Source organism: Pseudoalteromonas sp. T1lg76, assembly GCF_002964725.1.
Taxonomy (GTDB): domain Bacteria; phylum Pseudomonadota; class Gammaproteobacteria; order Enterobacterales; family Alteromonadaceae; genus Pseudoalteromonas.
The window spans coordinates 57,672-115,342 of the sequence record NZ_PQCE01000031.1; the positions used below are offsets into that span (position 1 = coordinate 57,672).

The following is a 57,671-nucleotide window of genomic DNA, read 5'->3' on the forward strand; positions in this document are numbered from 1 at the left end:
AGTATCAGCAGCAGTTGAACGAGCGTCAAACCCAGCTGCCACTCTTGCAGCAAGAGGTAGCCAATGCTGAGCAGGCCTATAATCAGGTGCAGTTGCGTGCCAGTGAAAAGATCAGTGTTTTACGTACTCAGTTAAATGCCGGCGAACCCTGCATGGTGTGTGGCTCCTGTGACCATCCTTTTGCAGTGGAAGCGGGCGAAAGCAGCCCCTTCGATGCCCTACTGACGGACTTTGCCGCCCAGCTTAAGCTGGCTAAAGATAATGTGGATCAGTATTTAACCCACTGCCATGAGCTACAAACCTCGGCCCGATTAGCCGAGCAAGAGCTTAGCACTCTAGCCGCAAGCCTTATTCAAGCCCAGCAAGAGCAAGACCAGTTAGGTGCGCAGTTGGCACACTTTTGCCCTGAGCAGGGGCTGGATAAGTTGGCCGAGCGATACTTTAGCGACCAATTGCAAAGCTTGAATGATCAGTACCAGGGCGCCACCGCACTTGAACAGGAGTTAGTAAAATTGCGATCTGCGTTGCAGCAAGGGCGAACGCTTGCCGAGCAACAACAGCAGCAACAGCGCCTGTGTGAGCAGCAAAGCCAGCACTTACAGCTACAGTATCAACGCCTTAGTGATGAACTTGAAGCTGAGCAGGAGCGCAGCCAGGACAGTATTGCGCAATTAAAAGCGGTATTTTGCGAGGCGCCTTGGTGGCGTGATGAGCCAGCGTACCTCGCCTCCTGCTGGCCACAGTTGCAATTGCAGCTGCAAGAGTATGATCAGGAACAGCTTAAAATATCGCAACTAGAACAACAGGTTAGTGATACTAAACTGGAGCTGGATCAGATTTTTACCAAGTTGTCTGCCTGCACCGCTCAACTGCAGCAATTAACGCGGCAAGAGCAACACAGTGGCGAGGAGATCAGGAATTTACTAACTCGTCGTCATGCCCTGCTCGCTCCCCAATTGCAGCCCCAGCAATTACTGCTTCAGCTTGAACAGGCCCTCGAACAAGGCGCTACTGGTCTGCAAGGGGCGCAGCAAGAATTGCAGCAGGCGCAAAGCAGGCTTGAGCGCGAACGCAATGAATATGAGCACTTGGTAAAAAATTGTTCTCAGTTACAGCAGGACTTAAGCGAACTGGAAATGGCCTTTAGTCATTGGTGCCGCGCCAATTTTGCTCCCGAAGACGAAATTGGCCGCGAGCAGATCCGAGTTTTACTAAGTCGCGATAGTGCTGAGGTTGATGCCCTGCTCGCTCAGCAGCAGACGTTGCAACAACAGCAGGTGCGCCTTGAAGCGCAATTGACACAAACGCAGCAGCGCCATAGTGCGCATCAGCAAGTGCGTCCAGAGCAAGCACAGAGTGATATAGAGGCACGCAAAGCGGCGCTTGATAATGACTATGAGCAGACTCAGCAAACACTGACTCTGATCGCCGCCAAGCTTGAGAATCACCGCCAGAATCTTGCCCAGCTGGCCGATCAGGCCGAGCAACTGCAGCAGTTACAAGCCCAGCTGAAGACCTGGGCCACCCTTAACAGCGCCCTGGGTGATGCGCAGGGTAAGCGTTTGCGTAATCTGGTACAAAGCCAGACTCTGACTATTTTGCTCGCCTATGCAAACCAACATCTGCACTCCTTGTCGAAACGCTATCGTCTTACCCGTATCCCTAATACCCTGGATATTGCCATAATTGATCAGGATATGGCGGATGAGCAGCGCAGCGTTAATACTCTCTCCGGCGGCGAATCCTTTTTGGTATCGCTGGCGCTGGCTCTGGGGCTCGCGTCCTTATCTTCGAACAAGGTGAAAATAGAGTCCTTGTTTATTGATGAAGGCTTTGGCACATTGGATGCTCAGACCCTGAGCGTTGCCATGGATGCGCTCGACAACCTGCAGGCGCAGGGGCGCAAGGTGGGGGTGATCTCCCACGTTGCTGAGCTCACGGAGCGGGTGGCCACGCAAATCAAGGTGGTAAAACGCCCAGGCGGATATTCGCAGATACGCTGTGAATGAGCTATAAGCTAAAAAGAGCCAAATTAAGGAACCATTATGCCCAGTTTTTTAGGTGACGAAGCCACTCACTACGACCAACGAATTCATCGCTTGGTGCCTGGCTACGATCTATTACAGCAGTTGACTCAGGCTCAGTGCCAGGCGGCGCTTAGCGAGGACGCTGAAGTGCTTGTGGTCGGCGTCGGTACCGGCTCTGAGATTCTGGCTCTAGCCAAGGCTAAACCTAAGATGCGTTTTGTCGTCCAGGATATTTCTGCCGATATGCTCAGCCTGGCGCAAAAGAGCTTCGAGCGGGCGGGGATCAGCGACAGGGTGCAGTGCCATTGTGGTAGTGTGGCGGAAATCGAAGGTAACTTCGATGCGGCCTTGTGTTTGCTGGTGCTGCACTTTGTCGCCGACAATGGCGATAAGGCCGACTTATTAAGTGCCGTACGCCAAAGGTTAAAGCCAAGTGCCTGGCTGTGGTTGGCGGATTTAATGAAGCCGCAAACGCCCTTCGAGCTAGACGCTCAGTTTGTCGTTTGCCAACAATTGGGACTGACTGATATAGGTGTAAAGCGCACCCGGCATAGCTTTGAACATGAGTTTTATCCGCTTGATCGTATTCGCCTTGCTGAGTTGTTGGATCAGACCGGCTTTGGTACTGCTCAGTGTTACTTTAAGGCCCTGGGCTTTACCGGCTATGCGATACGTTGCCAATAGCCTGATTTAGATGTAACCCGGAACCAGCTCCCGGATCAACTGGCAGAGCTTATCGATTTTTACATTGCTAAGCTGGCGATAGTCGAAATAAGGGCAGACCAAAACCCGGTTTGCCTGATCCACTGCAAACTCTTTGTCCAGCCAGATCAGATTTATACCAAGTGAGGGCTGTGTAGCCAGCTCCTGAGCATAGGTGCGACCGGCGATCACATGCAGGGCAGGGCTATTAAACTCGGGCGTACTGAACAACAAAGCCGTATTGCTGTGCTGGCGCAGCAGCAATTGATCCCGCAGTTGTTGCCAGCTTTGAAATTCCCCCAATCTCCCTTGCGCACCGTGCAAGGCAAACAGCCACTTGGCGTAGACATTAAACACCTTACGCCAGCCGTTGCCTGCTTCGGCATTGATCTTCTCTATGGCCTCTTTGTCTAAAGGCAACACGGTGTGCAGTTGTTGAAACTCAACAAGAGGAGGGCGATTTTTCACATAAACGCGGATGGCAGCATCGGCGGCACCAAATCCTATAGCCTGCGGCATTATTTTCGCCTTGTTGTTAGTAAAATAGCGATCCAATTATACCCATGACTGCGTACTCATCTAAAGTGATTACTAAGACTTATAAGCAAAGGAAAAACAATGAAAATCACCATAACTAATAAGATCATTATTTTACTAACCCTGTTACTGAGCGCCTGTACTTCCATGCCTGAGCAGGTAACGCCAGTGACTCCATTTGAGCTTTCCCGCTATAGCGGAACCTGGTATGAAATTGCCAGAATGCCGCATTCCTTTGAAGAAGGACTGTCAAAGGTCACCGCAACCTATAGCATAAATGACGATGGCTCGGTAAAGGTCTTAAACAAGGGTTTTAATGCCGAAACGGGGCAGTGGGCCAGTGCCCAAGGTAAGGCTAAATTTGTCGATGCGAGCGATGTTGGGCACTTAAAGGTATCGTTTTTTGGTCCCTTCTATTCCTCGTATGTGGTATTTAAGCTCGACCAGGAAGCATATCAATACGCTTATATCAGCGGCTATAACACAGACTATGCCTGGCTTTTGGCGAGAACACCAAACGTTGATCCGGCCCGTGTTGAAGACTTCAAAAGAGAATTAGCTGCGCGAGGCTTTGCTGTTGAAAAACTGATTTTGGTGTCGCAGTAAGTAGTAGAGGGGATCGGTATAAAGTTGTAAAGGGGGTTTACAGATCATTATTTTACCAAGTGAGGCTTGTTGAGTTAGTAAAATATTGATCTTCACCCTGGGCATAAGCAGGATAAGGGCAGTTGCTTAGATAAATTCGGTTAAAGAGATCCAAGAGGTGCTGTCGCTTTCTATAAGCGAAGGGGGTTATACGCAGGCAACTACCCGTAAAACAGGTTTTATAGCCATTTTTGCTATCTATTTAGCTGCCGATCAGCGGCTTTGCCCCTGATCAGTTGGTAAAAATCTGATCTGTGTTGAGATCAATATTTTACTAACTAGGTCATCAAGTTAGTAAAACTATGATCCCAATAATAACAATACCTTGTATTGCCAGCCTATTTTGCTTGTCGCTGTCCCGCGCTATCAGCTAGGCTGTAATAAAGCCTTTGATCAGCCTACGCATGGATTTACTCGATAAAATACGCGCCTGCACCTTGTGCAAGGCGTATCTGCCCTTGCCGCCCAAACCCGTGTTGCAACTTCACTGTGATGCAAAAATACTGATCGCCGGACAGGCGCCGGGGATCCATGCCCACAATGCCGGACGGCCTTTTGACGATGCCAGTGGTGTGCGGCTGAGACAATGGTTGGGGGTAACGGAGGAGGACTTCTACGATGCGCACAAGTTTGCCATTGTGCCCATGGGATTTTGCTATCCTGGCACAGGTAAACAAGGCGATCTGCCGCCGCGTCCTGAATGTGCTGCAACCTGGCGTGAGCAGGTGCTTGAGGCCTTACCACAACGGCAACTGACCCTGGTGTTAGGCCAGTATGCCATGCGTTATCATTTGCAAAAACGCTATAAAACCGTCACAGCTGCGGTACAGGACTGGCGTAGCCAATGGCCGGATACGCTGGCGCTTCCCCATCCTAGCCCGCGTAATAATATCTGGCTTAAGCGCAACCCCTGGTTTGAACAAGAGCTCTTACCGGAGCTGAAAACCCGCGTTGCTACAGTCCTGGCGCAATAGTTTCCTTAAATCACTAGATCTTTAGCATTCGCTCCAGGGCTAGGCTTGTTGCAACAAACCTAGTGCGGCTTGCTTGCCATTGGCAGCGATGCGTTCGCCTTCGCCATAGGTCGCTTTTACTATGGCTCCTTCAACGAGCAGGGCGATTAATGGGGCTTTGATTACTAACTCTGGGGTAAGCAACGTCGCGATAAAGGCTTCCACTTCGGCTTTATGCGCTGCGCAATGGCGCAAAATCTCGGTATGGCTGGCATCAAACTCGCCTTGGCTATTAATAAAAAAACAGCCTCGGTAGGCGCCTAACGCCTGCACTTCACCGCTAAACCATAGCGCTAAGGCGTCGAATAGGGCGGCGATTTTCTGCTCTGGCTCCTGGCCTTGAACGGCGCCGCTAAGCCAGTGCATAAAATTGTGATGGCGCACGTCTAGGGTGGCAAGGATCAGCTCATCCTTACTATTAAAGTGATGATAGAGGGTCTTTTTTGCTACACCGGATTCGGCTAATACCTGATTAATGCCGACGGCGCGTATGCCGTGGCGATAAAAAAGCGTCAACGCCGTGTCTATCAGCACCTGCCTTTTGTCTTGCATGATTCAGTTCCTACAGCTTGCGGCGCTGATATCTGGCGCCGAATGAAAATAGCTTGACACAGGTAGACCGTATTGTCTACCTTAAAAAGTAGAACGAGCTGTCTACTTAAAGGGAAAAGGAAGTGACTACAATGATAAAGCACGTTATCGCTGGCTTTGGTGCGGCCATAGCAATCGGGCTATTGGCCTATTTGGATAGTTTAAACACGCAAATGCTGTGGTTGATGGCGCCCTTTGGCGCCACGACAGTGCTGGTATTTGGTGTGCCTAATAGCCCATTAGCCCGGGCAAAAAATGTTATTTTGGGGCATCTTGTCACCGCATTTATTGGCGTGGTATTTAGTTTGTATGCGCCTATCACGCCCCTAAGCATGGCCATAGCGACGGGACTGGCGGTGAGCTTGATGTTGGTGAGCGATACTACCCATCCTCCTGCCGGTGCTAATCCCGTGCTGATCATGCTGGCGCAACAAGGCTGGATGTATTTGTTGTCGCCGGTTTTGATCGGCGCCGTGTTAATCGTGCTCCTGGCCTCAATTCAGCGCCGGGTAGTGGCGCGTTTTGAGGCCTTACCCCAGCATTAGGGTGTGAGCGGCCAATAAAAAGGGGGGGTAAACCCCCTTGCCAAATTCAGCTTTGCTTGTTGAAGTACTTTTCGTTAAGTACCAGCGCCGCCATAATGATGCCGCCGCCTAAGGTGAGGCGCCAGATATCGGCGTCGCGGTTCCATATCAATACATTTACCAGGATCCCCGCTGGGATAAGCAGGTTGTTCATCACCGCTAGGGTACCGACATTGACCAGGGTCGCGCCCTTATTCCAGGCAAAATACCCGAGCCCGGAGGCGACCAAACCGAGATAAACCAAAACCGTCCATTGCGTCGTCGTTTGCGGCAGCGCTGTGGTATCGCCAAACAGGGCATAACAGCTTAAGGCCACCACCAAAGCGCCAATATAAAAACAGGCAAATATTTGATGCTGAGCCAGGCCTGGGTTTTGAGCCATAAGGCGTTTATACAGCACCTGACCGCTGGCAAAACACAGGTTTGCCGCCTGGACTATGGCAAAACCAAGGACAAAGCCCTGATTAATGCCATCGAAGCGAATAGCCACGGCGCCGACTATGGCCAGCAGCGCTGCCATAAAAAAGCCTGGGTTAAAACGTCCGTCCAAGGCATCGTTGAGCAAGGTGACATACAGGGGCGTCATTACAGTAAATAGCAGCACTTCCGGCACGGTTAAGTACAAAAAGGAGTGATAGTAAAACGCGTACATCAGGCCTAATTGCACCGCACCTATGGCCATCAGCTTGCACGTCATAGCAAGTGTCAGTTGAGGCAGGCGTAAAAAGGGTAGAAATACCAAGGTCGCCAGGGCGATACGTGTCAGCACGGAAAACCAGGGATCAACCTGACCGGCCAGATACACGCCAATCAGGCTAAATGAAAATGCCCACAGCAAGGTGGTGGCGAGAAGATAGGTCATAAGGAGTTATTATTACCATTGTCATGGCGCTATTATGACGCGGAAGACGGAGACTGCGAAGAGGGGAGGGAGTTTTGTTTAAAAGGGTGCTGAAAATAGGGCGTAGACAGGCGCCTACGCCTTTTTTTGCGGGTACTATTGTACGTAGGCGCTAAACAGCTGCTGCAGCTGTGGCATATATTCGCTGACAATAGCGAGGTTGTTGTCGCTAATCTCTTCCTTGCTCGCCTCATTGGCCTTGCCCAGGGCGCCTAGGAGCGAATTGCTGTCGCTGCTCTTGCTGCCGGAGAGGCTTTGCAGACCACCCATTACCTGGTCTACACGCTGCTGGTTTTCGGCAGAAAGGCTGCCTTTCATATTGGCCAGGTAGGCGCTGCTGATCTCACTGCCCACGCTGATAAGCTGCTCTGGAGTAAAGCCATAAGCGCTTAGCATGGTGGCAAACTCCTGATACATGCCGTTGTCTTTTAACATGGTGATAGCGCTGTTCATCATGGCATTATTCGTTGTGCTCGCATCGCCTTCTTGTTCCTGTTGGGCGCCAAGCAGGGCACCAGCGTCAATACCGCCCTGGTAATCCGCCCAATCGGTCACCGTGGGAGCGGCTTTAAGAAATTTTTCTACGTCCGCAGTGGTAAGCTCCAGTGCCCATGCCTGAGCCGAGCTAAGCGCCGCAGATGCGGCCAGGGTAAGTGCGATAAATATCTTTTTCATTGTTATCTCCATTAATAAATCTTGATTTGCGTCGCGCTCGTCACCATTTTAGAGTGGAAGCCTATTTGGATTACACTGATTGGGTCACATTGACTGGGTCACATTGACTCTATGATAGACTCTAAAGGCGATGATAATAGGCTAGAGCCTTTAAGCTAAGATGAACAGCTAATTGAACAAGTAATGCTACAAATTTCCAACTCCGTAACCATAGATGAATGGGAAGTCGAACTCAGTGCGATCCGCTCACAAGGAGCCGGAGGCCAGAACGTCAATAAGGTGGCGACAGCCATTCATTTGCGTTTCGATATCAAGCGCTCAAAACTACCTGACTTCTATAAAGAGCGGCTCTTGGCGTATCGCGACAGCCGTATCACCAAGGACGGCGTCATAGTGATCAAGTCGCAAAGTCACCGCACCCAGGAGCAAAACCGCGAAGAAGCCTTGCAGCGCTTAAAGGAGCTTATTTTGGCCGCTACCAAGGTGGAAAAAAAGCGCCATGCTACCAAGCCTACCCGCAGCTCTCAGCGCAAGCGGGTCGACCAAAAAGTGCAGCGTGGGCGCACCAAGGAATTAAGGAAACTGCCAAAGATCTAAGGCCCTCACCGGCCTTAAGTCACAATCTCAACGTGCGGCATGTTTTGTTGAATATAGGCTTTTAAGTCGTCCAAATAACTGCCGTCGAACACCAGCTGCACCTGGCCGCCACTATTGTAGGCAAGCTTGAACAGTCCCTTATCATCGCAGCGCTCAATCACCACCTTATGCACTTCATAAATTGGCAAAGCGACCTTACCCACTTTGAGAAGCTGCCCTTCAACTTTTATTTTTGCCAAAGGGTTAGTGGCATTTATCTGAGGTGAAGAAAAATTGAGGCGCAAAATTAGCGCCAAGTTGGCGAGCATGGCTAGAGCGAACAGCAGATTACTCCCACTGATAAAGCTTCCAATCAAAGCGCATACGGCCACTGCAGCAATAGCGTATACCCACCAAGATTTCTGTTCCTGTTTTAAAGAGACCCTGTGCATCATCATCCTTGTTGTCCCTGTTTTAGCGTAATTGTAACCTCGAATTCCTAAAATAACCTTAAAAATAAGTATGATGGCGCGTCGCACTAAAGCGGTTGAGAAAATGATGTATTAAATAGACCAGGCATAGGCTGACGGCTATGGCCACGCAGACCGAGCTAAAGCGATACAGGGCGCTGTAGATTAAATCCTGATCCGGTGCCAAAGATTGGCCGAACAAAATACCGAAGGTGGTGATCACACCAAAGCCAATACCCGGCAGTCCACCGCCAAGCACATGGTAGCGACTGAACACAAAGGTTAAGATCCATAGCACCAAGATCGGAAACAATAGAATCTGGCTGTAGTTAAACAGCAGAATTTGCGCCCCTAATGCCAGGTTACAGCCTATCAAGGTGCCAATGATACGCTGCCAGCCCGCCATGCCCGCCGCCTTCCAACACAGCGGCAGGAGGATCAGGATAGAGGCGGCCTGAGCCGATACCGAGTCTTGTAAGTCCAAAACCTGAAAAGTAATAAAAGACATTGTGGTGACGCTGGCACACAAAAGCACTTCATGGCGTACGCTGGCATTGTCTTTCGCTGGACGCTGAGGCAGGGTGCGTGGCGCTACGTCCGGGAACAACCAGTGCATCAAATAGGCGCTGCCCAAACTGACACTTACGGCCAAGACATTGCTAAAAATAAGCTCATACAGGTCCATGCCCGCAGGGCTATAACTGGCGAAATGCCACTGAATCGACAACCCCACCACGCTGAGCGCGCCGAATAAGAAATTCACGCCACGACTCATCTGGTAAAACAAAAAGGCAAAGACCAAAAATGCCGCCAGCGACATGAGCACAGGGTGAAACCCCAGCAGACCTTGCACCATAAGAACTGCAAAGGCACAAAAGAGCGCGCTGGCGACAAACTGGCGGGCAATATGGGCGTTGATTACAGGTACCATTCCCAGCAGCAGCATGGGGTAAACGGTAAAAAAGATGCCCATAGGCCAGTTGAACAGCTTACTCAGTGTAAAACCCAGGGTCGCACCACTGGCGATACGCAGCATTTGTCGAACATCGTTGGCAGTAAGCGTCATAATTCCACCTCATCCATCAATAGATGTAGTGCATCAGGCTGACGAATTTAATTTGCACCTTGGCGAGGGCGGCACGAATACCGCCGTCGGGAATAATCTGCACCGTAGCGCGGGAGCCGCTTGGTAAGTAGGTTAATTTAGCGCTCGATTGCGGCTCAAGTTGCAAATGGATGCGCTGGCGCTGTGCGTCGCGTACCCAGCGATTTGACGTTTCTACCTGAGCTAAGGCGCCGTTAGCATTAAGCTGACCATCGCTGGAGCCGGCGGCAAATTCGCTGACATGGGCGCTAAAAACCTGACCGGGCAGGGCGTCGAAGCTCACCAGGGCGGTCTTGCCAACACGCACATGGTAGAGCGACTTTTCGCGAAAATCGGCGGCCAGATCCAGGCTGTTGGCAACCAGGCCTGTCATGGCCATGCCAGCCTTGGCATAGGTGCCTGTGGTCACCTGCAGGTTGCTGATCACGCCATCATGGGGCGCTAGTACCTGGGTATAGCTTAGGTTCAATTGGGCCTGGGCCAGAGCATTTTTGGCCTGTTGCAAGGCAACATTGTTGTCGCCGTGGTCGCCACGCTTGATTTTGGCAGCCTGGATTTTCGCTTTAATGGCACTGACCTGGGCCTTGGCGGTGGCCAGGCCGGCGGTAATTTCATCGCTTTGCTGCTCGGAAATCGCCTTGCTTGCGAGCAGAGCGGCGCTGCGCTTGTGTAAGCGTTGCTGTTCATTGAGCCTGGCCTTAGCGGCGCTTAAATCTGCGTTTAGGGCGCTGATGTCGGCATCGAGCTGCTGGTTTTGCAATTGTACCTGTGCCAGAGCTAACTCGGCCTGCTGCACTGCTAACTCGTAAGGGCGGGGATTAATGCGCATCAACAACTGGCCGGCTTTTACCGGCTCGTTATTACTTACTTCCACCGCCACAATATCGCCGTTTACTTGGGGTGTGATCTGGGTTACCTGATGGTACACCCGCGCTTGGGGAGTCATCGGCATATAAAGGTCGGCGACGATAAAATAGCCAAAACACAGGATAAAAAAGCCGATGGCGATTTTTACGTATCGGGCAAATTGTTGATCTGGGGTGCGGGGCTGGCTCACAACTGCTCCTCCTGTATTAAATTAAGGGCATTTTCTTCAAGTTGGATCAGGCCTTGGGCAAGGCCGTTGAGTTGCTCGTCGCTGAGGTTCCTATAGAGCTGAGTTTTAATCTCGGCAATACGGGCGCGCAACAGCACCATTTGCTGGTGTCCTTGCTCGGTAAAATACAGGCGTCGACAACGTTTATCCTGACTATCGACTCGGCGTTCGATAATCTCACTTTGCTCCAACTGCTTAAGGGTGCGCGTCAGGCTTGGCATTTCGAGCCCCAAATTAGTCGCTAACTCATGCTGAGTACAGCCCTCACCTAGGTGCTGGATATACATCATGGCCGTCCACCTTGGCTGGGTAAAACCCAAGGGCTCCACCGCCACCGTGATCGCCTGCCGGCAGATACGGTGAACGCGACCCAGTTGCCCACACAGGCTTAAATCCAGGGTTTCATGAAAAGGGGTATCGGACATGAGCAACAATTCCAAATTAGTTAGCGTGCTAATTAGTTTAATTTAGTTAGCATGCTAAGTAAATATTGTTTACTGCTTAAATCTATGTGCTAAGGCTAGCTTCTTGAAAGGAAAATAAAAAAAGGGCTCTCAGGAACGCTGTAAAGCCCGTTTACATAGCCAGTTATTGCTGCTTAAAGGGGAAGCACCTCGAATACCACCACATAGCTGCCGCGGCGCATGGTCGCCGGTGCCTTGCCTTGATTGTCCTCATATTCGGCTTCGAGCCAATACATGCCCGGCTCGCTAAACTCCAGGGTGAATTTACCGTTTTGGTCGGTGCTGAGTTCGGTAGCCACCTGTTGATCGCGATAGCGCTCATCCTGACGTACCAGGGTTATGGTCGTGCCCGGTGCGGCTTCGCCATCCATTAGAAACTGCATGTCAGCCGCTTCTCCCACGTATAAATCGTTGGGGTGGGTGAGGGCGTTGAGTTCCAGACCTTGCCCCGTAGGCTCAAGGGCCAGTGTATTCGGTGCTCCTAAGGTGACAAAGGTTTCCATGCGGCGCGCTACCTCACTGACCTGAAGCTCCTTCGCATTTTTGGGTACCTGCTCGGCGAATTGCTCCACCGTGCCTGTTTTTCCGCGTCCAGGCCACCTTTGCTCTTGCCCTTGAGCGTCGACCCAGCGCGCCATGAGGGAGCGGCTGGCATTAAATACCCGATAGGTACCGGCGTTGGTCAGGTGCAGGTCAAACACGCTGCGATAGCGCAGTTTGGCGCTGTTTTGCAGGGCCACCGATTTGCCATCGGGTCCCACGGCCAAGAGGCGTTGCAGTGGATAGGCATGATGATCCGGATTGAAAATACCATTGGCTATGGCCGCATCGAAGGTGATCCAGGCCTCATCGCCGGATACTACTGTGGTGTTGGGTTTTAGCCAGGCGCGGTGGGCGTGGGCGTTGTTTCCGAATAAAACGCTGGCACTTAGGCTGGCGCAGATAATAAGGGATGATAATTTAACTAGCTTCACAGCTTGGGCTCCATGGTTAGGGTAATAGTGCCGAGCTCGTGCTTTCCTTGCTCGGTGAGAGTGATTGATTCGTCGCTGGGCAGGGCGATGGGTATTTGCACTAATTCACGACCACCCAGTTCACGGGCCGCTTCAATATTCAGGCTGTAATTGCCATTCGGCAGGGCTTTTATATCCGTCATAAAAGGGCTTAAATCCAGTGTTACCGTGCCCGGTCGGCGAGTGGCGCCGGTTACACCATCTACCGGTAGGCTTAGGCTGCGGCCGCTGCGACGCCACCATAGGCGTAAATCTTTAAGCCATTTCTCGCCTTCGCGGTCGGCCATTTTGGTGTCGTACCAATGCGCCAGGTTTATCACCGCCTTGCCTTGCTCGTCGGCCAGCCAAATGGCGACATAGGGCGGGTGATACTCGGCCACCGTCAGTCTGGGGATCTCCACCTCTAGCTGGCTTTTTTGCGCCGCGTGCGCGGGTATGGCCAGTACCAAAGCGGGAATGCCAAGCCCCGCCAGTACCAGGGGCCAGGTTGACTTGCGGCCCTTGGCATAGCGTTTAAGCAGCAGCAATCCGGTGAGTGAAAAGACGATACAGGCAATGGAGAAGAGATCGAGAAACAGACTCCACCAGATACCGGTGTTGCGGCCCTTATGCAGGTCGTTGAAATAAGCGACCAGGCCACGATGTGTCGCTTCCTGGTAAAACTCTCCGGTGTCCAAAGCTACGGTAAACCAGCGGTCACTGCCCGCATTCGGCATGGCGACGTAGAGCTCAAAGTCGCTCCACTGTATTTGCGCATTGGCGGCTAACCTTTGCTTGGTTTGCCGCGTATACCAGGTGGCAAAACTTTGTGGCAGTTGCTCGCGCTGATTGGTATTTACAAGCTGGGTTAGTATCGCATCGGGTACCTGGGCTTCGACTTGCGTTACCTGCGCCTGGCTTTCAATGCTGCCGGCGTGATTAAGGGTGATACCTGTGATGGCGAACAACAACATGCCGATAAGGCATACCGCCGAGCTTATCCAATGCCAGGCTTTGAGATCCCAAAGCTTACTGCGTTTAGTCACGTATTTACTCCAGTTCGACGTGGCAATTTTTACGTCCAAATAAAAGAAATGATATTCATTATCATTTAATGTTATGATGTCGCCATCTTAGGAGCAATTGGATTTTACTTAAAGCTGATATAAGTAACGCTTAACATTATGAATTCTAAAATAACTCGCGCCTTGCAAGTGTTTGTGAAAACGGTTGATGCGGGCAATATGAGTCACGCTGCGGCACAGCTGAATATGACGGCTTCGGCGGTGAGTCAGCAGATCACCAAGTTAGAGCAGGACATAGGTTTAAGCCTGTTTAATCGTAATACCCGTAAACTGACGCTGACCGAGGCGGGGGAAATTTATTACGCCTCGGCGGTGCAATTACTGGCCACCGCCGAATTGGCACAACAGCAGTTGGAGCAGTTACAGCACACGCCTTCGGGGCGGCTGAAAATTGTTGCGCCCATTGGCTTTGGCGGCGGCCTGTTGAGCCAGCCCATTAAGCAGCTCACGGATCGTTTTCCCAAAGTTGAGCTGCAATTAACTCTGACCGATGAACCCTTCGATATTATCGCTGCAGGGGTTGATCTTGCTATCTGTATAGGCCCTTTACACGACTCAACATTAATTGCCCGACACCTGGCCGACTGGCAGCTGATCCCCTGTGTAAGCAGTGCCCATCCGCTGGCGCAAACAGGCTCAGAGAACCCGCAAGCCCTGACTGCGCACACCCTCATTGGCCATGTCAACTCTAAGCGTTTGGCCCTGGCGTTAACCCATGAGCACAGCGGGGAAAGCTGCTCTTTGGATGAGCCCAGATTGATGGTCAATAACATGCAGACGGTGATCCAGCTAACCTTGGATGGCATAGGTTATGGCATGCTGCCAGAGCCGGAGGTGCGCCATCTAATCGCCGCAGGCAAGCTCAAGCGCCTATGCCCGCAGTGGCATTTACCCCATTACAGCGTGTACGCGGTCACCCCTCACCGCGATGCGGTGGCGGCCAAAACCCGCGCCGCCATCGACAGTCTGCGCACCTGGTTTGAACAGGTGTCTAATGATCCGGACTTGTTTGTGGGAGCAAGCTAGAAGGAGACCTTTACCCTTGCACCAAGGTAGTACGAATGCCCTGCTCATAGGGAGTCACTGCAAAATCGGGGAAGCGGGCTTTAAACTTGTCTGAGACAAAAATATTGTCTGTGGTGTAGCGCGGCAGCAGCTCTTTTGTTTCCCTCAGCTGTTTATTAAACAGGCTGACGAGGCTATGTTGCAAGCCTCTTAGCACCTTGTAGCAGCATGGCTTGCCAAGCACCCGCGCGGCGGTGGCGATAAATTCTTTGTAGGTCAGGCGAGTATCATCGCAGGGCAGGTGCCAGGTTTGGCCATACGCATCCTCGGTGTTGCCTAACAGCGCCATGGCACGGCTGGCGTCGGGCGTGTAAATTAGGGTACGCAAGGTATCATCACGTAAGAATACCAAGGCCTGCTGGTTGGCGCGTAACTTATCTAAGACGGTCGCATTGGTAATACTTTGCGTTTTCCCCGGCCCATAGAACTCAGGCGCTCGACAGATCATGGCCTTAACTTCACCTTTTTGCATCGCTTCTAACAGCATGGTGGTGATCTGCGCCCGCACGCGGCCTTTGGCTCCATAAGGTTTAAACGGCGCGTCTTCCGTTTGTGGCACATTGTTTTGCTCATACATATAGGTGTTGTCGAAATACACCAGCTTAGCGCTGTGAGTCGCACAGGCCTTGATGACATTGGCCATCATAATCGGCCATTGTTGCACCCAAATAGCAGAGTCGATGGGCAGCCCCGCAGTGAAATACACTATGCTGGAGCCCGCAATCGCGTCATGCGTTTGCTGGGCGTCTAATAAGTCGGCACTGAGCAGCTCATCCGTCGGGTTTATCTTGCTTGGACTGCGGCTAACAAGGCGTATTGCCTGGGTATGCTCTTGGTATAAGGCCTTCGCCAGTTCAGTACCAATTTGCCCACTCGCTCCAAGTATGGTTTGCATAAGATGCTCCGCGATTGTGTGAATATGGCTATCACTCTAACCTTAAAGTTAACTTTAATGTCAAACGTAAATATGAATAAGGTATGGAGGGGGAGCAAAGATTAACTGGGACGCCGGGAAAGGAGAGGTTAGTTATGGTGAATATGGTTTTGTCTCTGAGACTGTTTTGAGCGACATATCGTCTTTCATCCTTCCACCGAAATTACTGTTTATACATCCATAATCCTTGAGTTTCTCCCATAGTCAGGAAAACGACCCAATGGGTCGTTTTTGTCGTGTCCACGTTTATAGCAACTTAGCGTAACTTCAATGCTGGTAAGTACTTTCTAAATTTGCTATCAATGGTCATAGGACAAAAACGAGACAGATTGCGGCAGAAAAACGACCCAATCGCTCGATATTAAATTGTTAGCTTCTCGATTAAATTAATTTCTTCGTACATTTAGGGGATCATTATTTATATGAAATCCATAAACTTAAAATCTGAAATTTTTATAATGGTATTAGTTATGCCATTAGCATTTTTTATTTCAACTGGCTTGATCAGCGACACCAAAGAACTGGGTTTAAATTATTTTTTGACGTGCTTTGTCTCTGTAACGTTTGGAATTTTATTAGGTGCTGGTTTTTCCAACTATGTTCTAAGTAAAATTCGTAAAATTAAGTTCTTCCCTTTTTTCGCATGGTTAATAAGCCTTGCGGTTGGCATTATGTTAGGTTTTATAACACTTGCGTTTGTTGAGACTCGTGTAAGTATTATTGGCAGTACCGAGCTTATGATTGGCTTTTTTATAGCTGCTTGGATTCAATCACTAAAATCACAAGCAAATAGTAACCACAAGAGTGCTTAATTGAGCTTGAAGTTGGCAGCTAACAAACGCAATCACAGCGGGCTTTCAGCCCTCGACTCGCAACAAGTTGCTCGCGTGTGTTGCGGGCGTTATGTAACCAAATGAGTAAGTATGAAGTTCATCCTAGATGATATAGAAATCGAGCATATCGACAACTCTTCTCCTACTTCTGTAAAAATAGGTAAAGTAGGCTTTAGTTTTGGACACCTTACTCTTGAAGTAAATATGGACTCTATTTTACAAGCCAGTGAAGCTCTTAAAGAAGGTAAAAAACCTAAATGTTTAAAATTTGGTTCACTGTTTAAGGGATGCAGGTTCAATTTTAGAAAGCAAGAAACAATATTCTATACAGGTTCTATGAATTGGTGGTGGTTTCCATTCAACTTCCGTTGGGAGCCACTTTACTGTTTCAAAATCAGTGCGGTCAAAGAAATTGTAGAATATTTTTCGCGGTTACATAACAATCAAAAGCGACCGACGCCAAACAATGGCTCGGCTGATTAGGACGTTAAGTATAGACCAATAAGGAGAGGCAAAGTTTTGAAGTATATCTATGTAATTATTTTTACGACCTTACTAGTTAGTGGATGTGCTACAGGTCCCAAGTTTAGTCAAGCTTTAAAGCCTGAATCGAATGAAGCCTTGATATATATTTATCGAGAAGCAAGATTTCAAGGAAGCGGGAAGTCTCCTCGAATAGCATTCAACAACCAAATTACAGAACCACTGACAAATGGAGGTTACATGTATGTGTATCTTCCAGAAGGTGAATATCAAGTTAGCGTTGAAAGGAGCTTCAAGGACGAGAAGTTTACATTCAAGAACGGTCATACTTACTATCTCCAAGTTCATGCGAAATACGAAGAAGATTTTGTTTCGTACATACACTATTTTGAAATTGAGCAAATGGACGCTATTGTAGCTTCAGAAGAAATCAAGGAAGCAAGATTTGTTAGTAGGGATTTTGGCTCCGAAAACTAACAAGGCGCAGATTCGGACACAAAAATGTAGTCTCTTGCTTCACGCGAGTTTAGTCTACATTTTGTGCCGTTTTGCTGTTTGTCACCACCGTCCGCTTCTGGCACAAAACCGCCATTCAAACCTCTCCAGCATCCGTGAAAGGGCTTGGTTCACCAACTACAGCTCGAGCTAAAACTTTGATGAGTTTACAGACGTAAGCACAGCAAATAGCAGTGTACGATATACTGTGTATAGGACGAGTGTGAGGAGGGCGCAATGCGCTATAAGGTGCTAATGAATAGATTTGAATGTAAGTGCTTGCAAACTTTTTGGGCCAGTTATGAAAATAGGTGAGCTTGCAAAACGCACTGGCTTGGCCGCATCCAAAATTCGCTTTTAGGAGGACATCGGCCTGTTGCAGTTGGTTGAGCGTAAGGCCAATGGGTATCGCAGCTATCCTCCCGAAGCGGAAGTGGTGCTCAAGCTGATTGTTGATGGCCAAAAGGCCGGCTTTAGCCTGGACGAGCTGCGTCAGTTGCTGCCCGCTGATTTGGAAAACTGGCAACACGACTCCTTGCTTGGGGCAATTAGGCAAAAACTAGCGGACATAGAGGCCTTACAGGTAACTTTGGCCGAAAATAAAAAGCAGTTAATGCATATCCTTTCTGAAATCGAATCCAAACCCGAGGACATGGACTGTGCAGACAACGCCAAGCGGGTGCTGGCACAACTGGGGTTGGTGGCAAAAAAGTGAGAAAAAGCACTTTGGGTTACGGGAAATAGGGCTAAGTACTTGTTAAGTAGTTAAATTGACGGGAACGCTATTAACGGGTAGCTTAGGCAAAGTATAAAAATCAAACTAATCACAGGGAATAGTATGAAAAAGTTATCTAGCATCTTTTGCATGGCATGTGCGATGAACAGCAGTTGGTTGTTAGCGAACCAATGGGAACTTGAACAACGAGTAGAGCCAAGATACCCCATTGAAGCTGCAAAGAGTTCACAGGAAGGTTGTGTGAACGTGCAGTTTTTCGTCAACAGTGACGGTGTGCCCACTTATCTGGAAGTGCTAAAAAGCTTACCTAAAGGAACGTTCGACAAAGCGGCAATAAAAGCGCTGGAACAGTGGCGCTATAGTCCGACTGAAACAAACACAGATCGCGTTCCTGAACGTATGAAGGTTTCATTATCCTTTGCCTTGTCACCCAATCCGGATTTCGTTTATGAATGTGATGCGGTATTAACTTCCGAGTCAGAAAATATGGCCTCGTTCAGAAAAAGTCGACTTTCAACACCCATAGTTGCAAGTGACTCTGTAGTTAAAAAGCAATCACTTGAAAGGATTTTCACGGTATTAACTGACGCCGAGAAAGAACACTTTGTGAAAAGCTATTCTCGGTTGGAGTTAAAAAAGGGTGGCTCGAATAAAGGTGACTCACCCATCTCCGCGATTGATGGTCTCACTTATCATCAAATTATCCGACTTGCTGGTGAGCAGAGTTCAGAAATTGATTCGCTGAGCGCCAAAGGTAATGACAAGTCCATGCAGCCAAGCTCTGAGCAACTGCCAATCATGAGTTTTCCTGAGTTTTTGGCCACATGGAATATTGAAGATTTGTCGATGGGGATGGAATCTGAACTGTTCAAACAAATATCGTATCGTCAATTGAAGACCGAGGTATTGATAAATAGTGATGGCTCTGCCCAATTACTTAGTACATGTAGAGACGTGAGTAAGGAGATGCAAGCCGCGCTAGAATCACAGATAGCGGATTGGGAGATATCAAGCAAAGTACAATCACCCGAGGCAGGAAGGTTTATTTATTTGGTACCTTCGCCAAAAGAGCCCGGTGCTTATGTAGATTGTGATGATGCGTGGAATGATAAGCATCAGCAATCTATGTAGACTCTTCTTCTTGTTATAGAAAGGTCATTACCAAAAAAAGCAGCCTATTCCTATTAGTGAAAAGGCTGCGTTAAAACCTGATAAATACATTACTAACCCCAAGTCTGAGAGGGGCAGGCCCCCTAGTTTAGCACATAGATGGTCTCTTGTGCCGACATAACCCGTCATCCCATCTTGAGAATTTCACATGCGGTCAGAGCTAGGCTAATTACTTACCTTTAAAATCGGAAACTTACTAAAGCCGAAGTTGAGCGTCAGGGTGACAATTTCTTTGCCGTTAAACTTGCGTTCGAACTTCATCGGGTTGATATGCTCGCAGTTACCAAGAATGGCCACAAAATGCGTGTGATTAAGAGAGCGGCCGCCGCTTGAGCTGTTTTCTACGGTAACGATAACCTGGCGCTCGCCCTCGTCCGAGCTCATTGAGTAATAATCTAAGAGTTCAAACTCGTTTTGAAACGGGTGCAATTCCTTGTCGTTATCGCAATAGATTTCGCTGTTTTTAAATGGCGTATTATCCAACCTTAGGGTCTTATCGGCGTCCTCGGTTTGCCCATAAGTTGATGCCATAAGCAGCGACACAGCAAAAACTTTTGTCGTTATATTCGTCATAGATTCTTCCTTTTATTTAGCGTCTGTGAGTGACTGGGCTCGCGTTCGCTCTTTGCCGTTGCTGTGAATCACATATTGAAGTGACCTGCTCTTGTCTTGGGGCATCTTCACTCTTTTATTACCTATATTGATAACAAAGCATACGCACTTTTGCCAGCTTGGATTTTTATCGCAACACAGCTTCCTATTTGCACGCCCGATGTCGCTCTTTTCGTTTGCGCACAGTTACTTTCGATTTAAAATGCCTTTACAATTCAAATGGCTAGATTCAGGATGCATGGTATGAACATAAGGTTGAAACAAGATATCAGCCTGACTAGGTTACATCATTATCGCTAATTGGGTTAAGGACAAGGTATGGGTCTTCGTATTACCACCACACTTCTGAGCAGCACTTTGTTTTTGCTTAGCCCTAGCGGCTATAGCCTGGCCGACACAACACACAGTAAAGCCCCTTTACAGCCCGCCCAGGCGAGTGTGAAGTCTCAAATGAAGTCACAAGATCTAAGGGCCCTAAGTGCCGCCATCAAAGCGCTGATTGATGATGCATCACAGCCATTTAGCGGCAGCGTGATTTTGCTTGAAGATGGCAAGGCGCAATTAGCACTGCAAAAAGGCGAGGGGATTGACCAAAATTCCAGTTTCGTTGTGGCGTCCCTTTCTAAACAAATCACCGCCACCTTAGTATTGCGGGCGGTTGATGCCGGTAAGCTGGATTTAACGCGCTCACTCAATAGTTATCTTTTTGCGGCTGAAACCAACGACGGCGCTAAGCAAAATGCTGTTGAGCAGCACAGATACGATGAGCGAATTACCCTGCATCATCTGCTCAGCCACACATCAGGCGTTGATGCTTTGGGTAAAGCCAATCGCTTTGCGCCCGGGAGCCAGTTTCAATATTCCAACCATGGTTATGCCCTTTTAGGTCAACTACTTGAAAAGGTAAACAAGCAAGCATTCGCTGAGCAGGTGGCGCAATTCGCCAAGGACAATCAGCTTAATGCGCTGTACGCCCAAACAGGGAGTATTGAGCATATTCGTCGCAACCTGACGACACTTGCCGTTGGCTTCGATGAAGCCGATACCCTGATTGCCGCGAACATAGATATCGACGAGTCATTACTCCCGGGTGGAGGCTTGATAGCCTCGGCACCGACTTTTGCCTCGTTTGCGCATAAATTACATTCCGGCGAATTGCTCAGCCCTAAGAGCTATGAACTGATGACGCGCGCTCATACCAAGATGGATTTTTTCTGGCCGAACATGAGCTATGGCTATGGCCTTAGGCTCAACAGTGACGACGGCCTTAGAGAATACAGCCATACCGGGTATTTACCCGGGTATATGTCTATGTCACTTCACTATCCGGAATTTAGCCTGAGTCTTGTGATGCTGGAAAACATTTCCCTTAATCTCAATGATATGGAGCGAGTGTTCGAGCTGCATAATCAAATACGCCAAGCCGTTCGCGCTCATTTACTGTATAAAAAAAGCTAATTTTGGCCATCAGTTTAGAAGGGTGTGCACATTGAATTTGGCAGCAATAGTGCCTATTGGGTGTGAAATAAGTGAAAAAGTGCGGGTTATCTTTGTAATTGTGGCCAGAGTCCTTTAATCTTCGCATCTGAAACCTTTTCTGGTGAAATAACCGTCAGCCGTATTTTGCCACCCATACCGAGTTTATATGACCAACAAACAATCAGCGCCAGTGACCACTTCTATTCAATCCGACGATAATATCCAGTTCAGCGACCTAGGCCTGCAGCCGAAGCTATTACAAGCGGTCGAACAGCAGGGCTATAAGCACCCATCGCCTATCCAGGCCAAAGGCATACCCGCGGTATTATCCGGTAAAGATGTGATGGCGGCAGCGCAAACCGGCACGGGTAAAACGGCTGGATTCACCTTACCCATGCTGGAAATACTCAGTAAAGGTCAGCGTGCGCAAAATAATAATGTTCGCGCCCTGGTGCTAACACCCACCAGAGAGCTCGCGGCGCAAGTCGGCGAGAGTGTTGCAACCTATGGTCAGCAATTAGCACTGAGTTATTCCGTGGTCTTCGGTGGTGTGAAGATTAACCCACAGATGATGCAGTTGCGCCGCGGCGCAGATATCTTGGTTGCTACACCAGGACGATTACTCGATTTGTATCAGCAGAACGCCATCAAGTTTAATCAACTTGAGATGCTGGTGCTGGATGAAGCCGACCGCATGTTGGACATGGGCTTTATTCACGATATTCGTAAAATAATTAAATTATTACCGGCAAAGCGTCAGAACTTACTCTACTCGGCGACCTTTTCCGATGAAATTCGTGATTTGGCCAAGACCATAGTGACGGATCCGCTCGAGATTTCAGTCGTACCGCCTAACACGACGGCGAAAACCGTTGAGCAGTGGGTGTATCCGGTTGATAAATCCCGTAAAACGGCCTTGCTGAGCCATCTGATCAAAGAAAATGATTGGCAGCAGGTGCTGATATTTAGCCGCACCAAGCACGGTGCCAACCGTATCGCCCGTAATTTAGAAACCCGTGGCATCCCATCGACGGCAATTCACGGCAATAAGAGCCAGGGCACCCGAACCAAAGCCTTGGCTGGGTTTAAAGACGGCAGCATACAAGCACTCGTTGCCACGGATATCGCCGCGCGCGGCATAGATATAGATCAATTGCCCTGTGTGATTAACTACGATCTTCCCAATATTGCAGAAGACTATGTGCACCGTATCGGTCGAACAGGCCGAGCTGGGGCTTCCGGCTTAGCGATTTCTTTTGTGATTGCCGATGATGCGAAAGATCTAAACGACATCGAAAACCTAATTCAGCAATTGTTACCAAGAAAAGTGATTGCCGGATTTGAGCCAACGAATGAGTTGCCTGAAAGTACCCTCAAACCGCTTAAGCCAAAGAAACCGAAGAAGCCGAAAAAACCTAAAGTGAGTGTTGACGGTCAAGCTCAGGCTTCAGAAAGTAACGCACAAAATGCGCCGGCCAAAAGCAAAGAACAAACCGATAGACGTGGTCATTCCCACCACGCTAACAAAGCGCGTCGTCGTCCTGCCAACTCGAATAACCAGCGTAAGCAAAGTGGCGCAGGGAAGGGGCAAGGCCAAGGGAAGGGACAAGGTCAGGGTGAAGGTCAAGGCAGAAGAAGTAATCAGTCTCGAAATAGACGCCCTGCTGGCAGGTAATGACTTAATTGATTGAAGTGTTTATCGGAGGGCATTTCAGATCATATTTTTACTAACTCCACACAGCCGATAATGTTAAAAAAAGCGTGGTCACTTTGGTGAGCCACGCTTTTTTTATGCCGATGTCAGATTATTCGGCGTCTTTCTCGCCATGCTTTTCGAACCACCACAGGATATAGGCAACCTTGGCCATCAGGTTAGACGGCCGCGCGGTGATGCCGTGAGAGGCATCGGGAATACGCACCATGGCGGTGTCCACCCCTTGCAGCTTAAGGGCCTGATAAAACTGCTCGGTTTCCGATATCGGCGTGCGGTAGTCGGCTTCGCCGGTAAGCAGCATGGTCGGGGTTTTTACCTTACCCACATAGCTGATGGGTGAACGCTCCATATAATGCTGCATATGATCCCAAGGTTTTCCCGGGAACCAATAATCGGTAAAGAAGGGATAGAAGTCAGCGGTGAGTACAAAGCTAAACCAGTTGATCACCGGCTTGGCAACCACTGCCGCGGCGAAGCGATCGGTATGGCCCACGGTCCAGGCCGTTAACACCCCACCGCCGGAGCCGCCGGTGACGAAGAGTTTATCTGTGTCGATAAAGCCCTTGTCTATCAGGGCATCCACTCCTGTCATCAGGTCGTCGAAATCATTGCTGGGGTAGTTGTGGTGTATGGTTTGCGCAAATTGCTTACCGTAGGAGTCGCTGCCTCGTGGGTTCATATACAGCACCACATTGCCTTTGGCGGCAAAGAGCTGGGCTTCGGCGCTAAAATGCGGGCCATAGTTGGCCACCGGGCCGCCGTGGATTTCCAAAATAAGCGGGTAGCGCTTTTCGGCATCAAATTCCGGCGGGTAGACCACCCAGCCCTGAATGCCCAGACCATCGTGTTTGGATTTTACCCACAGCTCTTCTACCTTACCCAGGGTTTTAGCGCCCAAGGCATCCTCGTTTAAATGTGTCAGGCGGCGGGTATTGCCGCGCTTATTAACGGCCACATCCGCAGGGCGTTGGGTGTCGGCCAGGGTAAAGGCCACATCACCGCTGGCGCTGACGTCAAAGTCGCCGCCGGAGTAGGGGCGGCCAAAGGAGACACTGCCAATTTGCTCTGTGATCACCTTACGTTTGCCGCGCAATGGCTGATAGGCCAGGGTGGTTTGGCCCTGATCGTCATAGCTGAAGTACAGGCCGCGACCATTGTCCGCCCATTGGATCTGCTCTACCGAGCGGTCGAGATCGGCGGTGAGGCTTTGGGTATCGGCGTTGCTTAAATCGCGAATATAGAGCTGGGCGTTTTCGTAGTTGGTGCCCTTATCGTCGTAACCCACGTAGGCAAGATAGCGACCGCTGGGAGACACACTGGGGCTTCTATCCGGGCCATTACGGTCGGTTATTGCGTTGATCTCCTTGCTCTTTAAATCAAGGCTGTAGATTTCCGTGTTAATGGGCTTCAGGTCGTGTTCGTGGTGGCGGTTGGCGGAAAAATACAAGGTGTTGCCATCCTCGCTAAAGCTGAGGGCACCCCCGTGGTCAAAATCCCCCGAGCTTAACTGAGAGGCATTACCACCGTCGGCGGGAATGCTAAACAGGTGGTTGTAGCCCGCCTTGCTGTAACCGGCGCCGTCGGCGCGGTAGTACACATCATCTATAAACACAGCCGGGTCCGCCCACTTGGCGCCCTCGGGTTTACCCGGCAAGTTGACCGGATTTTTGGCTGTGGCGGGCACGAACATGCTGAACACCAGGGACTTACCATCCGGCGTCCAGGTCGGTTGCGATGGACTTTGGGTGAGATTACTGATTTTGCTTAGCGCACCCGTGCTTAACCATTTCACATAGAGCTGCGGGCTGCCGTCGCGGGTCGAGATAAAGGCCAAGCGATCCCCGCTCGGTGAAAGCACCGGAGCAAAGTCCTGATGCACGCCGCTGGTCACGGGCTGAAGCTGCTTAGTGCCGCTATCAACCTGCCAAATATTGCTGAACTTGCGGTCGGTTTTTATATCCATGCGGTTACGCACAAAGTAGACAGTCTCGCCGTCATCGCTGATGTCTATTTGATTGGCGTATTCGAGGTTAAATACGTCCTCAAGTTTGAGGGTGTGCGCGTCATTGGCAAACGCGCTCGGAGCCAGTGTCAGGGCAAGGCCTAGGGCAGAGGCCAGATGGGTGAGCTTCATAATCGAACCTTAATGAAAGACTAGTCTATTACTTGTAGAGCGGCAGAGGTGGATTTGCAACTTAATACGTTGAACTTTATAGGCTTTAATGAAAAGTATTGGCAATAACAGAGCCTGGCGGCGAGGTTCAATTCCGGGCTCAGCCGCCAGATTTACAGAGCTTGGTATATTTAAGAGCAAAGGACAGTGTGCGTTATCACCACTGGTAGCTCAGGGTAAACAGCGCCGTTCTGGGTCTGCCCGGAAAATACCGGTCGCCACTGAAAGTGGTGTAGTCGGCGCGCTGTGCATAGGCAACATCGGTCAGGTTCTCTATGCGGGCTATGGCTTGCCAGCCTTTAGCAAGCTGCCAGCTGGCCCGCAGGCTAAGCAGATCATGGCCGTCATAGCTGTGTTGATTTTCGGCATCGGTAAAGTAGTCGCTAAGATGGTGCCACTGCAGCGACACTAACAGGTCATCGCTTGGCCGCCAATTGAGGCGGCTGTCGGCGATAAGGCGTGGCGCCGTATCAATAATATTACCGCGAATATCCACCTCGCCCAGCGGTTGATTATGACGATAGGTGTGCAGGGCATTGGCCATGGCCAATTGCAGGCTCCAGGCATGGTTAAAGCGGTAATCGAGCTCAAGCTCAATGCCCCTATGCTTGGTTTTACCCTGACTGACGTTAAAGAAATCACTGTTGCGATAAATCACATTATCCTTGTACATCAGATAACCGGACAGGGTAAATTGCCAGTGCCCGTAATCCCCCTTTACACCCAGCTCCAGACTGTCCAAGCTTTCACTTTCGAGCTCGGCAAGGTCTTGCTGACGCTGGAGCTGATAGAGCTCGGCGGTATGAGGGGCACGATAGCCCTTGGCCAGGTTGGCATAGGTGAGTAGCTCGGCGTTAAAGCGATAGCTCAGTGCCAGCTTGGGCGAGAGATCATCAAAATAGCTGATGTCACTGCTGGGGCGAGAATATCGGCAACCACCCATGGCGCAGGGCGTGCCGTCGTCCTTGGTGCGGCCATCTAACATGCGGTTGCGGTAATCGTAGCGTAGCCATTCATAGCGAGCACCCAGGTTGGCCTGCCAGCCGTTGTGGCGATATTGTAAGGCCATAAAGGGGGCATAGCCGGTGGCATAGACGTCGTAATCGTACTGTTTCCCCTGGGGTATGGTGGCTTGTAAAAACGCCGAGCCATCAGTTGGACTTTCCTGGAACTGCCACATCTTGCCCTGAGTGTATTCGGCATCGAGCCCCCCCTGCAGCCGCCAGCGCTCATTGATCTGGTGCTGCATTAGGGTTTGCACGCCGACACCGTGCTGGGCATTGTGCTCAAGGGGCTTGCCGGGCAAGAAATGCTTGCGAAAGGTCATGCGCTGATCGCGGGCGTAGGGAGTGATAGCTATCTGTGTTTGCTCACTGTATTGCCACTTCAACTTAGACCATAAACGCATGGCGCGATTGTCGCGAAAGGCCTCGGGGTTAAGGTTTTGCTGCACCAACTCCTCGTCTTTATAGCTTTCAAAACCTTCGATATACCCCGCAGTTTGTTGTCTCAGGTTGGTGTAGCTAAAGCCGTTTTGCAGCGTCAGGCTATCGCCATCATAGCGGTGGCGCAGGTTAAACTTTTCCTGATCGACGCTTTCGTCATCGCGATAGCCCGAGTCGCGAGTGACGCTGGCGTTAAAGCCGACGCCTTGCGTTCCATAATCCTGGCCGGCACGCAGTTTTGCCCGCTTATAGCCGTAGGAGCCCAAATCAACGGCGCCGTAACCGCCACCTAGGGTTGGGTCCTGGGTGATTACATTAATCACCCCATGCACGGCATTGCTGCCATACAAAACTGAGCCTGGGCCTTTAAGTACTTCAATACGTTGCGCCATTTCGCTATGGGCTTCGAACAGTTCGTTGACGTTACAAAAGCCGGGTGCGCGCAGCGCTATGCCGTCCTCCAGAGTTAAAATGGCGGCACAAGCACCGGCGCCGGTATACACGGGTGAGCGCAGAGCCGGCAAGTATTCCTGGCCATTACCATGTTGCAAGTTGGCACCGGCCACTCCCTGTAAGGCTTTTTCTATATGACTGGCGGCAATGAGTGCCAGTTCTTGCTCACTTACCGCACTGATTGCCAAAGTGGTGGCATCGTCATTGATATCGAGGCGCGAGGCGGTGGTGATTATGCGTTCGATGGACGACAGCGAAGGTTCTTCGCTGGCATACAAACAGAGAGGACTGGCAAATAAGCAGGGAATAAGCGCGCGTTTTAACATAGTTTGGTAGACGGTTTTTCTTGCATGTTACTGAGTTACTTGAGGTAGTTTCAAGCGGATACGGTCAAGCGGGCATAAAAAAGCGCCTGCCGGTATGCCAACAAGCGCTTTCAATTTGGGGGAGTTTAGCTGGGGCCTACTCGCAGGCGGCTACCCACATCACACCCACTTCTTTTTTTACCACCTTAACCTGGGTGCCAGCGCTAAGCGGCTGCTCACTCTTCAGTTTCCAACTGATGCCGGAATAGGCGTAATGAGCCAGACCCTGATCGTTTACGTCTTCTGTCAGAGTAAAGGTCAGCTCGGCAAAGTCAGAGTGCACTTGGGCGTTGTCACGTTGCTCCTGCACGCGCTTGAGCGGTTTCCACAGCAAGGCAGCCAAGGCGAGAGTGATCAGGGTGTTGCTCCACAATGCCATGGTTAATGAGCTCTCCAATAAGGAAAAGTTCATCATTATCCCTGTAGCCAACAGCGACAGACCCAATAACAACAGGATTATGGTCGACATACCCAGCACCGCGACCTCTACGATAAGGGCGAGTACGCCCAAAATCATCAGGGCTTCGGCAAGGTTGTTGGTGATCAGATCCATGGCTTACTCCTCAAAGTTAACTGATTTTTTGTTTGTTATTCAGGGAGTTGATAATAGACATCCCTTGCGCCACCAATGAGCTAGCATCTGTGCCGCTCTCCGGGAGTAATACCACGGAAGACTCGCGGGCGATGGCTTCTTTGGCGGCAATGGCCTTGGTGGCAAGATCAAGCTGAATGGCTTTTTGACCTTGCTCGGTATCGGCAGCAGCACCAACTTTAAGCAGAGCATCCGCCTGGGCTTCGGCCACGGCGATAATGGCCTGGGCTTCACCCTCGGCTCTTAGAATTTGCTCGGCCTTTTCCGCTTCAGCGGCCAGTACCTGTGATTGTTTCTTACCTTCGGCCACGTTGATAGCGGCTTGACGATCACCTTCAGACTCAAGGATTTGCGCACGTTTTACACGTTCGGCCTTCATCTGGGCTTCCATCGCTTCCATTACCGAGTTAGGCGGCACTATGTCTTTAATTTCATAGCGTAGTACCTGAATACCCCAAGGCTCGGAAGCCTGGTTAATTGCCGCGACGATATTGGTATTAAGCAAATCACGCTCTTCAAAGGTTTTATCCAGCTCCATTTTACCCAGCTCAGAACGCATGGTGGTTTGCGCCAATTGGGTTACGGCAAATACATAGTCATCAACACCATAGGTTGCCTTGTATGGATCTAGCACGCGGAAGTACAACACGCCGTCAACAATCAACGAGATATTGTCTTTGGTGATTGCCGACTGCGACGGTACGTCCTGAGCCTGTTCTTTTAGGCTGCGATCAGCGGCGATACGGTCGATAAAAGGCACGATAAAGTTAAGACCGGCTTCTTTGGTTGATTGATATTTACCAAAACGTTCAATCAGCCAGGCGCGGTTTTGTGGAACGAACTTCACGCTGCTTTTTAGTAGCACAATCACGAAGATCAGTAGAAATGCCTCAACCGTGAATAGCATGTTGAGGATCTGCGAAACGGGGTCCATATTACTCTCCTTAGAAAAGACCGAAATTAGGGCGCTTGCTTGTTATTGCTTAATAATACGCCGTATCTAGCCTACCACCGCGTCCCTATTTGCGCCATAAAAATATGAACTTTACGTGAATAATGAAAGGCTTAAGTCAGTTCTATAGCTGGCGCTGAAGTTGCGTTGTACGGTCTTTGGAAGAGGTGTGTTGGTGTGTACTTACTTTTGTTTTAATTCTTTCTTATCCGGCGCCAGTAAACAATTAGCGTAATAGGTGGTGGTCGCCGGCCAGTCACTAAAGACGGCTATCACGCCTACCTCTTGTGCCAGCACATCCAATACCTGCATCAGCACGCCGTCATGCTTGACCGCCTCAGTAATTGACTGATAGTACCAACCGCCGCCATTTTCCAATGGGCCGGAGCGCTCCAGCGACCAGGCAATGATCTTTAACCCTGCAGTCTTGGCGGCCTTGGCATAGGCCGAGGGCACTATCTTCTTGTCTTGGTCTAAATCAAGCAGCATCCAGATTGGTGGGGCAATCACTTCTATGCCCTGATCCGCTAAGGCTTTCATGCTGGGTGACCAGGTGCGTGGGCTGCGGTGATCGAATAATAGGTCACTATCACGGTCATCCAAGTACACAGTTTGTGCGGCAAACTCAGGGTGGCTGTCAATCCAATACTGTACATCATCGCGGTTAAAAGACTGCGGCCACACTAGGCTTGGGGGCACCTGAGCCTGACGATATTCTTCGATCATCTTGGCGGCGTAATCCGTTTGCGACATGCCTTTAAATGGCATTTTAACCTCGGGAGCCTTGAGTTCAGGCGTCATTTGCACACCGAGCTCTTTAAACAGCGCAATACTCTGTGCATGGGTCATCAGCGTACCTTGGTGTGCATAGAGGTCGGTGCGCCAGTCGGCGGTGCCACGCAGATAGTCTGCCACTGTTTTAGCATTCTCGTTGGCGCCATCCATTTTCCCCTTTAAGGTTTTAAATTCCGCCAGGGTGATATCACTGGTACAGCATTTGGCGCTTGCCGGTTTGCCATGTGCGGCCGGTGTAAATGGTTCGGAGCACTTGGCTGCCAGCTCGGTTTGCAAAATATTGGTGGTGGTATGCAGATCGCATTGAGAATGCCGACACACCAGCTCCTTGTCAGCGGTAAAGGTGATATCACACTCGAGCACGCCAGCGCCCATGCGCGCTGCAGCCAGGTAGCTCTCGCGGGTATGCTCGGGAAATTGCAGCGGGGCGCCGCGATGGCCGATGGAAAAAGAATGGGCCTTAACTTCCTTGTCACCACAGGCGAGCAAGGTGTCTTTCAGGGCGCTTGGCGTCATGGCATCAATAAGCGCATAGGGCCGTGGGCCTAGCTGCACCTGCGTATGGGCACTTGTTATTGTCGCTGTACTTTCCGCGGCGTAGGCTTGGGGTAGTGATGCGAGAAAAATGATGGTGAGGGCAAAGCGCATAGGCAGGTCTTATCTTAAATAGTCCCGAGCATATTCTTAAGCATAGTGCTCAAGCGTGTTAATTTTATGACATTTTTATCTTAGCTTAAGCATAAATAGGTTTTGAGTAAGGCCAATTGATGCCATTTAGGCCACAAAGATGTGTTTTTAGTTGTCTCTATCCGAGCGAATAAAACTGCTACTCTAGCGCCCTGACAATTTTTAACCTTGGTGAATGTATGATGGCAAAATTACCTCCTTTAAGTGTGCTTGACCTGGCACCCGTGGTGCAGGGGAGCTCAACGCGGGATGCATTAATGCGCGCAAAAGAGTTGGCACAGCATGTTGAGCGCCTGGGCTATCAGCGTTTTTGGATGGCTGAGCATCATAATATGCCCGATATCGCCAGCGCCGCTACTTCCACCCTGCTGGCCTATATCGGTGCGCATACCGATAAGATACGCATTGGCTCAGGCGGTGTGATGCTGCCAAACCATGCGCCCATGGTGGTGGCGGAGCAGTTTGGTACCCTGGCGACCTTGTTCCCGGATCGCGTTGATCTCGGCATAGGTCGCGCTCCAGGCAGCGATGGCGCTACCACTCATGCGCTACGTCGCGACCCAAGTGCGGCGGAAGATTTAGAGCCGCAAGTCGATGAACTGGCTTATTTCCTCGCCGATGCCAAGCCCGGACAAAGGGTACGCGCCTATCCCGGAGCCGGTACTCAGGTGCCGCTATGGTTATTAGGCTCGAGCACTTACAGCGCCATGTTGGCGGCGAAAAAGGGGCTGCCCTTTGCATTCGCCTCACATTTTGCCCCCGATTTTATGATGCGTGCTATTGAGTTGTACCGCCAGCAGTTTCAGCCCAGCCAGCAACTGGCCGAGCCTTACGTTATGGGGGCGGTGAATGTGATAGCCGCCGATAGCAACGAAGAAGCGGAATACCTGGCCACCACAGGACAGCAAAAATTTGTCAGCATGCTGCGTGGGCAGGAGGGGCTAATTCCACCGCCAACCGAGAATATGGATATGATTTGGACCGCAGCGGAGCGCCAGCAGGTCACTCATATGTTGCGCGAGTCCATCGTTGGTAATCGGGACAAGGTACAAGCCGGGTTACGTGGGTTACAGGCGCGCACCGGCGCCGATGAGATCATGGTTAATGCCATTATTTATGATCAACAGGCTCGATTGCGCTCCTACGAATTGATCGCCAAGGGCTAATGCCAATCATTTTAGGTCGGTCTTTGCCGCTAAGGTTGTAGGTCGGCCTTCAGGCCGACAATAATGCTAGAAGTATCTTTGCCGGACTTCTTAGTCGTTTTCGTCCTCAAAAATTTCCTCAATGGCGAGGTTAAACAGCCTCGCGCATTTAAAGGCCAGGGGGAGACTTGGGTCAAACTTGCCTTTTTCTATAGCGTTTACCGTTTGCCGCGAGACACCCAGGGCGTTTGCTAAATCGGCTTGAGTCCAATCGCGCTCGGCACGCAGTACCTTTAAGCGATTTTTCATCTGTATCTCCACATGCCGATAATTATGGCGGCTATGTAGGCCAGGGCCATAATAACTATGAGTACGGCAATATTGGCCTCTTGCTGGATCACCCCAAAATTCGATAAATAGCTGTAACTGCTGCCCGCCACTATGCCTGTGCCGGCGGTGATCGCCGCTGCCTCAATCTGTACCTTTTGTTGCAGTTCGTCGAGGGCCTTAATGTGCTTGATATAAGCACGGATCATTTGCATTCCCAGCAAGAGGTTAATTGCGATGGCAATAAGCGACAGGCTGATGTTATTTGTCCATAACAATTGATGGCCCAGAGTCGCCAGCGCTGCCGAGCCAACCCAGGCTCCCGTCCATAGCGCCAGCTGCTTGGTGGTGTTGATCACCGCGGGTCTCGAATCAAGTTGCTCACAGGTCATAAGTCTAACTCCTTTGTCTAAAAGTTATGTTTACTTTACATTTAAGTTAGGCTTGGATTGTTTTTATGTCAAGGGTGTTTTACAGAAAGTCATCAATAGATGTCTTTGGAAGGGACCGTATTGGCGATAAAAAAAGGGGTAATTGTTGCCAATTACCCCTTGGGTGTCGTTGCACTAATCTGCGCTAATTTACCGAGGTATCCAGCTCGGCCTCAACCGCATCGGCCTTATGAAAGGCGGGGTGTGTGGCCAGTTGCTCGCTATAGCGTTGAAGGTTGGTGTATTGCTCGATTAGGCCAAACTTGTGCAGTATCTCAACGATAAAGGACATCATGATATCGGCGCCGGTCAATCGCTCTTCCACCAGGTAGGTTTTGCCTGCCAGGCTGGCGTCAAAGTAACTCATTACCTTATGAGTTTCGATATCGGCATAGCCGTCGAGAAAATTCATCTTGGCGCCGTCTTTATTGACAAACATCTTAAGCAACAGGGGTAAAATCGCCGAGCTTTCGGCGAAATGCAGCCACTGCTGGTATTGGGTGTATGCCACAGTGCCGCGCTCGGGTGCCAGCTGTTGGGCGCCATATTTGTCAATCAGGTAATCGGTGATGGCACCGGATTCGGTGATCACCTGGTTATCATCTTCAAGCACCGGCGATTTGCCCAGCGGATGGATGCTTTTTAGCTCCGGTGGGGCCAAAAATGTCACGCTATCGCGCTGATAGGGCACAACCTGATACTCCAGCCCCAGCTCTTCAAGCAACCAGATAATGCGTTTAGAGCGAGACTGGTTAAGGTGATGTAGTTTAATCATATTTTCTTCCTTATTGCGCAATATTAAAGAGGATCGTTCACTTTAATGACCAGCTTGCCGAAGTTTTTCCCTTCAAGTAAGCCCATAAAAGCCTCGGGTGCATTATCCAGCCCGGCCACGATCTGCTCCTTATACTGGATATGACCTTGCGCCAGCCATTGGCTCATATCATTCGCAAACTCATCGTAGCGATGGCCGTAGTCATCAAAGATAATAAAGCCCTGCATCTTGATGCGTTTGATCAGCAGTTGCCCCATCAATAATGACAGGCGATCCTGGCCTTGTGGCAGCTCGGTGGCATTGTATTGAGAGACCAAACCGCACAGTGGCACGCGGGCGCCGGTGTTCAGTAGCGGCATTACCGCATCGAATACCTTGCCGCCAACGTTTTCGAAGTAGATATCGATGCCTTGGTCGCAGGTTGCTGCCAGTTGCTCGGCAAAATCGTCGGCATAGTGATCGAGACATTTATCAAAACCCAATACCTCTTCGGCATAACGGCATTTTTCCGCGCCGCCGGCAACGCCGATCACACGACAACCCTTAAGCTTGCCGATTTGCCCTACGGTGGCGCCCACCGGGCCGGTTGCTGCGGCCACGACTAAGGTGTCACCGGTTTTAGGTTGACCTATATCCAACAGCCCCATATAAGCGGTAAAGCCGGGCATGCCCATAACGCCTAAGGCGTAAGAAGGGTGAGCGGGGTTTTTACCCAGCTTGATCAGATCCTTGCCATCGGAGATGCCATAGTCCTGCCAGCCGGTGTAGGCCAGCACCCATTCACCCGGTTCAAAGTCGCTGTTGTGTGATTGCTCAACCTGGCAGACGGTACCGCCGACCATAACGTCATTGACGGCCACCGGCTCGGCGTACGATTTGGCGTCGCTCATGCGCCCACGCATATAAGGGTCGAGTGATAAATACACGCTGCGCAGCAGGATTTCGCCTTCTCGCGGCTCGGGTTTAGCGCTGGTTTCTAAGCGAAAGTTAGCCGCCGTCGGGGCGCCATGAGGGCGTGATGCCAATACGATGCGGCGGTTTTGGGTTGAAGCTGACATAGGTATTCTCCTAAATGCAATTTTTGATTAGACCGGTCGTCTAGTGTTCGTTGCAAAAAAACCGCCAAACACATGGCGGTGTAATTTCATCGCCGGGCGTTTAGCCCTGCAATAACTGTTTGGTGTTCTCCAGGCACTGTTTTAGCCCGGCTTGGTCCTGATATAGCTTGTTCAACAAGCTGGCACCAATCCATAGAAAATAGATTTGCTGCGCACTTTGCTTGGCATCGATGGCCTTAATTGAGCCGTCGGTCATGCCGCGTTTAATGCATTTGGCTATGGTATCGACAATTCTATCGGCACCGTTTTTCAAGGCAACACGCATGGGCTCGGACAGATCCGATACTTCCGCACCTAATTTAACGATCAGGCATTTGTTGGCATTACAACTGCCCTTATCCTGAGCCAGCCACAGCTCAAAATACTGGATCAGTGCCTGATAACCGCTGAGCGCCGGGTTTTCAAGCAGCCCGGTGATGGCTTCAAGGTATTGGCTAAAATAATCCTGGATCAGCGCCTCGCCAAAATGCTCCTTCGACTTAAAGTAGTGATAGAAAGAGCCCTTGGGCACATTGGCGGTTTTTAACAGCTCTGAAAGGCCCACGGACGTAAAGCCCTTGCTGACGATTAGCTCGTAGCCGACCTTTAAAATATGCTGGCGTGTGTCATTGGTTTTTGCGTTCATGGCGTCCATTCTAAACTTGATTAGACCAGTCGTCTAGTTTTCATTGAGGTGCGTATTTAAGGAGGTCTGGAGCGAAGCCTCGATTACATTTTGATACTACTTTTTCATCATAAATTCATAAAACCTTTTTAGGGTGACGGGGCAATCTTCATTTTCAAAAAAACTATGGAATAAGTATGAAAACCCCATTCAATAACAAGCACTTATTAAAGTCTACTTTGGCATTAGCCGTTGCTCTAAGCCTCAGCGGTTGCAGCTCAAGTAACGACAATGACGATGACCAAGGCATTGGCGTGAGCCCCTCAGCCACGGTGAGTTTGCGGGTCATGGAAACCACAGACATTCACATGTATTTGTCGAACTATGACTATTTTGCCCAAGCGCCATCGGAAACCCTGGGGCTGGTTAATACCGCCACCTTGATCAAAGAAGCCCGCGCCGAGGTGCCTAACAGTGTCTTGGTGGATAACGGCGACCTAATTCAAAACAGCCCGCTGGGCGACTATGAAGCCCTGGTGCGCAAGGACGATATTCTCAATGGCGCGACTCACGTGGCCTATAAGGCCATGAACCTATTGGACTATGACGTGGCTAACCTGGGCAATCACGAATTTAACTTTGGCCTGGAGTTTTTAGATGCCACCTTGGCGGGAGCCGATTTTCCTTATGTAAATGCCAATGTGTACGTGGATGACGGTGATAATGATGAGAGTAACGATCAAAACCGCTACACGCCTTATTATATTCAAGACAAAATCGTCTTCGACAGCGATGGCAACGAGCAAACCGTTAAAATCGGCTACCTGGGGCTAACACCGCCGCAAATTATGCAGTGGGACAACGCCCATTTGCAGGATAAGGTGATCGCCAAGGATATCGTCGCCACCGCCGAGAAGTTTGTGCCGCAAATGAAAGAGGAAGGCGCCGATATTGTTATTGCCATTCCTCACTCCGGGTTAACCGCCAGCGCCTATGAAAGCATGGCCGAAAACACCGCCCTCTACCTTTCTCAGGTAGAGGGAATAGACGCCATCTTATTTGGTCATAACCACCGTGTTTTCCCCGGCGATGCCGCCTATGATGGCTTTGAAGAAGCGGGCATAGATAATGTCAATGGCACTCTCAATGGCGTGCCCGCGGTGATGCCGGGCTTTTTCGGTAATCATCTGGGTATTATCGACCTGGAGCTGGAGCCCACAGAAAACGGTGGCTGGCAGGTTGCAAGTTCGGCGGTGAGCAACCGTGCCATCAGCACCAAGGATGCAGAAGGCAACTTTGTCGACCTAGCCGAGGCCGATGGGGAAATTGCCGCGGCCATCGAGCTTGAACATAAGGCCACCATCGACTGGGTGAGTGAGCCGTTTGCGAAGATATCTGCACCCATCTTTAGTTTCTTCGCCCTGGTACAGGACGACCCGTCCATTCAAATCGTTGCCGATGCGCAAATCGCCTGGGGTAGGGCCTTTATTCAGGGCACCGAATTAGATGGTTTGCCGGTACTTTCGGCGGCAGCGCCGTTTCGTGCCGGGCGCAATGGCGTGGAGGATTACACCCATGTAAAGGCGGGCGATATTGCAATGCTCGATACCGTCAGCCTGTACGTTTTCCCCAACACCATTCGCATGGTGAAGGTATCAGGCGGTGACGTAAAGGAATGGCTAGAGCGCTCCGCTGGTCAGTTTAACCAAATCGACATGAGCACCAGTGCCGAGCAAAACCTGCTCGACACCAGCTACCCTACCTTTAACTTCGATATCATCGATGGCGTCACCTTTGAAATCGACGTGACTCAGCCTAAGCGTTATGACAACGAAGGCGTGCTTATTAACCCAGAGAGCTCGCGCATCGTTAACCTGCAGTATCAAGGCCAGGCTATCGATCCTGAGGCGGAGTTTTTGGTTGTGACCAATAACTATCGCGCCAGTGGTGGCGGCAACTTCCCGGCCATAGATGGCAGCAGCCGTGAAACCTTTGAAGGCCCGGATGAAAACCGCGGTGTGCTGCGCAGCTATATCATCAGCGAAGCGGCGAAATCGCCAGAGACTGGGTTAGATCCTTCCGCGGACAACAACTGGCGCTTTGCCAAGGTAAGCACAGACACGCCACTGAATGTGGTGTTTAGAACCTCACCTTTGGATGATGTGGCCGCCATCGCCGAAACCCTGCCGGCCGTCACACCGACCTCACCGCTTAAACTCGATGAAAACGGCTTTGCCCTCTATCGCATCGACTTACAGTAATAAGATGTTAATAGAATCATAAGGTTAGAATGAAGGCCAGTGGTGAGTACTGGCCGTCATTTATGCTATTGCTGGTGCTCAAGTTCTTGAGCCCAGCGTTAAAGTTAAAGAGGGGTCAGGTGCATTCAAAGGGGCATCTAGCACCCCCTTATGATGTGCGCCGAAAGTATATCGGGCTGGTAACAAACAGCAGTTCATCGTTTTGGTTGTACACCTCGGCATGGGCCCACTTTAAATTCCTAGTCTCAAGCTGTATCGTCGCTTCGCCAGACTCTAAAGGCAACGCCATCGAGTCGTTATTGCTGTAAAACACCACCTTTTCACCCTTGCTGCTTGGCAAGGTCAAAGCAAGTTCAATTGAATCAGTACCCGTAACCTTCACCCTGTCACCTACCTCAAATGACTGCAAGCTCACACGGGCAATTAGTTTTGGAATGCGGGTGTCATTCACCTTGGTGGTGACAAAGGTTTTACCTGCTTTAATGCCTTCGAGTAACGCCGGTGTGCTCAAACTGTTGGCATAAATGACTGTAGTAGGGCTGCCAATGTCACCAACGCCTTGCTCATGACTGTGCCCATTGTGATTGTCGCTACCCGCAATGGCCGCGATTTTATACCCTTGATTCAACAGTGCATGCCAGAAGGTGCGGGCGTTGAAGGTGTCTTGATGGTTTTTGCGTACCGAACCGTTAACTACTTCAATGGCGTGCACCTGGGTGTAGTCGGTCTTCGCTATCCAACCGCAGCCCATACAGGCTTCACCGGACGGAAGTGCAGGGTGGTTGATAGACAAAATACCATTGTTATTAATGACTTGCTGCTGCAAGCGAGTGACATCACCATCAGTGACAGTAAAAGGGAGATGCTTGGTCACGCCAAACACATTAGCATGGCCAAAAAAGGTGGTGATTTCTCTGGCTGGCATCAGCAATACATCATCAAAATAAGGTTGCAGCGCGAATAATTCGTTATGCTGAGAAAGCGTGTTGTGCTCGCTCATCGCTATGAAATCTAAACCTTTTTGCGCTGCATTCTGCACAGACCAACTAAGCGGGCAACCCACTTTTTGTTGTTGCGTTGACGGGCAGTGGCCGTCGCTATGCCCAGAGTGCGCATGTAAGTCACCGCGGTACCAGTTTGCTTTGTCGTTAAGTGATACGCTGCTAAAAGCGGTGGCATCGGTGTTGTAATACAGCGCTATGCGGTATTCGCTGGAGGACGCTTTGCGAATATTGGGCACCCCTAAAATGAGTTGCCACTTACCGTCGCGTATCTGTGTGGGTAAGTAACCGGGACTGGCATAACTGCGCGAAATGACGATGCGTTTTTTACTGCCGCCACTCCAGCCAATAAACCCGCTTGGGTCGTTTAATCCCAAATCGATAACTGTGCGCTTATCACGATTGTATTCAAATTCAATCACCAATTCTTGGGTGTTGTTTGGTACTTCAAAATCAATGTATTGGTAACTTTGGTGCGCGCTGCCGTCAATGCTGCCGGAAATAACCTGATCAGGCACAGAGGCATGGGCGGCAAGCGTGTTAAACAGCACTAATACGAATAAAAAAATACGCATGATTTCTCCTAAAAAAGAGCCCTTTCGGGCTCTTTGAACAAGGGACTACGGAGGGTTAGAAGCTGTAGCGCAATGACGCGCTAATGGTGCGACCTAAAATTGGACGCGCTAAGAAGTAGTTGCTTTCGTTGGTTTCGCCGATGAATTGCCCGCCGCGGGGGTTGCCTTCTGTTAAACCGACCTCATTATCTATGTTCTGCATATTCAAGTAGGCAACGAACTCGTCATTGATGTCGTAGCGCATGCTTAGGTTAAATACATGATAACTTGGTAGCTCTACCGTGTTGGCAACGTCGCCATAGCGGTCGCCATAGTATTCCGCGACCAACTCGGTTCTTAAGCGGCCGTCGAGTAGGTTAATCCCCACCACGCCCCGGTAACTTAGCTCAGGCACGCGAATCAACTGGTTACCACCAAAATCAACCGCTTCGCCCTGCTGGTTGGTAAAGTTAAAGGTATCGTACTCTGCGGATTGCCAGGTCCCCGTTAGCGCGAAATCCAGTAAATCAGACGCTTGCCAGAATGACTCGACCTCGACACCGTATGTCTTGGTGTCGCCGTAGGCGGTTTGGTCTCGGTAGCTGTTAGTCGTAGTATCGAAAATGTAATCGGTGAAGCGCATATTTTCGAAGTGAGTGTAAAACGGTGTCGCATACAGATTGAAGTTGTCGGTGCTGAATTTCACGCCCGCTTCAAACATGGTGATGGGCTCCACCTTTAAGTCGTCTCGATCCGGGTTGCCGTTAAAATCTGAGGCGTTCGGGGCTCTAAAACTGTCTGTGTAGCGGACAAAGTAGCCAAGTTCATCCGACTCTTGGTAGTTAAGTCCGGCGGTCCAGGCAAATTCCTTGTACTCTCTGTCGATATGTTTGAATTCACCATTCCCTGTGATGAAGTTATCGTCGGCAAAGGTACTGGATGCTTCAAGATCGACAACTTGGGTGCCCTCAACCGTGCCGGAAAGCTCAGATACTTCGTAGCGGCCACCTAGGTCCAGTCGCAGAGCCGGGGTTATTTGCCACTCATCGGCGGCGTAGAAAGCATAAATATCGGCGCCAGCATCTACGTTGTTATACAAGGAGCCGTAACGCAAAATACCGTTTTCTGTGATACTGCCGATTTGCTGGTTTTGTTCATCCACAATCACAGCGTCAACCAAGCGGGCCCTATCCGCTACTTCAAACATGGCCGTTGCCATGTAGCGAACAAATTCGTAGTCGTAATTTGCTATGTAGGCACCGAAAGAGAAGTCGTGTTGCTGTTGGCCAATCGCAAACTGTTTGGAGAAGCGCAAATCGTTGATGACTTCATCAAGCGGCACCGACACCGACAGTAAATTACCATTTAATACCAGACCATTGCCGCGATTATTCTCAACATCAAAAGGCGTATCCGGGTGGTTTGTAAAGGCCAGTTCAACATGGCTATTGTCGGGAAGTTGAGATGCATATTGTGTCGATAGATCATCAATACGCTGCTGTGCATCTGTGATCCCGCCTGTGGGGAACAAGCCGTTACGCAGGGTATCACTTTGGCGATAGCGGAAGTTGTTCGCTAACTGCCAACCGTTTTGCAGGGTAAAATCCGCTTTTACGGTAAATTGATTAAGCTCGGTGTGGGTCCCGTCGTTGAGATCAAAGTCATAGCCGTCGCCCAGATTGCGATAGACATTATGGGCAACCTCTGGCCCCATCATGGTGCCGAAATTGGCATCAACACCGGGAGCGCCGGTGATATCGCCGTCGTCGTCATAGGTAAGGGGGATGGGCAGTAAAAATGCGACCTTATCGTTTAAGTGTTTGTAGTCGACAAAAACCTCGCCTTTATCAAAACGTTTGCCAGCGCTGATCCGCACTTGTCCACCGCGGTTTGCGGTAAAGCCAGGATCGCGCACGCCATCATTTTCTCGATAGAAGCCGCCGAGGAGACAAACATGTCGTTGTCTAGGGCCTTACCATAGTATCCATCGAAGCGATAATGGCCGTAATCCGCCAACTCAAGCTTCATTACTGCACTGTCATAGTCATAGGCTTTACGGGTGATGAAGTTAACCATACCGCCGGGCGCATTTGAGGCAAAAATCGGCGAGGGACCACCGCGCACCACTTCTACACGTTCGATGGTTTCATCTAAGCGAAACGATTGGTCGGCATTGAGATAACCAAGACCGCCATCATGTTGAATGGCTAGTCCGTTCTCTTGTAAAGATACCGATGAGTAGCCATCTCGCGGGATCCCTCGGGCGCGGATGTTATTGCCCGCTTCACCACCTGAAGACTCAACCCAAAAGCCAGGTACTGTTTTTAGCACATCAGCCACACTCAGGGGGTTATTGGTCACTAAGTCTTCATCGCTTAGCGTTGAAATCGCGTAACTCGTTTCCGCCTTTCGTAAAAACCCCGCACCAGCTCGGCCGGTAACAACGATTTGCTCGATATCGCTTTCTTTAGCCACATCATCTTGATTCGCCAACAGAGGAAAACTTGCAACACAACAACTCGAAACTACAGCTGCTAAATAACTAACTTTGAACAACGACTTCATTTTATTTCTACTTCCGGAGCTAAAAGGAGCGGCTAAGGTAAGGAGGAAAAATGTCAGTTTGGTTACAGCCAGATTAAAATTTCGAGTATGGGACTTTGGTCCTATATGCTTGATTTTAAAGTGTTTTATTTTGTAATCAAGGTGTGTGATTTTGTTTTTTGAATTGCTTTTAGCCTTAAAAATCAACTACTAATATTGTGCTTTTCGGGATATTGAAGCTTGGTAGGCGACCTTGTTGAGCAGGAATTTAGGTTGAAAAAGATTCAAAAAGTGGCGTTTCAGGTTGTTGTGGTAAGACCAGTTTAAGGGGGGGCTGTAACCCCTTTTGAAAGAAATGGCGCCTTAACAGGGTAAAGCGCCATGCCTGTTAGCCCGATGCATTAACTTTAAGCTACTTCAACAAGTGCATTGTTCTTGGGAGTGAGTATTGCCTTACTCACCCATAAACTTCATAGCCTGCAGCAGGTTGCTGTAGTCGTCGCGCCATACAAAGGGGGCTGTACTGCTGGGCCAGGGTGATTCGCTGGCTCGGTAGAGCTCGAGTTGGGCTTTGTCTCGGCTTAACAGCACCCAGCGTACATCATGACCATGGCTTTGTTCGGCCTTGGCCTCGCCATAGAGGATGGTTAAATCGAATTGTTGCGCCAAGCCTCGCATCAGGGGGGTGAGATCCAAATGGGTATTGGAGATATGCACCGCCAGAATGCCGTCTTCTTTAAGCTGGGTTAAGTATAAGGCCATGGCTTCTTGAGTCAGCAAATGCATGGGAATGGCATCGCCGCTAAAGGCATCGAGCACCAGGGCATCAAACACCTGTTTCTGCCCCTGCGCTTGTTGTGCGCTTAACGTGATGCGGCCATCTCCGAGCACATAATCCAGCTTGGCTTGGGAGTTATCAAGGTAGCTAAATTGTGCCTTGGCCGTGGCCAGCACATTGGGGTTGAGCTCGTAAAAACGGTAATGATCGTCGGGCTTGCCATAGGCCGCCAAGGTGCCAGCACCCAGGCCAATAAAGCCAACATCTGAGCCATTAGGTAGGTCTTGCAGTAACTGCCCCACCAGGGTTTGCGTGCGATAATAGCTTTGTGGCTCGCCTTTGCCTTCACCTTTTAGTACTTCCACGCCATGGGTGGTGGTGCCGTCGATCAAGCGACGCTCGGTGCGCCCTTCAATGTTTACTTCGGTAACGGTTAGTAGGCCATAGAAGTTACGCAGGCGTTCAATGTCGTTACTTTTAAACTGGCCATCGAGCCAAAAGAACAAGAGTCCCGCCAGAGCCACAGTGCCCAGTGCGCTGCCACCTAGCAGGGGAGCTCTGCGTATGCCTTTATCACTGACAACTCCCCAGGCAAACAATACCAAGGCGGCGCCTATGGCTAAGGGGTATTCGTAATACAGGGTAAATACCTGCGGTGCGACAAAAGTGATAAGCGCCGTGCCCAGCGCGCCACCTAGGGCCATCACCAGATAAAACTGGGTCAGGTATTCGGTGCTGGGTTTGGCATGCACCAGTTCGCCATGACAGATCATACAGGCGGCAAACAGCACCAAGGAATAGAGAATAACCTGGCTGACAATATCGAACTGGCTGCCGATAAAGAACAAGAAGCAGGAGATAAAGGCACAGACCCCCAGCGCCGCCAGCCAGAAAATACGATGATAGGCTTTGGGCGAGTGGAAGCACAGTACAAAGGTCAGCAGATACAGTGCCAGCGGCAACAACCATAAGAAGGGCACAGGCGCCACGTTTTGGGTCATGGCATTGGTGCTAGCTGTGAGCACCATTACGCCGCAGCCGCTAAGCAGCAACCACAACAGCCATTTACCGTGAACACCGCCACGAAAGGCGCTCTGCTCTGTGCTGCCTAGGCGTTTGGCCTGGTTATAAAAGCGCGCCATATAGGCATAGAAGGTGGCGGCAAAGGCCACAAATAAACCGCTCCACAACCAGGATTGATTGCCGAGGCCGAGCCAGGGCTCCACCGCGAATGGATACGAGAGCAGGGCCAAAAAGGAGCCGATATTGGAATAGCTATACAGCTTGTAGGCATGCTCATTATCCACCTTGGCCTGCCAGCTTTGCATCAAGGGCGCCGTGGCAGCCAGGGCAAAATAAGGCAAACCCACGGCCATCGCCAACTGGGCTAACACGCCCAAGGCGGGGGCGTCGCTGGGGGCGCCGAGCGCTTGCGTGCCTATGGGCAGGGCAATGGCTCCGGCTAGTAAAACGGCACCATGGACGAAAAACTGCTTTTTCAGCGCCAAGCGGCTCGAGATAAGGTGCGCATAACCATAGCTTGCGAGCAAAAATGTTTGGAAAAACAACAAGCACGCCGTCCAAACCTGAGTGCCGCCGCCAAAGCTGGGGAGTAACATTTTGGCCATGATAGGCTGGACTTGGAAAAGTAAAAATGCGCTTAAAAATACAAGAATAATCGCAAGCATGGCGATAGCCGCCTCAATAGGGTGGAAAACGCGGCAAATGTAGCACAAATCACGCTTCTGGCGCATAGGTTTACAATGCCGCAGTACAATTAAACCTTAAAAACAAAGGCCTGATCGTTATTTTCAATCACTTGATGTATAACAAGGGGTACGACACCCAAGAATTAGTTAAAGCCTTTACCTTAAAAGCCAGGTAAAGCAAGCGACTAGTCAATCCATGCGTGAGCCTTTATGAATAGTGAAAACAATCGTCTGCACCAGCACACTCAGGTTGCTCAGCTTCAACCCCTGTTTGAAGCGCAGTTGAGGGCCTTTAACAACAATAAATACCCGGCTGTAGACGAGCGAAAAGCTCAGTTACAGGCGCTCAAAAAAGCCATGCAGGCCAGGCAGGATGAGCTGGTTGCGGCCATTAGCAAAGACTTTGGTCATCGCAGCGAAGATGAAACCCGCCTGTGCGAGGTGCTGACCCTGGTTGAGGCTATCGACTCCACCATTAAACACCTTGCTCGCTGGTGTAAACCTTCGGCTCGTTCAACCGCATTGATTTTCCAGCCGGCAAGCAACAAGGTGGTGTATCAACCCCTTGGGGTGGTGGGCATTATGGTGCCGTGGAATTACCCTCTATATTTAAGTTTAAGCCCGTTAATTACCGCCATCGCCGCGGGAAATCGCGTGATGCTTAAGCTTTCAGAGCATACACCTTACTTTAACCATTGCTTAGCGGCATTGCTGGCCGAGGTCTTTAGCGAGGAGCAGGTGGCGGTGACTACCGGCGTTGCCGATGTGTCTACGGCGTTCTCGCAATTGCCCTTTAATCATTTGTTTTTTACCGGCTCAACCGCCGTGGGCAGGTTGGTGATGCGCGCCGCGGCGGCCAACCTGACTCCGGTGACGCTGGAACTCGGCGGTAAATCCCCGGTGATTATCGGCGATACCATCGACCTGGATATGGCCGCCGAGCGCATTTGTTTTGGTAAATCCCTGAACGCCGGCCAGACCTGCGTGGCACCGGATTATATTCTTTGCCCCGAGCATAAAAAGCAGGCTTTTATCGCCGCTTATCAAAACGCCTTTGCTCGCATGTACCCCAGCATTAAAGACAATCCGGATTACACCGCCATTATCAATGACGGCCAATACCAAAGATTGCAGGCACTGCTGGAAGAGGCCAAAGCTGCGGGGGCGAGCTGCACCACCATTAACCCAGCCAAGGAGGACTTTAACGGCAGCAGGAAAATGCCGCCGGTGCTGATTGACAACGCCGGGCAGGATACCCGGGTGATGACCGAAGAGATTTTTGGTCCCTTGCTGCCCATTGTCAGCTATGAGTCCTTGCATCAGGCAGTGGACTATATCAACGCGCGTCCGCGACCCTTGGCGCTGTATTTATTCAGCTTGGATAAGAATGAACACGCGCGGGTTATTCATGAGACCCACTCCGGCGGAGTCTGTATCAACAACACCATGACCCATTTGGCTCAGGTGGATTTACCTTTTGGCGGCATAGGCGAGTCGGGTATGGGTCATTATCATGGTTTTGAGGGCTTTCAGACCTTTTCCAAGGCCAAGGCGGTACACATTCTGGGCAAGTTCAATGGCGGTAGGCTGCTATACCCACCTTATGGCCGCAGCATTCACCGACTGTTTTACAAGCTATTTGTTAAATAGGCGCTCAGGCCAGAGCGTGAATTTGTGCCGGAGTAAAGGTCAGCAACTAGGCTCAGACCCAGCCCCTTACTCCCCCTTAGTTAAAGTGGGTGTCTTAGTTAGTGTAAGTTCAAAAGCCCTGGGCTGGCCATTTATGGTGCAGGTTTGCTTTTTGTGGGAGGCATAACTAAGTTTTACTTGTTTGTGACTGCGTTTAGGGCGGTTCAAATAAGTTCGTATCTGTGTTGTTGCTAATAGGGAATGCGGGTCTGAGATAATTTATTTTTATTTAAATAATCAGAGGCTGTTAAGTGAAATGTTAAAACTAAGGAAGGTTAAGCACTTACTTATTGCTTTATATATCTTGGTGTACAACGTATCCGCGTCTATCAACTCAGGTATGAGAGCGGAGTTTTTCGAAGCTAGACCAGATGTTTTTTCAACTATCGTGCTGATTTCCGCACTTGCAGCAGGCTCCGCTGTTTCACATAGCTTAGCTAAGCGCTCCGGAGCAACCATCTATATTTTTGGGATAGAGTTTGACTATTCTCCCACACCTATAGCCGCTAAGCTTTCACTGCTAACTCTAATTTCAGAGACAATACATAGTTTCATATACCGCCATGATTTTGGTCTGGTTATATTTCTTTCTTTTGTGACTCTTGGACTCTACTTAGGGTGGAGTTTGTCAGGAAGAAATAACGAGTGAAAATTGTCAATTTTATTCTTAATGAAATGGCTTGGGAGTCTTTATGGTTTTCTGTTACTTATTGAAAGTAAGATGGAAATTATTGAAGTTCTACTCATTGTCATCGCCTTTACCACGCTAAAACTCTTCGCTGCGGACATTACAAGGGTCATGCCTGGTTGGCTCCAGTTCCCTGTAATTGTAATAGGGTTTGCTCTTGGCATAATCTGGTTGTGCCGACTTCTAAAAAAGCTGTGACTGAATTTAAGTGTGTCTGATGCTATCGCTGTTTGGCTGATAAGAGCATTTTGGAGTGAGGGGAAGTAGGTGAGTGACCGTGTGCTTGATACTCTTAGAGTTTGTTCCTTGCCAGCTTAAATGACGAGCCATTGGCGAACCAATGACTCGCTTTGCGTTTACTTCAGCTTAAACACACCCACGGCGACACAGATGGCACCGCCGACCATGCCCAGCCAGGCTTCAATGGGTGTTTCGCCGTTAAGCGAGCGGGTTAGCTGCGCTTCTACCGCGTCATACACGTTGTAACCCCAGGCCACCAAGGCCACGCCGATCACAATAAGAATAATACCGATAATTTTACCATTCATAATAGATGCCTCATTTTTTGTTATTTTCAAGTATAGACTTTTCTACCTTACACACTTAATTACTTGATTGCATGTATTTTGTGCCTATAAAAAGCGCAAGATGAGCACCTTTGTTATCGGTAATTATGAGTGCATTGGGCTGCTACTGAACTGCCACTACTTGGGTAAACAGCAGGCTTTTGTTAAGAGTTGCCTTAATGTGGTTTCTAAAAGAGGCATATTCCGTTACACTGCGCGTCCTTTTTTTGAGCAAACATGGATATCACTTCCCTTGATCGCAACAGCAAATATCGCCATGCAGTTTGGCGCTAAGCCTCTTTTTGAAAACGTTTCCGTTAAGTTCAACAATGGCAACCGTTATGGCCTGATCGGTGCCAACGGCTGCGGTAAATCGACCTTTATGAAAATTCTGGGCGGCGACCTTGAGCCCTCGGCTGGAAACGTGATGCTAGGTGAGAGCGTGCGTCTGGGTAAGTTGCGTCAGGATCAGTTTGCCTTCGAAGAATATTCTGTGATGGACACGGTATTAATGGGTAATACCGAGCTGTGGGCGGTGAAAGAGCGACGCGACTTCATTTACAGCCAGGCCGAGATGAGTGAAGAAGAAGGCATGGAAGTGGCCGATCTGGAAGTGCGCTTTGCGGAAATGGACGGTTACACCGCAGAAAGCCGCGCCGGCGAACTTTTGCTGGGCTTGGAAATTCCCATTGAGCAGCACTTTGGCCCCATGAGCGAAGTAGCACCGGGCTGGAAGCTGCGAGTATTACTGGCGCAAGCCCTGTTCTCCGATCCGGATGTACTGCTACTTGACGAACCGACCAACAACCTGGATATCAACACCATTCGCTGGTTAGAGCAGGTGCTGGTTGAGCGCAAGTCGACCATGGTGATCATCTCTCACGACCGTCACTTCTTAAATACCGTGTGTACCCATATGGCCGATTTGGATTATGGTGAAGTGCGCCTATTCCCGGGTAACTACGACGAGTACATGACAGCAGCCACTCAGGCTCGTGAGAAAATGCTCAACGAAAACGCCAAGAAGAAGGCACAGATTGCCGAGCTACAAAGCTTTGTTAGCCGCTTCTCTGCCAACGCTTCTAAGGCCAAGCAGGCCACCTCACGTGCCAAGCAAATCGATAAAATTCAGCTTGAAGAAGTAAAGCCATCAAGCCGCGTCAGCCCCTATATTCGCTTTGAGCAAGATAAGAAGCTGCACCGTCAGGCTATTACCATCGAAGGTTTGTCAAAAGCGTTTGAAACGCCCTTGTTCAGCAACTTTGATTTACAGGTTGAGGCCGGCCAGCGCGTTGCCATTATCGGCCAAAACGGCGCCGGTAAGACCACCTTGTTACGCTGTTTATTAGGTGAAATCGGGGCCGATCAGGGCTCGGTAAAATGGGCCGAACAAGCGAAAATTGGTTACATCGCCCAGGATCATGCCGCCGACTTCGTTGAAGACGATAACCTGTTCGACTGGATGAAACAGTGGACCACGGGTGATGATCAGGTGGTGCGCGGTGCCCTAGGACGCATGTTGTTTTCTAATGATGATGTGAAAAAACGGGTTAAAGTGCTTTCCGGTGGTGAAAAGGGTCGCATGCTGTTTGGCAAAATGAGCCTGATTAACCCTAACGTGTTGGTACTGGATGAGCCGACCAACCACCTGGATATGGAATCTATCGAGGCTCTGAACCTGGCCTTGGAAAACTATGAAGGCACCTTGTTCTTTGTCAGCCATGACCGTGAGTTTGTGTCATCACTGGCTACGCAAATTATTGATATTCGCCCGGAGGGCATAGTGCACTTCCAGGGTTCATATGAAGAGTACCTAAAAAGTCAGGGAATTTAATGCCCTAGGTTTCCCGACTGGCGCTTTCGCCGGTCGGGGATCATGCCAACCGCAGCCCTGCCCCCGTCATTTTTGGCTATGCCTCTTCACTCCAGCGCTCCTTGACTATACTTATTGCTCTTACTCTTAACGGAGGTGAGTAATGCCAAAGTACGTAATTGAAAGAGAAATAGAGGGTGCGGGCGGGCTATCCGCCGATGAACTGCAAGGGATTTCACAGCGCTCCTGTGATGTACTCGAGCAACTCGGCCCGCAGATTCAGTGGGTGGAGAGCTATGTAACCGGCAATAAGATTTTTTGTGTGTATATTGCCCCGAATGAAAGCCTGATCAAGCAGCACGCCAGTATGGGTGAGTTTCCAATCAGTGCCATTCATGAAGTGAAAACCATTATTGATCCCACCACCGCCGAATAACGGTCACTCGGGCTTGGCATTGATTGTTGTAGCCAAGCCTAATAAATCAATTATCTAAATAATCGATTAACCCAATCTATTTTTATCGCTGCAATAGATTAAAACCATGAACTATATTTAATCCCGTTAATCACTTAACTCCAAACGGGGAGAGAGTTTCATGGGTAAGAAATCACGTCCTTTTATCAGTGCAGCGGCACTGGCGGTTACCTCGGTACTTACGCTGGGTGCGCAGGCCGCCTCTGTTGAGCCGAAATCAAATCAATTCTGGTGGCCAGAGCAGCTTGACCTTAGTCCGTTACGCGCACACGGGGTAGAGTCACATCCTTATGGTGAAGAGTTTGACTACGCCAAGGGCTTTGAAAGCCTAGATCTGCAAGCCGTTAAAGAAGATATTCGTGCCGTTTTGACCGAGTCGCAGGACTGGTGGCCGGCAGACTATGGTCATTACGGTCCATTCTTCATACGTATGGCATGGCACGCAGCCGGTACATATCGTGTATTCGACGGCCGCGGCGGTGCGGGTGGTGGTCAGCAACGTTTTGACCCACTCAACAGCTGGCCTGATAACGGTAATTTAGACAAAGCACGTCGCCTACTTTGGCCGGTAAAACAGAAGTATGGTCGCAACATTTCCTGGGCCGACTTAATGGCGTTAACAGGTAACGTGGCCTTAGAGGATATGGGCTTCAAAACCTTCGGTTATGCCGGTGGCCGTGAAGATGACTGGGAGCCGGATCTGGTGTACTGGGGCCCGGAAGGCAAGATGCTGACCGATGAGCGTCGCGACAAAAAAGGCAAGTTAAAAGGTCCTCTCGCAGCGGTTGAAATGGGTCTAATCTATGTAAACCCACAAGGCCCTCACGGTAAACCGGATCCCTTATTGGCAGCTACAGATATTCGTATGTCATTCGGTCGTATGGCAATGAACGACGAAGAAATTGTGGCACTAATCGCAGGTGGCCACACATTTGGTAAAGCACACGGTGCTAAAAAGCCAGACTGTGTAGGCAAAGAGCCGGCAGCAGCGCCGATTGAAGACCAGGGTTTTGGTTGGCAGAACAAATGTGGCAAAGGCCTGGCTGAAGACACTGTGACCAGTGGCTTTGAAGGTGCGTGGACGGTTACACCAACACAGTGGACCACCAACTACCTGGACAACCTCTTCAACTTTGATTGGAAACAAACCACGAGCCCCGCCGGAGCAATCCAGTGGATCCCTACCGATGAGGCGGCGAAAAACCTGGTTCCCGATGCGCACGTTAAAGGTAAGCGTCACGCGCCTATCATGTTCACAACAGATATCGCGATGAAGGAAGATCCAGAGTTTCGCAAGATTGCCGAGAGCTTCCGTGCCGATCCTGCAAAATTCGAGCTCGCGTTCGCCAAGGCCTGGTTTAAGCTAAATCACCGTGACCTGGGCCCACGTGCTCGTTACCTTGGCAGTGAAGTACCAAGCGAAGTATTGATTTGGCAAGACTACATTCCAGAAGTGAACCACACTCTGGTGAATGATAAGCAAGTCGCTGATTTGAAAGAGCAAATTCTTGATTCTAAGTTGACAGTTTCTGAGCTTGTGCGGGTTGCTTGGGCCTCGGCGTCTAGCTACCGTGACAGCGATATGCGTGGTGGTGCAAACGGTGCACGCCTGCGTCTAGCGCCGCAAAAAGACTGGCCGGTAAACAACCCTGAAGAAGTAGCAAAGGTACTGAAAGTACTTGAGAAAATTCAGAAGAAATTCAACAAAAAAGCAGGTAAAACGCAAATTTCACTTGCTGACATGATTGTTCTTGGCGGTGCAGCAGCCATCGAAAAAGGTGCCAAGGATGCAGGTTACAGTATCACTGTACCATTCAAGCCGGGTCGTATGGATGCATCACTTGAGTACACAGATGTTGAATCATTTGAAGTACTTGAACCAACGGCTGACGCGTTCCGTAACTACTATAGCAGCGCGTGGAAATCACCAACGGGCATGCTGGTAGAACGTGCCAACCTGCTTGGTTTGAGCGTTCCGGAAATGACAGCACTGCTAGGTGGTATGCGTACGCTTGATGCCAACTACAAAGGTTCGGATCACGGTGTGTTAACGAACAAACCGGGTACGCTGAGCAATGACTTCTTTGTTAACTTACTTGATATGTCGACCAAATGGAGCAAATCAAGCAAGGAAGAAGGAGTGTATGAAGGTTTTGACCGCACCAGCGGCGACAAAAAATGGACGGCGACTTCGGTTGACCTGATCTTTGGTTCAAACTCTGAATTACGCGCTATTGCTGAAGTATATGCTTCACAGGATGCGAAAGAGAAGTTCGTTAACGACTTCGTTGATGCTTGGACAAAAGTAATGACAGCAGATCGTTTCGATCTAAAATAAACAGACGTTGTGATGTTACTAAAAGGGCCGCAAAAGCGGCCCTTTTTTTACGTATTGGTATCGCATCCGAGATGATGTAAAATTAACCGCCCCCTTAGCGGGGACATTGTGTTTTACAAAATCGAGCGACAGATATGCAGTACTTCAAATATACCCTCATTGTTTTAACCTCATTATTTATGCTTGGCTGTGGTGGCCATGGGTATGAAGGGCACTATGTCAGTACTTCTGACAACAAGGTATTTAACGCGCTGTCAGAGCTTGCCGGTGCCAAAAAAATCTATATCGGCGAGAACTTTATCGAAGCGGATGGCCAGCGCACCGAGTTTGATGAAATCTTTGTGCGTGAACTCAAATCCGGTGATTACCTGGTATTTAAATCGGGTAATGAAGAACAAACCTGGCTGATTGAAGACGGCGACGTGCTGGTACGCGATTTAGGCTTGATGTCTTTACGCTTTGAGCCGGTAGAAAAGTAACCCCACTTTTATCGTTAGTGAGTGACCACTCGCTAACATCGAATCCAAGGTCTCTTTTTAGTTTTGATTTATATAATTCCAAAATAAACCAAGACGATTGCACGCAAAAAGACGATAATTGGAACATTAAATTCATTAGATTGACCGACATTGCCACCTAGTCTGCCCAGCAGCGTTGGTAAGCTCGGTCATTGCGATTTTTAGGGTAGCGATAACTCATGGAAATTAAAGTCAATTTTCTCGACAACCTCAGACTAGAAGCCAAGTTTGATGACTTCACCGTGATAGCCGATCAGCCGATCCGCTACAAAGGTGATGGCTCGGCGCCAAGCCCGTTTGACTACTTCCTGGCATCATCTGCTTTGTGCGCAGCTTACTTTGTGAAGGTGTATTGCAACAGTCGAGAGATTTCGACCGACGGTATCCGCATTTCGCAAAACAACATTATCGACCCGGAAGACCGCTACAATCAGATCTTCAAAATTCAGGTTGAGTTACCAGAGAGCATTTCTGATAAAGACCGCCTGGGTATTTTGCGCTCAATCGAGCGTTGCACGGTTAAACGCGTGGTGCAAACCGGGCCCGAGTTCCAAATCGACCCTGTAGATAATATCGACAAAGATGCCCAGGCCATGTTGATGGTTGAGGCCGACCTTGATCACAGCACCTACATCTTGGGTAAAGACCTGCCGTTAGAGCAAACAATTCAGAACATGACCGCCATGCTGGCCGAGTTGGGTATGAAGATTGAAGTGGCATCGTGGCGCAATATCGTTCCTCATGTATGGTCTTTGCATATCCGTGATGCGGCTTCACCTGCGTGTTTCACTAACGGTAAGGGTGCGACTAAAGAAAGTGCGCTTTGCTCTGCGCTGGGTGAATTTATCGAGCGCCTAAGCTGCAACTTCTTCTATAACGATCAGTACCTGGGTGAAGAAATCGCGTACAGCGACTTTGTCCATTACCCCAATGAAAAATGGTTTCAAGCGGGTGCAGACGATGCCCTGCCGCAAGGCATCTTAGACGACTACTGCTTAGAGATTTACAACCCGGACGGTGAACTGCAAGCGTCGCATTTAATCGACACCAACTCCGGCCGTGTGGACCGTGGTGTGTGCTCAATTCCCTACACTCGTCATTCGGACGGCGAAACGGTTTACTTCCCGCAAAACCTGATTGAAAACCTGTTCCTAAGCAATGGTATGAGTGCGGGGAATAACCTCAATGAGGCCAAGGTGCAGTGTTTGTCTGAGATCTTTGAGCGTGCCATTAAACGCCAGATCATTGAGCAGGAAATTGTGCTGCCGGACGTACCGCAAGAGGTGCTGGCCAAGTACCCGGACATAGTTGAGGGCATCGAAAAGCTTGAAGAGCAGGGCTTCCCGATTGTTATTAAAGACGCCTCACTGGGTGGTCAATTCCCGGTTATGTGTGTGACCCTGATGAACCCAAGAACCGGTGGCGTATTTGCCTCATTCGGTGCGCACCCAAGCCTGGAAGTTGCGTTAGAGCGCAGCCTGACCGAATTACTGCAAGGTCGCAGCTTTGAAGGTTTGAACGATGTACAGAAGCCAACATTTAACTCCATGGCGGTGTCTGAGCCGGAAAACTTCGTCGAGCACTTTATCGACTCAAGCGGTGTGATCTCTTGGCGTTTCTTCAGCGCCAAAGCGGATTACGACTTTGTCGAATGGGATTTCTCGGGTACTAATGAAGAAGAAAGCGAAGCCTTGTTCGGTATTTTAAAGGCGCTTGGTAAAGAAGCATATATTGCTGAATTTACAGAAATCGGCAGTGCGTGTCGTATTCTTGTGCCGGACTTTTCAGAAGTGTACCCGGTGGAAGACCTGATTTGGGATAACACCAACAAGGCACTGCAATACCGTGAAGATATCTTGAATCTGCACTCGCTCTCGGACGATGCACTGGCCGCCTTGGTAGAGCGTTTGGAAGAAAGCCAGCTTGATAACTACATCGACATCATCACCCTTATCGGTGTTGAGTTTGATGAAAACACTGTATGGGGTCAGTTAACCATCCTTGAGCTTAAGATCTTGATTTACTTAGCACTTGGTGAATTGGAAGAAGCCATGGAGTTGGTCGGTGACTTCTTGCAATATAACGACAACACGGTTGAGCGTGGCTTGTTCTATCAAGCCGTGAGCGCGGTGCTGGAAGTAACCCTGGATGAAGAGCTGGAATTGGATGATTTTATCCATAACTTCTCACGCATGTTTGGTAAAGAGACCATGGAAAATGCCGTGGGCTTGGTCACCGGTGAGGTGCGTTTCCACGGCCTAACACCAAGCAATATGAAGCTCGAAGGCTTGGACAAGCACCTGCGTTTACTCGAGAGCTATAAAAAGATCCACAAAGCCCGTGCTGACCTGTTCAACAAAGGCTAGCGTGAATAAGTTTAACGCCCATTAGCAAGGCGTTGAATTAAATCAAAAAAGGCGAACCCCAGTGGTTCGCTTTTTTGTTGGCTGTTTTAGTAAAGGTTAAAGTGGGTGTCCAAGTTAAAGTGGGTGTCCAAGTTAAAGTGGGTGTCCAAGTTAAAGTGGATGTCCAAGTTAAAGTGGGTGTCCAAGTTAAAGTGGGTGTCCAAGTTAAAGTGGGTGTCCAAGTTAAAGTGGGTGTCTAAGTTAAGGTGGGTGTCCAAGTTAAGGTGGGTGTCCAAGTTAAGGTGGGTGTCCAAGTTAAGGTGGGTGTCCAAGTTAAAGTGGATGTCCAAGTTAAAGTGGGTGTCCAAGTTAAAGTGGGTGTCTAAGTTAAAGTGGGTGTCTAAGTTAAAGTGGGTGTCTAAGTTAAAGTGGGTGTCCGAGTTTGTTATTTAAAACATGTCGGCCTAAACAGCAATTGCAGGGTATAATAGAGAGCGACGTCATCAATCACATATCTAAACCAAGCATCGAAACAATGAACCGTAAAAAGAAAATTTTCACCAAGCTCAAAGCCAAAGACAAACGTGCGAATGCAAAATTGCATAAAAGCAATAAACCAGCCTACATCTCAAAAGCAGAGCGAGAAAAGTTAGAGCAACAAGAGAATACGGCGTCACAAGAGTAATTCCCGCGCATACTAATACGCGATATCAATAAAAATACATTCGACTATTCGCAGCCGACAGCGGACTAGTCGTTGTTTACCCTTATCGCCAGCTTTAGACGCGATTTTTATCTCATGTATCTAGGCGTTAGGCGTCTTTAAAATTAGCCTAACTGATTGCTTTCCCTGTTTAATTTTTAATTGGCTGGCATATTTCCCGGCGCTCATATAGGCTTTTAGCGGTTATAATTTAGCTAATGTACGCAGGGAAATCATGGAAAAGAAGATCATTCAGCTCTCTATTGCCGAGCTGATGTTACACAAACGCGGCCCTATGGACGGTGCCGAAGACATTAACTTGTTTCGTTTTGTGCTGAGCTATCCGGCGGAAGGGATTTCGGCCATAGAGTCGGTGAAAACCGTGCTCTCGACCGCCGAGCTGCCGACCGACTGGGACAGCGACTTCGATAAAGCTATTTTGTTTAAAACGCCATTGCGGGGCAAGGCCCAGCTTTCTATCGAGGCCTGCAGCGTCGATAAAGATTCCAAGGCGCAGGCGTCATTTAAAAAGTTGTTGCACAGTATTCTTGGCTCGACCCTGGGCATTTTTACCGGCGGCTTTGGCAGTGCCTATGTGGGTAAGATCACCAATACCGTGGGCAAATCCGTCATTGACGTCCTTGGCGATGACGAAGACGTGGATATTATCGGCAAAGCCACCTACTTACTCGACTCCGAGCAATTGCCCGAGTCGATTGACTTACCCTTGATGGTCGACACGCCCGTAGTAGAGAAAAAGTATGTGCTCGTAGGCCATCAAAGCAGCGTTAATCGCCGTCGTAAGGTGGTGGAAAACGAGGTGATCCCGGCCGGCAACAACGGTCAAATTCGTATTAAAATCACCCAGCTTTAGCGGAATTGACACGGCTCAATTTCATTTATATTTGTGCCTAATACCACGAATTTTCGTTCCGAGATGACTTAAAAAGGGTTGGCTTCTAGGGCAAGTGTACCAGTAGTTCTTGCCGTCAGCCCTGTCCCTTACATTTCTTACCAGCCTTTTCCCAATACCTTCCTATTCGGCGCAATTTTCGCACCCACCTCTTTGCAAACCTTCCGGCTGAAGCCTGCCAGGCTGTGATGTTTTGATACAAAATGTGAACAAAATGGTACACAAATTTGATGGTTGCATTTTGTCCTAGCCGATAACTTAAAAAGGTTGATCGCATTCATATGACAATATGAATACGTTTATTTTAAGAGCGGGTTACACGCTCTGTAAGCAATAAAAATAACCATATATAGGATGTCTAAGATGAAACAACCACGTAGGTTTGGGCGTTTAAAAGCGACCTACCTTGCTATGTTGAGTTTAGGTTTGGCTCAGCCGGTGCTGGCACAAGGTGATGAGTTGGCTGGCAACACAAGTGCGCAGGCACTTACTTTTACACTCATTACTGGCGATAAAGTGTCAGCCGTAGTGAATAAGCAAGGTGAGCTTGGCGGTATTCGCATGCTGGGTAAAGACGGCAATGAAGTAATCACCAGCATTTTCAAGCGCGGCGGCAATACGTATGTAATGCCAAGCCAAGCACAAGAGTGGGTAGACTCGGGTGCGATAGATTTAGAACTATTTAACATTAATAAGCTGTACGCGTCTGGTTATGCGGATGAAGTCACCCACCAGTTGCCTGTTATCGTTGAATATCACGATGGCACTCTAGCGGGGGCGGCAACGCCTAAGCAGTTAGCGGGTACATCGCTAACGGGCGAAATAGAACTAATCGACAGTGCAGCCTTGAGCATTGACAAGAGCAAAGCGGCGGAAGTGTTTTCAGCACTTGTCGCGCAAGGCGATGTGGATGCTGTCTGGCTTGATGCGGCCGTGTTCGCCCATAAAGTGAGCGAATCAGAAACATTGACCCCTACGGTGCCTTTAACTGGCGCATATGGCGATGTTGCGCGTCATTATTCGGGTGCGGGTGTGACGGTTGCCGTACTCGATACGGGTTACGACATTGAGCATTCTGACCTTCAGGGGCGGGTCATCGCATCTCGAGACTTTACCTATTCGGCAAATGGTGTGGATGACACCAATGGTCATGGCACACACACAGCATCTACGGTTGCAGGCTCTGGCGCTGAATCGAATGGCAAGTGGGTAGGTGTAGCGCCAGGGGCGGATCTGGTAATTGGTAAAGTACTGGGCAACACAGGTGGTGGCTCTATGTACTCTATCCTCAGTGGTATGCAATGGGCGGTCATGTCGGAAAATGCGGATATCGTCAATATGTCATTGGGTGGCTCGGCTACCTCATGTGATGGTCCGCTTGTTGATATGGTTGAAGCACTGAGCGATCGCGCCTTATTCGTAATTTCTGCGGGTAATAGTTTTACTCGTGAAACAGTGGGGTCTCCGGGCTGTGCACCAAGCGCACTGACTGTCGGTGCACTCGATCGCGATGGCAACACTGCTTCTTTCTCTTCGCGCGGCCCATCTCCGGATGGCCATTCAGCGAAACCTGATATTGCCTCACAAGGTGTGGCGGTAGTCGCCGCCGCTTCGGGTGGTCAAGGTGCGACGGCCTATCGAGCGCTTTCAGGCACCTCGATGTCAGCACCGCATGTAGCCGGCGGTGCGGCTATGGTGATGCAAGCACGTGCTGATTTATCGCCTAGAGATGTGAAAAAAGTACTCACATCATCGGCATTCACATCAGATGCGCACGTACTAGAGCAGGGTGCAGGTGCAATGGACATCAATCGTGCGATTAAGCAGGCGGTGATCGCACAGCCTAACCGTGAGTTGGGTTATTTCGGATATGGCCAGAATGATGCGTACACCGAAAGTAGCGTGACGTTTGAAAACACCACAAGTGAAG

The 57,671-nt window shown here is 49.8% G+C and carries 52 protein-coding genes (2 of these 52 cut by a window edge); 25 read left to right on the forward strand and 27 right to left on the reverse strand.

The window, feature by feature from the left end; genetic code table 11:
• Together C2M35_RS11495 and C2M35_RS11500 are read left to right on the forward strand one after the other, a co-directional pair.
• Positions 1 to 2,009 carry the 3' portion of an AAA family ATPase gene (locus tag C2M35_RS11495; protein WP_105265392.1) on the forward strand. The gene continues 1,654 nt to the left of window position 1, outside the view, so the window shows 2,009 of its 3,663 coding nt (coding positions 1,655-3,663); its start codon lies off the left edge, out of view; the stop codon is at positions 2,007 to 2,009.
• 36 nt (positions 2,010 to 2,045) lie between these two features.
• On the forward strand, positions 2,046 to 2,711 hold the full coding sequence (locus tag C2M35_RS11500; protein WP_105265393.1) for a class I SAM-dependent methyltransferase: 666 nt from the start codon (positions 2,046 to 2,048) through the stop codon (positions 2,709 to 2,711).
• A 6-nt stretch (positions 2,712 to 2,717) separates the two neighbouring features.
• Here the strand turns inward: C2M35_RS11500 and C2M35_RS11505 are convergent, their stop codons facing one another.
• On the reverse strand, positions 2,718 to 3,248 hold the full coding sequence (locus tag C2M35_RS11505) for a DUF6942 family protein (protein WP_105265394.1): 531 nt from the start codon (positions 3,246 to 3,248) through the stop codon (positions 2,718 to 2,720).
• Positions 3,249 to 3,347: 99 nt separating this feature from the next.
• On the opposite strand from C2M35_RS11505, the gene C2M35_RS11510 reads away from it, so the two are divergent.
• Entirely contained in the window at positions 3,348 to 3,872 is a 525-nt protein-coding gene (locus C2M35_RS11510; protein WP_105265395.1) for a lipocalin family protein, read from the forward strand.
• 443 nt (positions 3,873 to 4,315) lie between these two features.
• The gene (locus C2M35_RS11515; protein WP_105201316.1) at positions 4,316 to 4,885 is read left to right on the forward strand and encodes a uracil-DNA glycosylase family protein; all 570 of its coding nucleotides are present in this window, start codon (positions 4,316 to 4,318) and stop codon (positions 4,883 to 4,885) included.
• A 39-nt stretch (positions 4,886 to 4,924) separates the two neighbouring features.
• Here the strand turns inward: C2M35_RS11515 and C2M35_RS11520 are convergent, their stop codons facing one another.
• Positions 4,925 to 5,476: a TetR/AcrR family transcriptional regulator gene (locus C2M35_RS11520; RefSeq protein WP_105201315.1), complete on the reverse strand. Its 552-nt coding sequence runs from the start codon at positions 5,474 to 5,476 to the stop codon at positions 4,925 to 4,927.
• A 131-nt stretch (positions 5,477 to 5,607) separates the two neighbouring features.
• Here C2M35_RS11520 and C2M35_RS11525 point away from each other — a divergent pair, with 131 nt between their 5' ends.
• Positions 5,608 to 6,060, forward strand: coding sequence for an HPP family protein (locus C2M35_RS11525; RefSeq protein ID WP_105258657.1), 453 nt, complete (start codon positions 5,608 to 5,610; stop codon positions 6,058 to 6,060).
• Positions 6,061 to 6,106: 46 nt separating this feature from the next.
• Here C2M35_RS11525 and C2M35_RS11530 read toward each other — a convergent pair whose 3' ends face one another.
• Together C2M35_RS11530 and C2M35_RS11535 are read right to left on the reverse strand one after the other, a co-directional pair.
• Positions 6,107 to 6,961, reverse strand: a complete 855-nt coding sequence (locus tag C2M35_RS11530; protein ID WP_105265396.1) for a carboxylate/amino acid/amine transporter — start codon at positions 6,959 to 6,961, stop codon at positions 6,107 to 6,109.
• 135 nt (positions 6,962 to 7,096) lie between these two features.
• On the reverse strand, positions 7,097 to 7,675 hold the full coding sequence (locus C2M35_RS11535; protein ID WP_105265397.1) for a short-chain dehydrogenase: 579 nt from the start codon (positions 7,673 to 7,675) through the stop codon (positions 7,097 to 7,099).
• 183 nt (positions 7,676 to 7,858) lie between these two features.
• Here C2M35_RS11535 and arfB point away from each other — a divergent pair, with 183 nt between their 5' ends.
• Entirely contained in the window at positions 7,859 to 8,272 is a 414-nt protein-coding gene (gene arfB, locus C2M35_RS11540) for an alternative ribosome rescue aminoacyl-tRNA hydrolase ArfB (protein WP_105265398.1), read from the forward strand.
• A 14-nt stretch (positions 8,273 to 8,286) separates the two neighbouring features.
• Here arfB and C2M35_RS11545 read toward each other — a convergent pair whose 3' ends face one another.
• The 6 genes from C2M35_RS11545 to C2M35_RS11570 form a co-directional block, all read right to left on the reverse strand.
• Positions 8,287 to 8,790 (reverse strand): hypothetical protein, encoded by a 504-nt coding sequence (locus C2M35_RS11545; RefSeq protein ID WP_158677970.1) that lies wholly within the window; start codon positions 8,788 to 8,790, stop codon positions 8,287 to 8,289.
• The gene (locus C2M35_RS11550; protein WP_105265400.1) at positions 8,762 to 9,787 is read right to left on the reverse strand and encodes a DUF2955 domain-containing protein; all 1,026 of its coding nucleotides are present in this window, start codon (positions 9,785 to 9,787) and stop codon (positions 8,762 to 8,764) included. The genes C2M35_RS11545 and C2M35_RS11550 overlap by 29 nt, the downstream gene beginning before the upstream one ends.
• Before the next feature lie 16 nt (positions 9,788 to 9,803).
• A complete protein-coding gene (locus C2M35_RS11555) occupies positions 9,804 to 10,883 on the reverse strand; it encodes an HlyD family secretion protein (RefSeq protein WP_234000056.1) in 1,080 nt (359 codons plus the stop codon).
• Positions 10,880 to 11,347, reverse strand: coding sequence for a MarR family winged helix-turn-helix transcriptional regulator (locus C2M35_RS11560; protein ID WP_105213910.1), 468 nt, complete (start codon positions 11,345 to 11,347; stop codon positions 10,880 to 10,882). Before C2M35_RS11560 ends, C2M35_RS11555 begins: the two co-directional genes overlap by 4 nt.
• Positions 11,348 to 11,520: 173 nt before the next feature.
• Positions 11,521 to 12,360, reverse strand: coding sequence for a DUF4198 domain-containing protein (locus C2M35_RS11565; protein WP_234000057.1), 840 nt, complete (start codon positions 12,358 to 12,360; stop codon positions 11,521 to 11,523).
• Positions 12,357 to 13,424 (reverse strand): PepSY-associated TM helix domain-containing protein, encoded by a 1,068-nt coding sequence (locus tag C2M35_RS11570; RefSeq protein ID WP_105265401.1) that lies wholly within the window; start codon positions 13,422 to 13,424, stop codon positions 12,357 to 12,359. The genes C2M35_RS11565 and C2M35_RS11570 overlap by 4 nt, the downstream gene beginning before the upstream one ends.
• A 138-nt stretch (positions 13,425 to 13,562) precedes the next feature.
• Between C2M35_RS11570 and C2M35_RS11575 the strand changes: the two genes are divergently transcribed.
• Positions 13,563 to 14,489 (forward strand): LysR family transcriptional regulator, encoded by a 927-nt coding sequence (locus tag C2M35_RS11575; RefSeq protein ID WP_105265402.1) that lies wholly within the window; start codon positions 13,563 to 13,565, stop codon positions 14,487 to 14,489.
• Between the two features lie 10 nt (positions 14,490 to 14,499).
• Here the strand turns inward: C2M35_RS11575 and C2M35_RS11580 are convergent, their stop codons facing one another.
• Positions 14,500 to 15,423 (reverse strand): NAD-dependent epimerase/dehydratase family protein, encoded by a 924-nt coding sequence (locus C2M35_RS11580; RefSeq protein ID WP_105201305.1) that lies wholly within the window; start codon positions 15,421 to 15,423, stop codon positions 14,500 to 14,502.
• Positions 15,424 to 15,884: 461 nt separating this feature from the next.
• Here C2M35_RS11580 and C2M35_RS11585 point away from each other — a divergent pair, with 461 nt between their 5' ends.
• The 5 genes from C2M35_RS11585 to C2M35_RS11605 all read left to right on the forward strand — a co-directional run bounded on the left by C2M35_RS11585 (position 15,885) and on the right by C2M35_RS11605 (position 19,140).
• Complete coding sequence (locus C2M35_RS11585) at positions 15,885 to 16,274, forward strand: hypothetical protein (RefSeq protein ID WP_105265403.1); 390 nt, start codon at positions 15,885 to 15,887, stop codon at positions 16,272 to 16,274.
• A 111-nt stretch (positions 16,275 to 16,385) separates the two neighbouring features.
• On the forward strand, positions 16,386 to 16,778 hold the full coding sequence (locus C2M35_RS11590; protein WP_105213890.1) for a hypothetical protein: 393 nt from the start codon (positions 16,386 to 16,388) through the stop codon (positions 16,776 to 16,778).
• A 36-nt stretch (positions 16,779 to 16,814) separates the two neighbouring features.
• Positions 16,815 to 17,255, forward strand: coding sequence for a DUF2846 domain-containing protein (locus C2M35_RS11595; RefSeq protein ID WP_158677971.1), 441 nt, complete (start codon positions 16,815 to 16,817; stop codon positions 17,253 to 17,255).
• A 394-nt stretch (positions 17,256 to 17,649) separates the two neighbouring features.
• Entirely contained in the window at positions 17,650 to 17,988 is a 339-nt protein-coding gene (locus C2M35_RS11600; RefSeq protein ID WP_234000058.1) for a MerR family DNA-binding protein, read from the forward strand.
• Between the two features lie 123 nt (positions 17,989 to 18,111).
• Positions 18,112 to 19,140: an energy transducer TonB gene (locus tag C2M35_RS11605; RefSeq protein WP_105265405.1), complete on the forward strand. Its 1,029-nt coding sequence runs from the start codon at positions 18,112 to 18,114 to the stop codon at positions 19,138 to 19,140.
• Positions 19,141 to 19,344: 204 nt separating this feature from the next.
• Here C2M35_RS11605 and C2M35_RS11610 read toward each other — a convergent pair whose 3' ends face one another.
• On the reverse strand, positions 19,345 to 19,752 hold the full coding sequence (locus C2M35_RS11610; RefSeq protein ID WP_105258645.1) for a hypothetical protein: 408 nt from the start codon (positions 19,750 to 19,752) through the stop codon (positions 19,345 to 19,347).
• 357 nt (positions 19,753 to 20,109) lie between these two features.
• Between C2M35_RS11610 and C2M35_RS11615 the strand changes: the two genes are divergently transcribed.
• The gene (locus C2M35_RS11615; protein ID WP_105265406.1) at positions 20,110 to 21,249 is read left to right on the forward strand and encodes a serine hydrolase domain-containing protein; all 1,140 of its coding nucleotides are present in this window, start codon (positions 20,110 to 20,112) and stop codon (positions 21,247 to 21,249) included.
• A 241-nt stretch (positions 21,250 to 21,490) separates the two neighbouring features.
• Positions 21,491 to 22,945, forward strand: a complete 1,455-nt coding sequence (locus tag C2M35_RS11620) for a DEAD/DEAH box helicase (RefSeq protein WP_105258864.1) — start codon at positions 21,491 to 21,493, stop codon at positions 22,943 to 22,945.
• Positions 22,946 to 23,075: 130 nt separating this feature from the next.
• Here C2M35_RS11620 and C2M35_RS11625 read toward each other — a convergent pair whose 3' ends face one another.
• From C2M35_RS11625 to C2M35_RS11645, 5 genes are all read right to left on the reverse strand, one after another.
• A complete protein-coding gene (locus tag C2M35_RS11625; protein WP_105265407.1) occupies positions 23,076 to 25,118 on the reverse strand; it encodes a S9 family peptidase in 2,043 nt (680 codons plus the stop codon).
• A 196-nt stretch (positions 25,119 to 25,314) separates the two neighbouring features.
• Positions 25,315 to 27,381, reverse strand: coding sequence for a TonB-dependent receptor (locus tag C2M35_RS11630; protein ID WP_105265408.1), 2,067 nt, complete (start codon positions 27,379 to 27,381; stop codon positions 25,315 to 25,317).
• Between the two features lie 136 nt (positions 27,382 to 27,517).
• Positions 27,518 to 27,973, reverse strand: a complete 456-nt coding sequence (locus C2M35_RS11635) for an NfeD family protein (RefSeq protein ID WP_105265409.1) — start codon at positions 27,971 to 27,973, stop codon at positions 27,518 to 27,520.
• A gap of 16 nt (positions 27,974 to 27,989) precedes the next feature.
• Positions 27,990 to 28,946, reverse strand: a complete 957-nt coding sequence (locus tag C2M35_RS11640; RefSeq protein ID WP_105201296.1) for an SPFH domain-containing protein — start codon at positions 28,944 to 28,946, stop codon at positions 27,990 to 27,992.
• A gap of 201 nt (positions 28,947 to 29,147) precedes the next feature.
• Positions 29,148 to 30,407 carry a glycerophosphodiester phosphodiesterase family protein gene (locus C2M35_RS11645; protein WP_105265410.1) on the reverse strand — a complete coding sequence of 420 codons (1,260 nt, stop codon included), beginning with the start codon at positions 30,405 to 30,407 and terminating at the stop codon, positions 29,148 to 29,150.
• A 218-nt stretch (positions 30,408 to 30,625) separates the two neighbouring features.
• On the opposite strand from C2M35_RS11645, the gene C2M35_RS11650 reads away from it, so the two are divergent.
• Positions 30,626 to 31,612 (forward strand): LLM class flavin-dependent oxidoreductase, encoded by a 987-nt coding sequence (locus tag C2M35_RS11650; protein ID WP_234000059.1) that lies wholly within the window; start codon positions 30,626 to 30,628, stop codon positions 31,610 to 31,612.
• Positions 31,613 to 31,702: 90 nt separating this feature from the next.
• Here C2M35_RS11650 and C2M35_RS11655 read toward each other — a convergent pair whose 3' ends face one another.
• The 5 genes from C2M35_RS11655 to C2M35_RS11675 form a co-directional block, all read right to left on the reverse strand.
• The gene (locus C2M35_RS11655; protein ID WP_105265411.1) at positions 31,703 to 31,900 is read right to left on the reverse strand and encodes a helix-turn-helix transcriptional regulator; all 198 of its coding nucleotides are present in this window, start codon (positions 31,898 to 31,900) and stop codon (positions 31,703 to 31,705) included.
• A complete protein-coding gene (locus tag C2M35_RS11660) occupies positions 31,897 to 32,310 on the reverse strand; it encodes a hypothetical protein (RefSeq protein WP_105201293.1) in 414 nt (137 codons plus the stop codon). Before C2M35_RS11660 ends, C2M35_RS11655 begins: the two co-directional genes overlap by 4 nt.
• 184 nt (positions 32,311 to 32,494) lie before the next feature.
• Positions 32,495 to 33,124 carry a glutathione S-transferase family protein gene (locus C2M35_RS11665; RefSeq protein ID WP_105265412.1) on the reverse strand — a complete coding sequence of 210 codons (630 nt, stop codon included), beginning with the start codon at positions 33,122 to 33,124 and terminating at the stop codon, positions 32,495 to 32,497.
• Positions 33,125 to 33,147: 23 nt separating this feature from the next.
• Positions 33,148 to 34,182 carry an NADP-dependent oxidoreductase gene (locus C2M35_RS11670; protein ID WP_105265413.1) on the reverse strand — a complete coding sequence of 345 codons (1,035 nt, stop codon included), beginning with the start codon at positions 34,180 to 34,182 and terminating at the stop codon, positions 33,148 to 33,150.
• A gap of 100 nt (positions 34,183 to 34,282) precedes the next feature.
• Entirely contained in the window at positions 34,283 to 34,867 is a 585-nt protein-coding gene (locus C2M35_RS11675) for a TetR/AcrR family transcriptional regulator (RefSeq protein ID WP_105265414.1), read from the reverse strand.
• Between the two features lie 176 nt (positions 34,868 to 35,043).
• Between C2M35_RS11675 and C2M35_RS11680 the strand changes: the two genes are divergently transcribed.
• Positions 35,044 to 37,107: a bifunctional 2',3'-cyclic-nucleotide 2'-phosphodiesterase/3'-nucleotidase gene (locus C2M35_RS11680; protein ID WP_105265415.1), complete on the forward strand. Its 2,064-nt coding sequence runs from the start codon at positions 35,044 to 35,046 to the stop codon at positions 37,105 to 37,107.
• A gap of 148 nt (positions 37,108 to 37,255) precedes the next feature.
• On the opposite strand, the gene C2M35_RS11685 is transcribed toward C2M35_RS11680, so the two are convergent.
• The 4 genes from C2M35_RS11685 to C2M35_RS11700 all read right to left on the reverse strand — a co-directional run bounded on the left by C2M35_RS11685 (position 37,256) and on the right by C2M35_RS11700 (position 43,612).
• Positions 37,256 to 38,683: a CehA/McbA family metallohydrolase gene (locus C2M35_RS11685; protein WP_105265416.1), complete on the reverse strand. Its 1,428-nt coding sequence runs from the start codon at positions 38,681 to 38,683 to the stop codon at positions 37,256 to 37,258.
• 55 nt (positions 38,684 to 38,738) lie between these two features.
• Entirely contained in the window at positions 38,739 to 40,538 is a 1,800-nt protein-coding gene (locus C2M35_RS11690) for a TonB-dependent receptor domain-containing protein (protein WP_105265417.1), read from the reverse strand.
• Positions 40,475 to 41,155 carry a TonB-dependent receptor plug domain-containing protein gene (locus C2M35_RS11695; protein ID WP_158677972.1) on the reverse strand — a complete coding sequence of 227 codons (681 nt, stop codon included), beginning with the start codon at positions 41,153 to 41,155 and terminating at the stop codon, positions 40,475 to 40,477. The genes C2M35_RS11690 and C2M35_RS11695 overlap by 64 nt, the downstream gene beginning before the upstream one ends.
• A gap of 504 nt (positions 41,156 to 41,659) precedes the next feature.
• Entirely contained in the window at positions 41,660 to 43,612 is a 1,953-nt protein-coding gene (locus C2M35_RS11700) for a fused MFS/spermidine synthase (RefSeq protein ID WP_158677973.1), read from the reverse strand.
• Between the two features lie 291 nt (positions 43,613 to 43,903).
• Here C2M35_RS11700 and C2M35_RS11705 point away from each other — a divergent pair, with 291 nt between their 5' ends.
• Positions 43,904 to 45,343, forward strand: a complete 1,440-nt coding sequence (locus C2M35_RS11705; protein WP_105265420.1) for a coniferyl aldehyde dehydrogenase — start codon at positions 43,904 to 43,906, stop codon at positions 45,341 to 45,343.
• Positions 45,344 to 46,426: 1,083 nt separating this feature from the next.
• Here C2M35_RS11705 and C2M35_RS11720 read toward each other — a convergent pair.
• A complete protein-coding gene (locus C2M35_RS11720) occupies positions 46,427 to 46,618 on the reverse strand; it encodes a DUF3185 family protein (RefSeq protein ID WP_105188797.1) in 192 nt (63 codons plus the stop codon).
• 271 nt (positions 46,619 to 46,889) lie between these two features.
• Between C2M35_RS11720 and C2M35_RS11725 the strand changes: the two genes are divergently transcribed.
• The 8 genes from C2M35_RS11725 to C2M35_RS11765 all read left to right on the forward strand — a co-directional run.
• Positions 46,890 to 48,470, forward strand: a complete 1,581-nt coding sequence (locus C2M35_RS11725; protein ID WP_105201674.1) for an ABC-F family ATPase — start codon at positions 46,890 to 46,892, stop codon at positions 48,468 to 48,470.
• 142 nt (positions 48,471 to 48,612) lie between these two features.
• Complete coding sequence (locus C2M35_RS11730) at positions 48,613 to 48,885, forward strand: DUF4242 domain-containing protein (protein WP_105201281.1); 273 nt, start codon at positions 48,613 to 48,615, stop codon at positions 48,883 to 48,885.
• Between the two features lie 160 nt (positions 48,886 to 49,045).
• Positions 49,046 to 51,262: a catalase/peroxidase HPI gene (gene katG, locus C2M35_RS11735; RefSeq protein ID WP_105201280.1), complete on the forward strand. Its 2,217-nt coding sequence runs from the start codon at positions 49,046 to 49,048 to the stop codon at positions 51,260 to 51,262.
• A gap of 134 nt (positions 51,263 to 51,396) precedes the next feature.
• Positions 51,397 to 51,741, forward strand: a complete 345-nt coding sequence (locus C2M35_RS11740; RefSeq protein ID WP_105201279.1) for a hypothetical protein — start codon at positions 51,397 to 51,399, stop codon at positions 51,739 to 51,741.
• 218 nt (positions 51,742 to 51,959) lie between these two features.
• The gene (locus C2M35_RS11745) at positions 51,960 to 54,146 is read left to right on the forward strand and encodes an OsmC domain/YcaO domain-containing protein (RefSeq protein WP_105265422.1); all 2,187 of its coding nucleotides are present in this window, start codon (positions 51,960 to 51,962) and stop codon (positions 54,144 to 54,146) included.
• 514 nt (positions 54,147 to 54,660) lie between these two features.
• The gene (locus C2M35_RS11755) at positions 54,661 to 54,810 is read left to right on the forward strand and encodes a DUF2986 domain-containing protein (protein ID WP_105201276.1); all 150 of its coding nucleotides are present in this window, start codon (positions 54,661 to 54,663) and stop codon (positions 54,808 to 54,810) included.
• Positions 54,811 to 55,063: 253 nt separating this feature from the next.
• Positions 55,064 to 55,702, forward strand: coding sequence for a hypothetical protein (locus tag C2M35_RS11760; protein ID WP_105265424.1), 639 nt, complete (start codon positions 55,064 to 55,066; stop codon positions 55,700 to 55,702).
• A gap of 402 nt (positions 55,703 to 56,104) precedes the next feature.
• A protein-coding gene (locus tag C2M35_RS11765) for a S8 family serine peptidase (RefSeq protein ID WP_105265425.1) crosses the window boundary here: on the forward strand, positions 56,105 to 57,671 show its start. It continues 2,210 nt past the right edge of the window; the window shows 1,567 of its 3,777 coding nt (coding positions 1-1,567); it begins with the start codon at positions 56,105 to 56,107; its stop codon lies off the right edge, out of view.

Bases quoted from the DNA above. Each gene is read 5' to 3' on its own strand.
- C2M35_RS11500 (WP_105265393.1), top strand. From the start codon at position 2,046: ATGCCCAGTTTTTTAGGTGACGAAGCCACTCACTACGACCAACGAATT.
- C2M35_RS11505 (WP_105265394.1), bottom strand. From the start codon at position 3,248: ATGCCGCAGGCTATAGGATTTGGTGCCGCCGATGCTGCCATCCGCGTT.
- C2M35_RS11510 (WP_105265395.1), top strand. From the start codon at position 3,348: ATGAAAATCACCATAACTAATAAGATCATTATTTTACTAACCCTGTTA.
- C2M35_RS11515 (WP_105201316.1), top strand. From the start codon at position 4,316: ATGGATTTACTCGATAAAATACGCGCCTGCACCTTGTGCAAGGCGTAT.
- C2M35_RS11520 (WP_105201315.1), bottom strand. From the start codon at position 5,476: ATGCAAGACAAAAGGCAGGTGCTGATAGACACGGCGTTGACGCTTTTT.
- C2M35_RS11525 (WP_105258657.1), top strand. From the start codon at position 5,608: ATGATAAAGCACGTTATCGCTGGCTTTGGTGCGGCCATAGCAATCGGG.
- C2M35_RS11530 (WP_105265396.1), bottom strand. From the start codon at position 6,961: ATGACCTATCTTCTCGCCACCACCTTGCTGTGGGCATTTTCATTTAGC.
- C2M35_RS11535 (WP_105265397.1), bottom strand. From the start codon at position 7,675: ATGAAAAAGATATTTATCGCACTTACCCTGGCCGCATCTGCGGCGCTT.
- arfB (WP_105265398.1), top strand. From the start codon at position 7,859: ATGCTACAAATTTCCAACTCCGTAACCATAGATGAATGGGAAGTCGAA.
- C2M35_RS11550 (WP_105265400.1), bottom strand. From the start codon at position 9,787: ATGACGCTTACTGCCAACGATGTTCGACAAATGCTGCGTATCGCCAGT.
- C2M35_RS11560 (WP_105213910.1), bottom strand. From the start codon at position 11,347: ATGTCCGATACCCCTTTTCATGAAACCCTGGATTTAAGCCTGTGTGGG.
- C2M35_RS11575 (WP_105265402.1), top strand. From the start codon at position 13,563: ATGAATTCTAAAATAACTCGCGCCTTGCAAGTGTTTGTGAAAACGGTT.
- C2M35_RS11580 (WP_105201305.1), bottom strand. From the start codon at position 15,423: ATGCAAACCATACTTGGAGCGAGTGGGCAAATTGGTACTGAACTGGCG.
- C2M35_RS11585 (WP_105265403.1), top strand. From the start codon at position 15,885: ATGAAATCCATAAACTTAAAATCTGAAATTTTTATAATGGTATTAGTT.
- C2M35_RS11590 (WP_105213890.1), top strand. From the start codon at position 16,386: ATGAAGTTCATCCTAGATGATATAGAAATCGAGCATATCGACAACTCT.
- C2M35_RS11605 (WP_105265405.1), top strand. From the start codon at position 18,112: ATGAAAAAGTTATCTAGCATCTTTTGCATGGCATGTGCGATGAACAGC.
- C2M35_RS11610 (WP_105258645.1), bottom strand. From the start codon at position 19,752: ATGACGAATATAACGACAAAAGTTTTTGCTGTGTCGCTGCTTATGGCA.
- C2M35_RS11615 (WP_105265406.1), top strand. From the start codon at position 20,110: ATGGGTCTTCGTATTACCACCACACTTCTGAGCAGCACTTTGTTTTTG.
- C2M35_RS11625 (WP_105265407.1), bottom strand. From the start codon at position 25,118: ATGAAGCTCACCCATCTGGCCTCTGCCCTAGGCCTTGCCCTGACACTG.
- C2M35_RS11630 (WP_105265408.1), bottom strand. From the start codon at position 27,381: ATGTTAAAACGCGCGCTTATTCCCTGCTTATTTGCCAGTCCTCTCTGT.
- C2M35_RS11635 (WP_105265409.1), bottom strand. From the start codon at position 27,973: ATGGATCTGATCACCAACAACCTTGCCGAAGCCCTGATGATTTTGGGC.
- C2M35_RS11640 (WP_105201296.1), bottom strand. From the start codon at position 28,946: ATGGACCCCGTTTCGCAGATCCTCAACATGCTATTCACGGTTGAGGCA.
- C2M35_RS11645 (WP_105265410.1), bottom strand. From the start codon at position 30,407: ATGCGCTTTGCCCTCACCATCATTTTTCTCGCATCACTACCCCAAGCC.
- C2M35_RS11650 (WP_234000059.1), top strand. From the start codon at position 30,626: ATGATGGCAAAATTACCTCCTTTAAGTGTGCTTGACCTGGCACCCGTG.
- C2M35_RS11655 (WP_105265411.1), bottom strand. From the start codon at position 31,900: ATGAAAAATCGCTTAAAGGTACTGCGTGCCGAGCGCGATTGGACTCAA.
- C2M35_RS11660 (WP_105201293.1), bottom strand. From the start codon at position 32,310: ATGACCTGTGAGCAACTTGATTCGAGACCCGCGGTGATCAACACCACC.
- C2M35_RS11665 (WP_105265412.1), bottom strand. From the start codon at position 33,124: ATGATTAAACTACATCACCTTAACCAGTCTCGCTCTAAACGCATTATC.
- C2M35_RS11670 (WP_105265413.1), bottom strand. From the start codon at position 34,182: ATGTCAGCTTCAACCCAAAACCGCCGCATCGTATTGGCATCACGCCCT.
- C2M35_RS11675 (WP_105265414.1), bottom strand. From the start codon at position 34,867: ATGAACGCAAAAACCAATGACACACGCCAGCATATTTTAAAGGTCGGC.
- C2M35_RS11680 (WP_105265415.1), top strand. From the start codon at position 35,044: ATGAAAACCCCATTCAATAACAAGCACTTATTAAAGTCTACTTTGGCA.
- C2M35_RS11685 (WP_105265416.1), bottom strand. From the start codon at position 38,683: ATGCGTATTTTTTTATTCGTATTAGTGCTGTTTAACACGCTTGCCGCC.
- C2M35_RS11700 (WP_158677973.1), bottom strand. From the start codon at position 43,612: ATGGCCAAAATGTTACTCCCCAGCTTTGGCGGCGGCACTCAGGTTTGG.
- C2M35_RS11705 (WP_105265420.1), top strand. From the start codon at position 43,904: ATGAATAGTGAAAACAATCGTCTGCACCAGCACACTCAGGTTGCTCAG.
- C2M35_RS11720 (WP_105188797.1), bottom strand. From the start codon at position 46,618: ATGAATGGTAAAATTATCGGTATTATTCTTATTGTGATCGGCGTGGCC.
- C2M35_RS11730 (WP_105201281.1), top strand. From the start codon at position 48,613: ATGCCAAAGTACGTAATTGAAAGAGAAATAGAGGGTGCGGGCGGGCTA.
- katG (WP_105201280.1), top strand. From the start codon at position 49,046: ATGGGTAAGAAATCACGTCCTTTTATCAGTGCAGCGGCACTGGCGGTT.
- C2M35_RS11740 (WP_105201279.1), top strand. From the start codon at position 51,397: ATGCAGTACTTCAAATATACCCTCATTGTTTTAACCTCATTATTTATG.
- C2M35_RS11745 (WP_105265422.1), top strand. From the start codon at position 51,960: ATGGAAATTAAAGTCAATTTTCTCGACAACCTCAGACTAGAAGCCAAG.
- C2M35_RS11755 (WP_105201276.1), top strand. From the start codon at position 54,661: ATGAACCGTAAAAAGAAAATTTTCACCAAGCTCAAAGCCAAAGACAAA.
- C2M35_RS11760 (WP_105265424.1), top strand. From the start codon at position 55,064: ATGGAAAAGAAGATCATTCAGCTCTCTATTGCCGAGCTGATGTTACAC.